Raw genomic sequence first — 56,938 nt, forward strand, 5'->3', positions numbered from 1 at the left:
AGTGGTCGGGTTCTATGAGCGGCTCCGTTCACTGTTCCCAGACCGCCCGCCTTTCGCCGCAGAGTCGCCGTGGATGTCGACGCCGCTGACGATCGGTATCGACCACGTGATCATGAATTTGAGCTTCTCGTCGCGGAGCGACGCGGCAATCAAGGCGATCGAGGAGCTTGCAGCGGAGTTCCGCCTGGTCATCTGGGATCCGCAGTCCCAGGACGCCCATCTGCTGGGGCGTGATTGACCAGGCGCTCTGCTCGATTCAGGCGATGCTCGCCCTGCTGACGACGCTGCGGAGGCGCTCGTCCTGGGCGTGCTTGTTCCGCCAGATGATGTAGCGGCGGATCATGCTGCCCTGCTCCCTGTGGCTGGCGTGGTCGGTGCCGTCGAGGGCGAAGTAGCGCAGGGCGGTGAACTGGGCCTCGATGCGGTTGAGCCAGGAGCTGTTGGTCGGGGTGTAGGCGATCTCCACGTTGTTCGTCGCAGCCCAGGTCCCGACCCGTTGGCACCGCTTGGTGGTCAGGTGGGGTGAGTAGTTGTCGCAGACGATCGCGATGCGTAGGTCCATCGGGTGCAGCGAGCGCAGGTAGCGGCAGAACTCCAGGAACTTCGAGCGGTTCTTCGTCTTCTTGATGTGCCCGTAGAGCTGGTCCTTGGCCAGGTCGTAGGCGGCGAACAGGTGCCGGACGCCATGCGGGCGGTTGTAGGTCGCTCGCCTGCGAGGCCGGGGCTCGCGGTCGGGGTCCTTGTGCCGGCCCCCGCGTTCGGCCCACTGCCGTCCGGGGTGGGGCTGGAGGTTGAGGGGGCCGAACTCGTCCATGCAGAAAATGACTCCCGGCTCGCCTTCCTCGGGTATGACCTCGCCGTCGGCTATCGCGTAGAGGTGCTCGACCCGGGCCTTCTTGGCCGCGTAGTCGGGGTCGCGGGAGGTCTTCCAGGTCTTCAGGCGTTGAAAGGAGACGCCTTCCTCGCGGAGCAGGATGCGCAGGCCCTCGTGGCTGATGTCGTCGACCACCCCCTCGGCGACCAGGAAGTCGGCCAGCTTCGCCAGGCTCCAGGTCGAGAACGGCAGGCCGTGCTCGACCGGCTTGGACTTGGCGGTCTTCTTGATCTCACGGCGCTCGGGAAGGGTGAACGTCCTGGGCCGACCGCCTCTGTACTTTGGATAGAGCGACTCGAAGCTATCGGCGTTGAAGTTGTGGACCACGTCCCGGACCCGGTCCACGCTGGTGAACGTCACCTCAGCGATCTTCGCCACCGGCATCCCCTGCGCTGACAGCAGCACCATCTGGGCCCGCCGCCAAGTCACCACCGAGCCGGTGCCCCTGCGGATGATCTGCAGTAACCGCCTGCCCTCGTCGTCGTCAATATTCCGAACCTGCACGCGCTCAGCCACGTGATCATTCTGGACGTCTGACGCCGTCCGGCGCAGAAACCGGACGACATGTCAGGACGGGGCAAACGTTGCTTGATACGGCACTAGTTGTCTCCGACACCGGAACCGGGACGCGCTGAATTTACGTCGATCATCAGGACGACACACCAGTGCGATATGCCGAGATGACACGACGGAGACCGCAGCATGCCCAGCGCCGAAGACCATGCCAAGCCCGCACTCGCGGACAGGGTCAACGACTATGACAGCTTTGCCGAGGCGTACTCGGCCCTGAGCGAGACCAGTCTCCTGAACGCCTACTACGAGCGGCCCGCGATGCTGTCCCTCGCCGGGGACGTGGCCGGCCGCCGGATCCTTGACGCCGGCTGCGGATCCGGCCCCCTGTTCGGTGCACTTCGTGATGGGGGCGCTCTCGTCACCGGCCTCGACTCCAGCGCCGAGATGGTGGAGCTGGCACGGCAGCGGCTGGGTGCCGACGCGGCTCTGCATGTGGCCGATCTGGGTGACCCGCTGCCGTTCGCCGACGGTGCGTTCGATGATGTCCTCGCCTCGCTGGTGCTGCATTACCTGGAGGACTGGGGGCCGACGCTGGCCGAGATGCGGCGAGTGCTCAGGCCCGGCGGTCGACTGATCGCGTCGGTGCAGCATCCTTTCGTGGACTACGCCATCCAGGATCCTCGGCCTGACTATCACGCGACCACCAGCTACACCCAGGAATGGACCGACCTGGTGGGGCAGAACGCCAGGATGAGTTTCTGGCGCAGGCCGCTGCACGCGATGACTGACGCCTTCTCTGCGGCCGGTTTCCGTCTGGCCGTCATCAGCGAGCCACAGCCCGACCCGGCCGCCCGCGAGCTCTACCCCGACGATTTTGAACGCTTCTCGGCCACGATGTGCTACCTGTTCTTCGTTCTGGAGGTACCCCCGGCTACCGGATCGGCCGAGTAGCGAGCACTTGCGGTCGGCTCAGTGGCGGCGTGCTCGCCCTGGACGAGCGCAGGACACCGCGCCAGAAACCGGACTGCTCGGCGGTTCCTCCGAGCCGCGTTTGGCTTTCCACGATCCGGTGCCCGCTGCACGAAGGGCCAGTGCCGAACGGCCCCCTTCCGCGTCTGTCAGTCCCATGATCGGCCTCAGAGCCTTGGTGCGCCGTCCCGCACTCGGTACCGCGCCATACGCCGTTTGCCCCGCGGCACAGGACCTCGTCCCGCTAACAGGGCAGGCTGTTCCTGGAGACGCCCGGACAAGGAAGTGGGTACCTGTGAAGCCCCTCGCCGGTACTGCGGTCATCGGGATCGGAAACGAGTTCCGGCGCGATGACGGGCTGGGGTGGGCCGCCATCTCCTTGTTGCGCGCACGGAAAGCACAGCGACCTCTCCCGTCCGGCACTGACCTCGCACAGTGCGACGGAGACCCCGGCCGACTGATCGGCCTCTGGGAAGGCAAGGCCCTCACCCTCGTCGTCGACGCCTGCTTCCCACCTGCGGCTCAGCCAGGGCGAACACACCGGTGGTGTGTGGCTCCCGGCGAGATGCCGCACCCCGCTGCCGCAGGCAGGCAGAGCACCCACGGGCTGGGGCTCGCCGAGGCCGTGTGCCTCGCCGACCGCGTCGGGCGCGGCCCCGGCCGTCTCATCGTGTATGCGGTCGAGGGGGCGGACCGTTCGCTGGGCACTGGGCTCACGCCGGCGGTCGCGGCCGCCCTGCCGCTTCTGACCCTGCGCATCGAGGCGGATGTTCGCCGGCACGACGAGCGGACTCGCCGGACCGGGTTCGAACCCCGGAGCCGGGAGGTCTGACATGCTGCCGAATCCAGGCACGTGGAGACCGAGAGGTGCACCATGACCGACGCTTCGGATGCCGGAGACGTCCTCGACTACCAGGCCGAGGCGGTCCTCGACCGTGACGGTCTGGACGCGCTCGTGCGTGTCCTGAAGCGGCGCGGCCGCACGGTGATCGGCCCGACCGTGCGCGACGGCGCGATCGTCCTCGACGAGCTGGACACCGCAGACGCACTGCCCTACGGGTGGGGGGTCGAACTGGAGGCGGGGCAGTACCGGCTGCGCCGCCGCGAGGACGGGGCGGCCTTCGCGCACAGTGCGGGACCCCAGTCATGGAAGTCGTTCCTGCACCCGGAGCGCGTCCGTCAGTGGTCCGCGGACCGCGGTACGGACGGTGCTCTGGTTGTCCGGGAGGAGAAGCCGGAGCGCATCTCGTACGCGTTCCTCGGCGTGCGGCCCTGCGATCTGCGTGCCATTCAGATCCTGGACCGTGTGATGAGCGGAGGCAGGTACCGGGATCCCACCTACCTGTCCCGGCGGACGGGCGCCTTCCTGATCGCGGCCGAGTGCACCGAGCCGGGTGCCACCTGCTTCTGCGTCTCGATGGGGAGCGGGCCGGCCGCCGACGCCGGGTACGACCTCGCTCTCACCGAGGTCGTGGACGATGCCGGTCACCGCTTCCTGTGCCGGAGCGGGAGCGAGGAGGGAGCCGCGGTCCTTGAGGAACTGCCGGGGCGGAGCCCCGACGGCTCCACCCGAGCGGCCGCGACCCAGGCCGTGAGCGCCGCCGCCGAACGCATGGGCCGGTCCATGCCGCCGGTGGACCTGCGCACGCTGATGCGGGACAGCCTGGAAGCGGAGCGCTGGGACGACGTCACCGCCCGGTGCCTCAGCTGCGGCAACTGCACCATGGTCTGCCCCACGTGCTTCTGCACCACCACCGAGGACGTCACCGACCTGACCGGCGATCACGCCGAGCGCTGGCGCCTCTGGGACTCCTGCTACGACCTGGACTTCTCGCTCCTCCACGGCGGTCCTGTCCGGTCCACCCCGCGCAGCCGGTACCGCCAGTGGCTCACCCACAAGCTGGGTACCTGGCACGACCAGTTCGACAGTTCGGGTTGTGTCGGATGCGGCCGGTGCATCGTGTGGTGTCCCACGGGGATCGACCTGACCGAGGAAGCCCACGCCCTACACCAGGAGGCCACGCAGCGGGAGAACACGCCGTGACCCCGCGTCCGGGTGAGCCACCCGGTGAGAGTGTGCTCGCGGCTCTGACGGCGGAGCAGCGCGGGAAGCTGATGACCCTCGCCCGGGACATCGCCCTTCCGGCCGGCACGCGGATCTTCGAAGAAGGGGAGAAAGCCGACCGCTTCTGGATCATCCGCTCGGGCACGGTCGCGCTTGACATCCACATGCCCGGTCGGGGGAGACAGGTCGTCGAGACCATCGGTGCGGGCAGCCTGCTCGGCTGGTCATGGCTGTGCCCGCCCCGGCAGTGGTACCTCGCGGCCGAGACACGGGACCCCGTCCACGCCTGGGAATTCGATGCCGCCGCCGTCCATGACCTGTGCGCCGAGGACACGGCGCTGGGGCTGTCACTGGTCACCGCCGTCGCCGAGACCATCGGCGACCGGCTGCGAGCCACCCGCACCCGGTTGCTCGACCTCTACGGACCGCCGGGACCGCGGGGGAGCGGAGCAGCACCATGACGCCGACACCGCTGCCCTATCGCGTGCTGGACCGCCGTGACGAGACGCACGACACGGTCACGCTCGTACTGGAGCCTGCCGGGGATGCCCTGAACCTCTTCGCACCCGGCCAGTTCGCGATGCTGTACGCGTTCGGAGTCGGCGAGATCCCGGTGTCCGTGTCTCGGCTCGGAGACGGGCACCGGCTGACGCACACGGTCCGCGCCGTGGGGGCCGTCTCCCGCGCATTGTGCGGCCTGCGGACCGGCGGTTGGGTCGGCGTGCGCGGCCCCTTCGGTACCGCCTGGGACACCGCTGCCGCTCATGGCTGCGACCTGCTCGTCATCGCCGGCGGCATCGGGCTCGCCCCGCTGCGTCCCCTCGTCGACACCGTTCTGGCCGAGCCCCACGCCTTCGGGCGGCTGAACGTCCTCGCGGGTGCCCGGACCCCCGCGGATCTGCTCTACGGAGACGAGTTCCCCGCCTGGCAGGAGCCGTTCGGCGCCGTCACGGTCGACCGGCCCTCCGACGGCTGGACCGGCCGGGTCGGAGTCGTCACCACGCTGCTCCGCGAGGCCCGGTTCACGCCGCCGGACACGGTCGCTTTCGTCTGCGGTCCCGAGGTGATGATGCGCGCGACAGCACGGGCGCTGATCCACCAAGGGGTACGTCCCGATCGCATCCGGGTCTCCCTCGAACGCAACATGCGCTGCGCCACCGGCCATTGCGGACACTGCCAGCTGGGGCCTCTCCTTCTCTGTCGCGACGGCCCGGTTGTCGGCTACGACCAGGCCGAGCCCCTGCTCACCGTCCGGGAACTGTGAGATGAGCACCCCCACCCCACCCCAGCCTCCTGCCCGCCCACGCCTCGGCGTGTTCAAGTTCGCCTCCTGCGACGGCTGCCAGCTCACCCTCCTCGACTGCGAGGACGAACTGCTCGGCATCGCCGCCGAACTGGAGATCGCCCACTTCCTGGAAGCGTCCAGCGAGCCCGCGCCCGGCCCGTACGACCTCGTCCTCGTCGAAGGGTCGGTCAGCACACCTGAGCACTTGGAGCGCATCCGGCGCATCCGCGCCGATGCCCGCCACCTCGTCACCATCGGCGCCTGCGCCACGGCCGGCGGCGTGCAGGCACTGCGGAACTACGCCGATGTCGACGGGTACCTGGCGACCGTTTACGCCCGCCCCGAGTACATCGAGACCCTCGCGACCTCCACGCCGATCTCCGCCCACGTACCCGTCGACTTCGAACTGCGCGGCTGTCCCATCGACCGCGGTCAGCTCGTCGAGGTCATCACCGCCTTCCTCGCCGGGCGCAAGCCCGCCATCCCCAACCACAGCGTCTGCTTCTCCTGCAAACGGCGCGGCAACGTGTGTGTCACCGTCGCCCACGGCACGCCCTGCCTCGGCCCCGTCACCCACGCGGGCTGCGGAGCCCTGTGTCCGACCTACGGGCGCGGCTGCTACGGCTGCTTCGGGCCGGCCGGAACCACGAACCTTCCCGCGCTGGTCCCGCTCATGCAGCGCGACGGGATGAGCGAGGAGGACATCGGCAGGTACCTGCACACCTTCAACGTGACCGCCTTCACCGCCGTGGAGGAGCAAGGACAGCCCGGTACGACCGACGCGGAAGGCCCCGGATGAGCGATCCCACGCCCCGGTCCCAGGAGCTCCGCATCCCCTCACTCGCCCGTGTCGAGGGGGAGACCGCGCTGCACCTGAGGATCCACGACGCCACGGTCATCGAGGCGCGGCTCAAGATCTACGAGCCACCGCGGTTTTTCGAAGCCTTCCTACGCGGCAGGGCGCACACAGAGCCACCCGACCTCACCTCCCGCATCTGCGGGATCTGTCCCGTCGCCTACCAGATGAGTGCCTGCCGTGCCGTCGAGGACGCGTGCGGCGTTTGCGTCGACGGACAACTGGCCGCCCTGCGCCGCCTGCTGTACTGCGGCGAATGGATCGAGAGCCAGACGCTGCACATCCACATGCTGCACGCACCGGACTTCCTCGGCGAAGACGACGTGATCGGTCTGTCCCGCTCCCACCTGGAGCACGTCAAGCGCGGACTGCGCCTGAAGCAGACCGGCAACGCCGTGGTCGAACTGCTCGGGGGCCGGGCCATCCACCCCGTCAACGTCCGGCTCGGAGGTTTCCACAGAGCCCCGACCCGCGCCGAACTCCGCCCCCTGGAAGAACGGCTGCGCACCGCCCTCGACGACGCCTGGGACACGGTGCGCTGGGTTGCCGGTTTCGAATTCCCGGACGCCGAGTGCGAAGCCGACCTGCTCGCCCTCGCCGAGGAGGACACCTACGCCATCGAGTCCGGCGTGCCCACCGTGCTCCGGTACGGCGGGACGCTCCCGCCGCACAGCTTCCCCCTGCGGGATTTCACCGACCACGTGGCCGAGGAGCAGGTGTCACACTCCACAGCCCTCCACTCCCGGCTGGACGGCCGAAGGCATCTCACCGGCTCCCTCGCCCGCTGGGCGGTCAGCGGTCACCTGCTGTCCCCGCTGGCCCTGCAAGCGGCACGGGAGGCCGGGCTGGGTGCCCCCCCGTCGCGCGCAGACGGCGGGCGGGGAGAGGTCTGCAGGAACCCGTACCGAAGCATCCTCGTCCGTGCGGTGGAAGTCCTGTACGCGGTGGAAGAGGCCCTGCGGATCATCGCGGAGTACGAGCGTCCAGCCCGCCCGTACGTAGAGGTGCCAGCCCGGGCCGGCACCGGGCACGGTGCCACGGAGGCGCCGCGCGGCCTGCTCTACCACCGCTACGCGCTCGACGGCAGGGGCCGTGTCACCGACGCCCGCATCGTTCCGCCGACCGCCCAGAACCAGGGCGCCATCGAGCAGGACCTGCGTCGGCTGGTCCAAGCTGGTCTCGATCGGGGTGAGGGCTCCCAGGCCGAGCTCACCCGGCTGTGCGAGCGGGCCGTCCGCAACCACGACCCGTGCATCTCGTGTTCGGCCCACTTCCTGGAACTGGACATCGAGCGCACCAACTGATCCCGCCCAGGTGCTGCTCGGGTGACATGCGACCGTGTGCACGGCGCGTTGGCGTAGTTGCTTCGGCGAGTACCGCCTACGGTCGCTGCACGGCTACCGGCGCGAGCGCGGAGACGACAGGGCTCCGGGCAGGCCGGACGGGTACCTCACCGTCATTCCAGTCATCTACCAGACGGAGCAGTCGGCATGGAGCCAGTCGTCACCGTGGGCCTCGACGGTTCACCCGAGAGCCTTGCCGCCGCCCGTTGGGCCGCTGACGAAGCCGCCCGCCGCAAGCTCACGCTGCGGTTGCTGCACGCGTGGCCCCTCCTGGCGCCGGAACCGACCCACGTTCCCGCCGAGATGGATCAGAACTACTGGGCGAAGCGGATCGTGCACAACGCGAAGGCCGAGCTCCAGGCGCGCCACCCGGGCCTGACCATCGTCGGCAATCTGGTCGCCGAAGATGCCCAGGAGGCACTGCTGAAGGCGGCAGCGGAGTCCGATATGACCGTGCTCGGATCGCGGGGGATGGAGCCCGTCGAGAGCTACTTCCTGGGCGACATCAGCATGCCCGTCGTGGCACGGGCCGAGCGGCCGGTGGTCCTGGTACGCGCCGGGACGCGCGAAACGGGGACATCGTCCGCTCCAGGCGCCTCGGGCGCCGTAGTGGTGGCGCTGAAACTGCGCGGTCCGTGCGACGACCTGCTCGCATTCTCCTTCGCCGCCGCCGCGGCACGGGGCGTTCCCCTGCAAGCCGTCCACGGCCGAAGCATGCCCCTCCACGCTCACGCTCCCTGGGGCGTGGACCACGACGTGACCGAGAAGATCAGACAGGACGCGCAGAAGCTCCTGAGTGAGGCTCTTCGCCCCTGGCGCGAGAAGTTCCCGACCGTCGAAGTAACTCCCGGTATCGGTCTTGAAAGCCCGACCAAGGTCGTGGTCCGGACCGCCGAGGGTGCAGGACTACTGGTTGTCGGCCGGCGTAGGAACCGCCCCGCCCTCGCGCCCCCAATCGGTTCCGTGGCCACCGCCGCCATCCATCACGCGCGCTGCCCCGTCGCCGTCATTCCCCATGACTGAGCCGGGCCACCCCGAGGAGTCGATGGGCTCGGCGCACCGGGCCGACGCGTCCGTGCTCCGGACCGGCGCCGGCCTCGATGTTCCGCGGCTGCCTCGGGCAGAGGTGTGCGAGACACACACGGCCGTGCTGTTCTTCGTCGGTGACCGCGCCTACAAGGTCAAGAAGCCGGTCGACCTGGGGTTCCTCGACTACACGACCACGGCCGCCCGGCGGACCGCGTGCGAACAGGAAGTCGCTCTCAACCGCCGCTTCGCCCCTGACGTCTACCTGGGGCTGGGAGAATTCCGCAGCCCCGGCGTGGACACGCCCGAACCCCTCGTGGTGATGCGCCGCATGCCGGCGGAACGACGCCTGTCCCTGCTTGTGAGCCAAGGCGCCGACGTCGACGACGCTCTGCGGACCGTTGCACGCCTCCTCGCCTCCCGTCACGCGGACGCGCCCCGCGGCCCGGACATCGACGAGCAAGGCAGGCGGGACGCGCTGTCCGCACGCTGGGAAGCGAGCTTCACGCAGGTCAGGGAACTGACCGACGACGCCCAGCTGCTCGACGGGGTGGAGGAGATCGAGCGCCTGGTGCGGCGCTATCTCGCCGGCCGCGAGGAACTGTTCGACGCGCGTATCGAGCAGGGGCGGGTGGTCGACGGCCACGGCGACCTGCTCGCCCAGGACATCTTCTGTCTCGACGACGGCCCCCGCTTCCTGGACTGCCTGGAGTTCGACGACCGCCTTCGCTCCGTCGACGGTCTCGACGACGCGGCCTTCCTCGCCATGGACCTGGAGCAGACGGGTGCCCCGGAGGCCGCGGCGTTCTTCCTCGCCCAGTACGGCGAGTATTCCGGTGACCCCGCACCGCCGTCTCTGTGGCACCACTATGTCGCCTACCGCGCGTTCGTCCGCGCCAAGGTGTCCCTGATCCAGGCAGCTCAAGGCACTCGCGGTGCAGAGACGGCAGCGAGGCGCCTGGTCACCACGACGCTGCGCCACCTGCGCACTTCCGCCGTCAGCCTGACCCTCGTCGGCGGCCTCCCGGGCAGCGGAAAGTCCACGCTCTCCGGCGCACTGGCTGATCGCCTCGGTGTCACGCTGCTCAGCAGCGACCGCCTTCGTAAGGAGTTGGCAGGGATGCCGGCGGAGGAATCCGCAGCCGCCGGTTACGGCGAAGGGCTGTACACGCCCGAGTGGACCGCGAGGACGTACGCGGCGCTGCTCGACCGGGCGTCCGCCCTCCTGTCCCTGGGCGAGTCCGTCGTTCTGGACGCCACATGGTCCGATGCCGGACAGCGTGAAGCCGCCCTGCGCATGGCCGAACGCACCAGCGCCGACCTGGTGGCCCTGCACTGCCAGGCTCCGGGAGAGGTGTCGGCAGCGCGCTTGAGCACCCGCGCCCCGGGGGCGTCCGACGCCACCCCTGAGGTGGCCGTGGCCATGGCAGCCGCGGAGCCGCCGTGGGAGGAGGCCGTCCCCATCGACACCGGCGGCCTTCTTGAGGCCGCGGTCATCCAGGCGATGGCGGCCGTGCGCCCGTATGGTTCCGGTCAGGCCCCGGTCTTCCGCCGCCCCTACATGGAACCGGACTGAGGCGAGTGGCGACGCCGCGTGCAGCGGCGTGCTCACGGCAACGAAGGTCCTGGCCGCAGCTCGATGCCCGGTCTCATCGGATGTCCAGCACTTCGGCTACCGGGCGCCGGGGCGTTGCGGGACCCTGCGGTCCGTAGCCGAGCCGGATCACCATCTGGACGTGGGTCATCGCCGAGCCCGGATCGCGCACCGTCCAGCGGAGCGCGGGCCATTCGAGCGGCTGTGAGGTCATGGACGTGACCAGCCCGTCGGCGGTGGCTTGAAGGAGAACCCGCTGCAGGGCCTGTCCTGCTCGTAGCCAGTCCTCGGGCCTGTCACCCGACGTACCCAGCAGCACGATCTGCGGTTTCTGTTCGAAGGTGGCCCACCCACGACCGGGAACGCGCCGGGAGCGACCGAAGTCGCGCACGACTCCACCCCGACCTGAGTGCTTCGGACCGAGGGCGTTCACGGGAATTCCGTCGGGACGGGTCTGCTCGTCCGGTGTGCCGGCATGTGTCCACGCCATCGTCTCTGCCGTCAGGGAGGGGTCCATCTCCTCGCGATGCTCGGAGTCGTGTACCAGACCCAGGACGGTATCGGTGTGCCAAGCGTCCGGTACGGCCAGGCGACACCCTTCGAGAAGAGCTGCGGCTCCCAGGCCGTCCATCAGTGCTGGAGGGATCTCCTCCTCCGCGAAAGGAAATCGGCTGGAGTGACGTCGCCGTACGGCTGGATGGAGGGTTCCGAGATCGCTGTCCGTTGGCCCCGGATCCCGGAGGTTGGCAGCGGCCAGCAACCACGGATCGTCCGGGTCGGGCAGCAACCGTACGTCAGCGCCCCAGCCTGCCGAGGCCGCGGACACCCGTAGGTTGAACAGCGCGGCGGCGCAGCCCATATGGAGGGCGCGGTGGTCCGGGTCGGCATGGGGCATGGCACGGCCCGGGTCGCCGTAGAGCTCGATGAGCCCGGAGGCCGGTCGGTAGAGGAACTTCCAAGGCTGGGCATTGTGCATGGAAGGAGCCATGGCAGCGTCCTCGATGAGCGGAACAATCGCTGCCGGGTCCGGAAACGATGCGTTCATGAGACTTACCTGCCTGTGCGGTGGGCTTCACTCGTGGGCGATGACGGCGACCGGCGCGACCGCGTGGTGCATCACGGCGTGCGTGATGGGGCCGATGTGAGTGCCGAAGGCGGAGTGGCGGATTCGGCGGCCGACTACGACGAGGGCGGCGGTGGAGGCCGCGTCGAGGACCTGGATCGCCGGCTGTCCGATGGTGGCCCGGGAGTCGACCTGCAGCGAAGGGTACTTCTCGTGCCAGGGGCTGATCATCTCGTCCAGTGTGGTGGTGATGCCGTGGGCCATTTCCTGCTGGACGCCGGGGTCGAGCGCCGGTGCGTAGCTGAGGATGGGCGGTGGCGACCAGCCGTGGATGATCACGAGCGGACAGTGGCGGTGGGACGCCTCCTCGAAGGCGAAGGCGAGCAGCTTGTCACAGGGCTGGTGGATGTCCACTCCGACCACGATGGGCCCGCGGTCGCGGGTACCGTCCGGCGGATTGCCCGCGCGGTCCATGGACCGGACCAGCACGACGGGGCGCACGGCCTCGATGACGGTGGCGGCGCCGGTGGATCCGACGAGGAAACCCGCGATGTTGCCGAGCGCGCGCGAGCCAAGTACGAGCATGTCGGAGTCCTCGGCGGCGCGGGCGAGGGCCAGGGAAGGTAGCCCGCCCACTCGGCGGGTGTCGACCTTCAGCGACGGATGTGCGCGGTGCGTCTCATCGGCGGTGTCGCGGAGGACGGCCTCGGCCCACCTCCGACGTTCCTCGGTGGTCGTGACGGGAAGGGGAGGATTCTCCAGCCATTCCTCGGCGTGGACCAGGTCCAGGGAGGCACCGCGAAGTTCGGCCTCCTGGGCTGCCCAGCGGGCAGCCGCCGTACTTTCCGGGGACCCGTCGAGGCCGACGGTCACTCGGTTCGCCATGGTCTCCATCTCCCTCTTCGCGGATCGGAGCTTTCCCGCTCACTCCAGACTGACTGCCCGACGGCCTCCTGTTGAGGGGCCGGTCGGCCCCCCGGGGGGCCGACCGGCCCGCCCCCGGTGCGGTGGAAAGAGGTCTGGGGCCTGATCAACCAGGGCCACTCACGTCAGGTGGTCTGCCGGTCGGACCGGCATCCGGCGAGAGCTCGGAAGGCCTTGTGCTCTGGCCCATGGCGCAGAGAAGCCATGTCCCCATGATCTCGCGTCGACGAGCGAGGCGCTGGGCCCAAGACCAGACTGGAGACGGGTACGGATACGCATGTGAGGAGGCAGCCATGACCACCGCGCGGGACATCATGCACAGCGGTGCCACCTGCGTTCAGGAGACCGAGACGCTCATGGACGCGGCCCGACGGATGAGCGATCTGGACGTCGGTGCACTGCCGATCTGCGGGCCCGACGACCGTCTGCACGGCATCATCACCGACCGTGACATCGTGCTGAAGTGCCTGGCCAAGGGTAAGGACCCACACCACATGACGGCCGGACAGCTGGCGCAGGGCAAGCCGATCACGGTCGACGCGGAGGCTGACACGAGCCAGGTGCTGCAGACGATGCAGGATCACCGGATCCGGCGTGTGCCGGTGATCGCCGACCACCGTCTCGTTGGCATGATCAGTGAGGCCGATCTTGCCAGGCACCTGTCCGAGGAGCAGGTGGGTCACTTCGTCGAGACGATCTGCGCGGAGCGGTGAGCCGCAGCGCCACGCAAGGGGTCGCTATTCGTGCGCGATGACGGCGACGGGCGCCTTGGCGTGGTGAAGGATCGCATGGGTGACCGGTCCGATGTGCGCGCCGATCGAGCTCCGTCGGATGCGGCGGCCGACGACGATGAGTCCCGCCTCCGAGCCCATCCTGATGAGCTCCGTGGCAGCGTGCCCGAGGCTCGCGCGAGCGATGACGCCGACATCCGGGTACTTGTCCCGCCAAGGCGCCAGGACATCGTGCAGAGAGGCCTCCGCGCTCATTTCGAGCTGGGCGTGGACTCTCGGATCGTACGCCGCGCCGTACCCCACCAGGGGAGGCAGCGACCAGCTGTGCAGGACGTGAAGGGTGCATGCCCGCCGCCGCGCCTCCTCGAAGGCGAAGGCGAGCAGGGCATCACACGGTCGGCTGATGTCAACGCCCACCAGCAGCTCACGGGCCGTGTGCCGACCGTCGGGGTGTGGCACCGCGTCCTCGCTCGCCCGCACCATGACCACGGGCCGTACCGTCGCCTGGATGACCGCCATGCCGACGGAACCGAGTACGAAGCCCGTGACGGTGCCCAGTCCCCGAGAGCCCAGGACGATCATGTTCGCGCCGGCTGCGACGCCGGCGAGCTCGGCGGCCGGTCTGCCGTCGATCGATCGGATGCCGACCTCCAGTTCGGGGTGGCTCGCGCGCAGTTCGTCGGCGGTCTCGTTCAGCAGCGACTGGGCCCAGTGACGGCGCACATCGCTGGTCGGCATCGGGAGGTCGCGGGGAGATGACCATTCCTCGGCGTGGACGAGGTGGAGTGGCACGCCGCGCAGCAGGCCCTCTCGCGCCGCCCAGCGGGCGGCCGCGAGGCTTTCCGCGGATCCGTTGAGACCGGCGACGATTCGATCGTTCATGATTGCTTCTCCCGGCAGGGTCCCGCATGGGTCGGGGAGTTGGTCGTCGCACGTGCCGAGGCTGCACGGCGGCTTGTTCAGACTGAGTTCGTGTCGTCGATGGCGTATCCGAGATGCTGGGTTACGCAGACGACGCCGTCGACGGTCCGGCAGAGGCGTTCGATGAGCGGGATGAGGCTCCTGAAGTCGACGGTTCCGTGCAGTTCGACCCGGCCGTCGGTGACGGCCACGGTGATGGCCGAGGGGCTCTGACGTACGCCGAGTTCGAGGACGTCACCCATGATCTCGTGACGGATGTCCTCGTCCGCCCGAAGGAAGATCCGCAGCAGGTCCCGACGGCTGACGATTCCGATCAGTACGTCCGAGTCGTCCACGACCAGGAGCCGCTTGACTCCTTGTGCTTCCATCAACCTGGCTGCTTCGGCGACGGTCCAGTCGGGTCTGGCGCACACGGGGGGCGAGGACATCAGCTCCTCGGCGCGCGTACCCGCGGCCTTGTCCTCCTGCCAGGCCTCCCGCTCGGGAAGTGACCGGAAGTAGTCGCTTTGGCCGGCGGACTTCGGCAGCAGGTCCCGTTCCGAGATCACGCCGAGCGGCCGGCCGGCAGAGTCGACGACCGGAACGGCTGACACCTTGTGCTCCGTCAGGGTGCGGGCGATCTCCTTGAACGGAGCGTTGCTGGGGACGGTGACGACCTCGCGGGTCATCAGCTCACGGACTTCCCGATGCTTCATGCTCTTCTCCTACCGCTCGGTGGGCGTTCGGGCGCCGACCGACACGTCGTCCTGCGCGTAGTCGAGCCGGTTGACCACGTCGACGACGCCGTCGACGCTCTGGCACAGGCGCAGCACGATGGGGACCAGGCTGCGTCGGCTTACGGTGCCGCTGAGGGTCACCAGCCCGTCGGTGACGTCGACGGTCAACGACGAGGGGCTGAGGCCGAGGGTGTGGGTCACCACGTCTTCGAGGATTTCCTCCTGGATCGCGTGGTCCCTGCGAAGGAAGAGCTGAAGCAGGTCGCTACGGCTCAGGATGCCGATCAGTCGGCCGGCGGCGTCCACCACGGGCAGTCTCTTGACCTGGCGCCCCCGCATGACTCGCGCCGCGCGGACGACGCTCCATTCGGTCCGGGCCGTGATGGCGGGGCTGGTCATGAGATCGGCGGCCGTGTTCGTGCCGCTGCCGGAGCTGCGCTTGCGGAGCAGGTCGGCTTCGGAGACGACGCCCACGGGACGTTCGGCCTCGTCCACCACGGGCACGGCGGAGATGTCGAAATCTTTGAGGAGCCTGGCGATTTCCTTGAACGGGGTGCCCCGCCGGACGCTGACGGCTGTCGGGGTCATCAGGTCGGCGACGCTGCGGTGCCTCATCGTCGGCCTCCTTCACGTGCGGACTTCGGTGTCGAGGCGCACGGCCGTGACGTCCACGACGCCCGGTACGGTGCGTGCGACACGCACCAGCACGTCCTTCAGGGCCGGGTCGGGAAGGGAGCCGTCCAGGTGCACGATGCCGTCGGCCACGTGGACCTGCACCATGGCCGATCCGGCGGGGATGAGCTCGGCCATGATCAGTTCGCGCAGCTCCTCGGCGATGTCGGCGTCGGGGCGGAGATAGATCTTGAGGAGGTCGCCCCGGCTGACGACGCCGATCAGGCGGCCGTCGCCGTCGACGACGGGCAGCCGCTTGAGGTGGCCGCGGGCCATCAGGCGGGCGGCGCCGGGGATGGTGGCGTCCTTGGTCACGGTGACCGCGGGTACGGTCATCAGCTGCCCGGCGGTGACTGCGCGGGACTCGTCCGCACCCTGGGCCTTGAGCAGCAGATCCGCTTCGGACACCACGCCGGCGACCCGTCCTTCCTCCGACAGGACGGGCAGGGCGCTGATCCGCCACTGCCGCATGGCCTCCACGACTTCCTTGAACGGTGTTCTGCGGTCGACGGAGATGACGGCATGCGTCATTACGTCCTCGACGGTGCGAAGGTGCTTCATGATGCCTCCAGAACGGCGTCCCGATACGTCCGAGCGTGGACACCCGTGCCCGTCGGCGGTAGGGCCGCCAGGGGATCATTTCGGGCTGATCGGCCCTGTTGTCCAGGTGTCGGGCGTGCTTTTATGAAATTGACGGAAAGAGTCCCTGAGAGGATGCGGAGAAGCGGCTGGTGGCCGTGCACCGCACGATCGGGATCCGCGAGAAGCGGGTGGGCTCTTTCCGCCCTTTGTCGCGAGGGTTCAATGCAGGGCATCGTGAGGGTCGGCAACCGGAGACAGGTCGTCGACCGCGTAACCAAGGGATTGGTCCACGCTGACGACCCCGTCGACCGACCGGCACAGTCGTTCGACAACCGGAATGGTGGACCGCTCCTCGACCCGGCCGCTCAAGGAGACAACCCCTTCGCTCACGGTCACCGCAACGCCTCCCGGGGTCATCCTGAGGGTCCGGCCCAGTACGTCGTCGACGATCTCGTCGCGGATGGCGTCATCGTTGCGGAGCATGGGGCGCAGCAGGTCGGTGCGGCTGACGATGCCCACCAGGGTTCCGGTCTCGTCGACCACCGGCAGGCGCTTGACGCCTCGCTCGTGCAGGAAGCGGGCCGTCTCGACGATGCCCCACTCCGGCCGGGCGGTCAGGACGGGAGTGGACATCAGATCGCCGGCGGTCCGGGCGCCCATCGAGGCACGGTCCATGGACGACGTGGTGTGCATGGGGTCGCGTCCTTCGGTGTCGGGCAGCCCGGCCTGCCTGCGGAGCAGGTCGGCTTCGGAGACGATGCCGATCGGGTGGCGACGGGTGTCCACGACGGGCAGGGCCGAGACTCCGTTGTCGTTGAGGCTCCGGGCGACCGTCTTGAGTGACGCTTCGGGGCTCGCCGTGGCCACGTTCCGGGTCATGACGTCTGCGACAGTGCGATGAGACATGGTCCGATCTCCTTGTGAATGGGGCCGTCAGTCGTGAGCGATGACCGCGACGGGCGCAGTGGCGTGGTGCAGGACCGCATGGGCCACGGACCCCAGATGTACGCCCAGAGGCGAGCGGCGCAGGTGACGACCCACGATGACCAGGTCCGCGCTCGCCGCGGCCTGGACGAGCTGCTCGTCGGCGGGCCCCTCGAACGCCTCGTGGGTGACGCTCACGGACGGGAACTTGTGCCGCCACGGCAGCAGCATGTCGTCGAGCATCCGGGTGACACTCCGGCCGACCTCCCGCTCGTTCTCCGGGTCGAAGAAGGGCGCGTACTGGTACATGGAGGGCATCTTCCAGCCGTGGATCGCACGCAGGGCGCAGCCCCGACGGTCGGCTTCCTCGAAGGCGAAAGCCAATACCTTGTCCGCCGCCTCGTGGATGTCGACGCCCAGAACGATCTCCCCGTACCGGGTGGGCTGGGCCTCGTCGCGCTCGTCCGACACGCGGACGAGCACCACTGGCGTCTCGGTGGCCACGAGTGTCGACAAGCTCACTGAGCCGATGAGGAATCCGACCAGGCCCCCCACCCCGCGGGAGCCGAGTACGAGCAGCCCGGCGTCGGCCGCCTCCGCGGCCAGGGCTGCCGCCGGCCGACCGGAGAGGCATCTGGTCGAGACCTCCAGCCCGGGATGCCGGCGTCGCACGTCCTCCGCCGCGTCGGTGAGCGCCTCGTCGGCCCAACGGTCGGCCGCTTCGCGGCCCGGCCCCGGTACCGCGGGGCTGATCAGCCAGTCGACAGCGTGGACCAGCCTCAGCGGGACTTCCCGCAAGACCGCTTCCCGGGCGCCCCAACGGGCCGCGGCCCGGCTCTCGGGAGAGCCGTCGACGCCGACGGTCACATGGTGCTTCATGGCGAGACCTCCTTGGGTGCCGCGGGACCGTGGCCCTCTTCCAGCGTCACCTGCGGCGCGGTGACCGAGGAGGGGCCGAGTGGCCCCATGTGGGACCGATCAGCCCCCGCTACTCCACGGAGGAGCGTGAGGCGACGTAGTCGGCGCAGCCGTCCAGGGTGTTCAATGCCGAATAGTCGGTCTCGGGCAGGGCGAGACCGGTGCGCTCGCTCAGCGCCTCGATGAAGTTGAGGAAGTCGAGCGAGTCCATCTCCAGGCTTTCCCGGAAGTTCTCGTCCCGCGTGAGAGCGGCCGCGTCGGCGCCGGGAACCACGTCTGTCAGCACGTTCTTGATCAGTACGAGGGCCTCGTCACGGTTCACAGTTCCTCCGGTCGTTGGAGCAGGCGGTCGATGGACGTCAGGAATCGCGCCCCGGTCGCACCGTCGCTCGCACGGTGGTCGGCGGAGAGCGTGGCCGTGACGGTCGGGTGCACCGTGAGCATCCCGTTCACGGCTACCGGCTGCTCGATGACACGCCCCAGACCGACGAGCGCGACCTGCGGCGGGTAGATCACCCCGAAGACCGCCTCCACCCCCTGATCACCGAGGTTGGTCACGGTCAGCGTCGGGTCGGCGGTCTCCGAGGCCCGCAGTCGGCCGCCACGCGCCCGCGAGACCAGTCCCTTCAGCGTCGCCATGAGCTCCGGCAGCGGCATCGTGTCGGCGTCGGTCAGCGCCGGCGCGACCAGGCCGCCGCCGCGCAGGGACACCGCGACACCGAGTCGCACGGTGTGCGAGGGGACGAACGCCTCGTCCTTCCAGTAGCCGTTCAGTTCCGGCACTTGGCGTGCTGCCAGGGCAACCGATTTGAGCAGCAGGGCCGCCGGCACGAGCCGTTCCACCACGGGCCTGCTCGCGTTCCGGTCGCGCATCCACGCCATCGCGACGGCCAGGTCGATCGTCGTCGACAAGTAGTAGTGGGGGATCTCGCGGTTGGCGCGGGTCATCAGAGCCGCGATCGCCGCACGCGCCGGATACGCGGGCTCGGCCGTCGCCGAAGACGGGCGCGCCTGTGCGTGGCCTTCGACCGTACGGGCCGGAGGGCCCGTCGTGGCGGCCCGTACATCGCCGGCCCGGATCGTGCCGCCCTGTCCGGTTCCCCGCAGGGCGCTCAGGTCGATGCCCGACGACTGGGCCAGCCTGCGGGCGAGCGGCGAGGCCTTCACCCGATGTGGCCCGTCGGCCGGCGCGTGCTCCACGTCGGAACGGGTGATCCGACCGCCCTTGCCGGAACCGTGCACGGACGACAGGTCGATGCCCTTCCGCTCGGCCAAGTGCCTCACCAGGGGAGTGGACACGGTGTCCCCGCCCCCGGTTGTGGTGCGGCCCGGAACGGCTTGCAGTTCGGAGGCCGGGGCCGTCGGCTGCTTCGCAGAAGGAGTGGCAGGGGCAGGGACGGCGGCCGGAGGCTCAGTTTCCGTGTTGATGACGGCCATCCGTGTGCCGACCGGCACGGTGGTCCCTGGGTCGACGAGGAGTGTACCGACCGTTCCCGAGTCGAAGCATTCGACTTCGATCGTCGACTTCGCCGTCTCCACGACGGCGACGACATCGCCCTTCGTGACGGTGTCACCGGGTCCTACCAGCCATTCCACGAGGGTGCCCTCGTCCATGTCCGCGCCGAGGGAGGGCATGGTGAAGTCGGCCATGTCAGCTCACCGCCCGACGAACGGCGTCCACGATGGTCGCGGGCTGGGGAAGCGCCGCTTCTTCGAGCTGCCGGGCATAGGGAATGGGGACCTCCGCGCTGCATACGCGCTGAACGGGGGCATCGAGCTCGTAGAACGCCTGCTCGGTGATGCGGGACGAGATTTCCGCGGCCAGGCTGCCGCTGCGCCATGCCTCGTCGACGATCACGGCCCGGTGGGTTCGGCCGACGGACGCCATGACGGTGGCGTCGTCGAGGGGGCGCAGGGTGCGTAGGTCCACGACCTCTGCGCTGATGCCCTCCCCGGCAAGGGTTTCCGCTGCGGCCATGGCCTTCGGCAGGGAGCCGCCGTACGTGATCACCGAGACGTCCGTACCCGGCCGGCGTACGGCCGCCGTGTCGAGATCGACGGCACCAACGGTGGCGTCCAGCGAGCCCTCCGCGTTGTAGAGACTGCCGTGTTCGAAGAGCAGCACCGGATCGGGGTCCGCGAGGGCGGCTGCGAGCATGTGGCGCGCGTCGTCGACCGTCGCGGGTGCCAGCACCCTGATGCCGGGGATGTGGGCGTACCAGCCTTCGAGGCTGTGGGAGTGCTGGGCGCCGAGCTGTCGGCCTGCCCCGGTGGTCATGCGGATCACGACGGGGACGCTCAGCTGCCCGCCCGACATGTGGAGCAGTGTGGCCGCGTTGTTGAGGATCTGGTCCAGGGCCAGGAGACTGAAATTGACGGTCATGATCTCGACCACGGGCCGCATCCCGCCGAGTGCGGCGCCGATGCCCGCGCCGACGAATCCGGATTCGGACAAAGGCGTGTCGCGGATACGGTCAGGTCCGAACTCTTCGAGCAGGCCCAGGCTGACGCCGAAGCATCCGCCGTACCGGCCCACGTCCTCGCCCATGAGGAAGACCCGTTCGTCCTGCAGCAGGGCTTCGCGTAGCCCCTCACGGAGCGCCTCCCGATAGGTAGTCGGCCGGGAAGTTCCGGTCGGTGCCTTCCGTGTGCTCATGCCGCGCCCCCGGTTTCGCTCGTGACGAAGCGGAGCAGGTCCGAGACCGGTTCGAGCGGGGCCTTCTCGGCCCGCTGTACGGACTGGTCGATCTCGGCGAGTACTTCCTTGTCGAGTTCTTCCATCACCCGGTCGTCGAGCTGCCCTTCGGAACGCATCAGTTCGGCCAGCCCTTTGAGGGGGTCGCGTACCTTCCATTCCTCGATCTCGGACTTGGCCCGGTACCGGTCGGGGTCGTACATGGAGTGGGCGCGGAACCGGTACGTCTGTGCCTCGAGGAAGTGCGGTCCGTTGCCTGCACGCACGGACTCCGCCGCCCTGAGTGCGGCTGCTTCGACGGCGAGGACGTCCATGCCGTCGACCGTCCACGCGGGCATTCCGTAGGAGGCGGCACGCATGGCGAGGTTGGTCTGGGCGTGCTCCCGGGCCAGGCTCGTGCCCATGGCGTACAAGTTGTTCTCGCAGACCAGCAACAGGGGCAGCCGCCACAGGGCCGCGAGGTTGGCCGTCTCATGGAACTCGCCTTCGGCGAAAGCACCGTCCCCGAAGAAACAGCAGGTGACGCGGGTGCTGCCGCGCATCCGGTCGGCGAGTGCGAGCCCGGCCGCCAGGGGCAGGCCGCCGGCCACGATCGCGTTGCCACCGTAGAAGCGGTGCGTGGCGTCGAACAGGTGCATCGAGCCGCCGCGACCGCGGCTGCAGCCCGTGGCCTTGCCGTACATCTCGGCCATCACGGCGTCGGCGGAAACTCCGCGAGCCAGGGCATGCCCGTGTTCGCGGTAGGTGGAGACCACCGCGTCCTCCTCGCGCAGGGCCTGGTTGACGCCCACAGCGACGGCTTCCTCACCGATGTAGAGGTGGACGAAACCACGGATCTTCGCGCCACTGTAGAGCTCCACGCATCTTTCCTCGAACCGCCTGATGGCCAGCATCCGGCGGAGCAGGGACCTTCGGTGGCCGGGTGTGGGATGCCCGTCGGGATTGCCGCGTGCGGCGGTGGCGGGTCCCTTCTTGCGCCCGCTCTTGCGTGCCGCGCTCCGGGCTTTTCCTTCGTGCTGCGGGGTGGTGCTGCTCATGGTTCCGCCTTCTCTCACGAGCGGGTCAGCCCGGGTTCTCCAGCGTGGACAGATCCCCTTCGGGCAACCCCAGTTCCCGGGCGCGCAGCAGACGGCGCATCACCTTGCCGCTGCGCGTCTTGGGGAGGTTCTGCTCGAACTCGATCTCTCTCGGCGCCACCGCGGGGCCCAGCCGCCTGCGTGCGAACGCCAGAAGTTCTCGCTTGAGGGACGCGTCGGGGGAGAGTCCCGGACGGAGGGAGACGAATGCCTTGACGACGGCTCCCACGACCGGGTCCGGGCGGCCGATCACGCCGGCCTCCGCGACGGCGGGATGCTCCATCAGCGCGCTCTCCACCTCGAACGGTCCGATGAGGTGTCCGGCCGACTTGATGACGTCGTCGGCACGGCCGACGAACCAGAACCACCCGTCCTCGTCGCGTTTCGCGAGGTCGCCGGTGAGGTACCAGCCGTCTGCGAAGCAGGCCCGGTAACGGGCCTCCTCGTTCAGATAGCCCCGGAACATGGAGGGCCAGCCCGGACGCAGCGCCAGCTCTCCCTCGACGCCCGCATCGGTGATGACCCGAACGCGGCCTTCCGTGACCTCGGCGCGTCCGTCCTCGCCGCGTTCGAGCAACGCGGCCTCCACACCGGGCAGGGGGCGTCCCATGGAGCCGGGCCGGATGTCGCTGGCCGCGAAGTTGGCGATCATGATCGCCCCGGTCTCCGTCTGCCACCAGTTGTCGTGGATCGGCAGGCCGAGCACCTCCTGCCCCCACAGGACGGCTTCCGGGTTGAGCGGCTCACCCACGCTTGCGATGAAGCGCAGATCCGACAGGTCGTACGGCCCGGGCAGCTCTCGGGTGCCGTCCCTGGGGGTCGCACGCATGAGCATGCGGATGGCGGTCGGTGCCGTGTACCAGACGGTGACCCGATGGTTGTCGAGGATGCGGTACCAGCGGTGGACGTCGAAGTCCCCTTCGTCGACCACGACGGTCGCGCCGTGCGTGAGTGGGGCGATGATCCCGTACGAGGTACCGGTCACCCATCCCGGGTCCGCTGTACACCAGTACACGTCCTCCCGGCGCAGATCGAGCGCGAAGGCCGCCGTCGCGTGGTGGGCCACAACCGCCTCATGCACGTGGACCGCGCCCTTCGGGGTACCGGTCGTGCCGCTGGTGAAGTGCAGCAGCGCCATGTCCTCCGGATCGGTGGCCGGCACCGTGTACTCCTCCGGAGCCTCGTCCATGAGCGCGGCGAAGGAGAGCGTGCCAGGCGGCGGATCGGTCACCGGACCCACGAGCAGGACATGGTCCAGATGAGGCAAGCGGTGCCTGTTCTCCTCGACCTTGCGCCGGTACAGCGCCTCGGTGGTGACAAGGATCCGGGCATCGCCCAGCTCCAGCCGCTGGCGCACGGGCTCGGGGCCGAAGGCCGAGAAGAGCGGGCACAGCACGCGTGCGCTGCGCAGCGTGCCCAAGACGGTCGTGTACAGCTCGGGGCAGCGGCCCAGGAGGGTGAAAACCCTCTCCCGTTGTCCCACGCCCAAGGAGGTGAGGACGTTGGCGAAGCGGCCCGTGAGGCCGCCGAGCTCGGCGTAAGTGAGGTGGGTGACGGTGTCGTCGGGTGCGATGCAGCGGAGTGCTTCCCGCCCGCCCTGGCCGGCCGCCAGATGCCGGTCTACGGCCTCGTAGCCGATGTTCAGCCCGCCTCCGGGCAGCCCGGACAGCAGGGACCTGGCCTCGTCCCAAGTGAAATCCGCGCGCGCCCGCTCGTAGTCCTGGAGCATGAAAGCGGCATCGGGTCGGGGCTGTTTGTGGATGATCAAGTGATCCATGGCCGGGTCCCTCTCCTCGCCTTGGAACCTTCAAAGGAGACAGCGTCACGTCGTGTGACGGCCGCAAACGCGGCGAGCGGTCTCCCGGCGTCCCCCGGACGGTCCACACGGGACGGCGCGGCTACCCGGACATCCCGTAGGCGCTGCGGTGCGGTGGGGTGAGCAGGGAGTCATCGAGGGTCGCCGTCAGGCGGGAGGCGACTGCGACCACCCCGTCCAGCTGGCTGGTGAGGCGGATCAGGACCGGAACCTGGCTTTGTCTCTCCAGTCGGCCCTCCAGTGTCACGATGCCGTCGACCACGTGGACGGTGACCGCCTCGGCGTCCAGTCCCATGGTGTCCACGAGTACGTCCGCGACCACGCGGTGCCGTATCTCCGAGTCCGGTCGCAGGAAGAGCCAGAGCAGGTCACGGCGGGTGACGATACCGACGAGTCGGTCCTCGTCGTCCACGACCGGCAGCCGCTCGACGCCTCGGCGGGCCATCAGCCGGGCGGCTCCTGCCGCGGTCTCGTCCGCGTGAACCGTCACCGCCGGTGCGGACATGGCCTCACCAGCGGTGAAGGTCACCTCGGACGGGAATGGGGCCCCGCCCCGGCCGGTATCGGGCTCCTCGCCCACCGGTGCGTGGTCGGCGGCTGCGAGGCCGATCAGGTCGCTCTCGGAGACGATGCCGAGCACCCGGTCCTCGTCGTCGAGGACCGGGAGTCCGCTGATGTCGTGCTGAGCGAGCAGCTTCGCGACATCCTTGAAAGGGGTGGACGTCACGACCGAGACGACCTCGTCGGTCATCAGGTCTCCGACCTTGATGTGCTTCATGAGGCACCTCCTGCCGTCACGGCGATCCACCCGGACGGGAACGCCGGAGGACGCCGATATCCACGATCCGCCCCGTGCCGAGAGACGAGGAGGGCCGAATGGTCCGGAGCCGGGCCCGATCGGACCTGTGCCGCATCTGCGGCGCGAAATTGCATGAACCAGGACCACACCGGTCCCTGCCAGCTACTGAAGGGCCGTCCTGACCGAGAAGTCCGAAGAGCCGACCTGAGAGCCCGACCCCTGGCGGCTCCCTGAGGAGGAACCGTGGAAGGCACCACGAGCAGCTCGGAACTCGGCGCCGTCGTCGTCGGTGTCGACGGCTCCGAACCGGCCCGGTGGGCAGCGTTCTGGGCGGCGGCGGAGGCCGCACGCCGCGAGTGCCCGCTGCGCATCGTGCACGGGTCCGACACGGACGGCCGGGTCCTCTACGTCTCGGCGAAGAGCATCGAGCATGTCCGCCAGGCAGGCCGGGAACTACTGGATGCCACGGTGGCCGCAGTCACGGAGCGGTTTCCCGGCCTGCAAGTCGACGCCGAGTTCAGCCGCAGGGCACCGGTCCCGAGCCTCCGCCAGGCCGCGGGCCCCGACGGCACCATCGTGGTCGGCAGCCGGGGGCTGGGCGGTTTCAGCTCCCTCATGCTCGGATCGGTCGGCCTCAAGGTCGCAGCGGGGGCGAAGACGCCCGTCATCATCGTCAGGGGCACCGAGAACGGCGCAGGGACGGGCGCGGTGCTCGCCGCCGTCCGTGACGAGCACGACCTTGATTGCGCACGGTACGCCGCACGCGAGGCACAGATCCGCGAGGGCTCACTGCGGCTGCTGCACGTGTGGAACATCCTGCAGTCCGTCGGCGAGGTCGTGACTCTGCTCGACGACGTGGAGGAAATCGCCAACGAGCAGGTCCATCACCTGAACGCGGTGGCGGACCGGGTGCGCCAGGAGTTCCCGGACCTGGCCGTGCAGGTGGACGCGGAGAAGAGCACGTCAGTGGCTTCTGTCCTGGTCGAGGCTTCGCGCCGGGCGGACCTGCTGGTGATGGGCGGCCGACGGTCACCCAGCTACCTCGGGCCCACCCTCGGGCGGGTCACGCACAGCCTGGTCCATCATGCCCACTGCCCCGTAGAGCTCATTCCGCACCACACGGACGAGAACGGGAGCGAATCGTGAGCGACGCGGGCGAACACGAGGAGATCGTCGTCGGCATCGACCCGGCCAGGGACTGGCGTCTGCCCCTGGCCTGGGCGGTGGACGAGGCCGGGCGACGCCGCCTAGGGCTGCGACTCGTCGTAGCCGTACCTCCGCAGCACGACACGCGACACGTCGACGACGCACCGCGCAGCATCGCCCTGCACCGGGCGGCCTCGGATGCCCTCGGTGAGGCTGCCGCCTGGAGCAGGGAGCGGGACCCGGAGGTCGAATCGGCCGTGGACGTCCTCGAGGGCTTCCCCGCTCCGGAGATCGGCCGGCTGTCGGGGCGGGCCCGCATGATCGTGCTCGGCTCCCGTCACTTGAGCAGGACTTCGGAGTTCCTCAGCGCCGGTTCCCTGGTTGTCCCTGTCAGCGCTCAAGCGGAGTGTCCGGTCGTCGTCGTGGGCGACGCCGAGCACGTCACCCAACAGCCGCCGTACCTGGTGGTGGGCATCGACGGGAGCGATTCCTCGAAGGCGGCCCTTGCGCTGGCATTCGAAGAGGCCGACCTCAGAAACGCCAGGCTGCGCGCCGTGTCGGTGTGGGAGCCCCCGCACTTCCTGCACCACGACGAGGAGGCCGCGCGCCAAGGGCAACGACGCATGCTGTCCGAGACGACGGCAGGCTGGTCGCAGGAGTACCCGGACGTGGTGTTGACGCACGAGGTGCTGGCCGGGCACCCGGTGGAGGAGCTCGCCGGTGCCGCCGAGCACGCCCTCGCCGTGGTCGTGGGCCGTCGAGGCAAGGGCGGTTACACGGGCATGCGACTCGGATCGGTTGTCCACGGGCTGCTGCACCGGGCGCACTGCCCGGTGATCACGGTCCCCGTGCGGTGAGGACTGCGTGACGACGCCCGCCGTCGGGTGCACCGAGCATCGGAGCGGTACGACGAAGCCGAACCGGAACCCGAGATCGGACAGCGCTGAGCCTTCAGACGGTCCTCACCGAGGGACGGTCTGCGTGACGCGCCACAGCTGCCGGGGGAGGTCGCCTTCCTCGAACGCGGCGACCTCGTCCAGAGCCCAGCTTCCGGCCAGGGCGTCGACCAGGTCGCGGGGGAAGAAGTGGACGGCGAAGCCGCCGTGCTCCCAGATGTCGTCTCCGTGCCCGGTACCGGCTCGGTAGTGGGCGTCCCCGGTGTGGCGGACCGTGTAAACGAAGGCTCCGCCCGGCCGCAGTGCCCGTCGTACCTCGGTGACCAGGGCATGGATCTCTTGAGTGGACAGCGCCATGCAGAGCAGCATGTGCGCGAACACGGCATCCACCGAGGCGTTCGCGAGTGGCAGAGGCTCGTGGACGTCGTGGACCGCCGTGGTGACCCGCCCGGCCACCCCTTGGGCCGCGGCGGCTTCGCGCAGCTGTTCCAGGCCCGCCGGGCTGAAGTCGGTGGCCAGTACGGAGAATCCCTGGCGGGCGAAGTACAGCGCATCACGGCCATGGCCGGCCCCCAACTCCAGCACCTTCCGTGCTCCGGCGGCCCCGAAGACGGCAGCGGCGTGGATCGCCGGATCGGACGGCTCCTCGCCGTACATGCCGGGATGCTCGCCGTAGATCTGCTGCCAGTGCGCACGCTGAACATCGCCCAGCCCCTGCTCCCGCTCCGACATGCTGACGCCCTCCTCACCAGGTCGCCTCGCCTCCACCGGCCCGCCCGGCCACCCTAGAGGGACACCATGTCGTCACCGCGCCCACCCGCTGGGCCGCCACGGTGGTCATTGCTGTCGGCACTCGGCTTCTGGCGCAACTTCTGCGGTGAAGAGCCGACTCTTGCGGTGGCGCCCGGGGCGGGAAGGTGTGCCCATTGCGGCCTTCGTTCGGGTCCTCCCGTCTGGAGGCAGACATGGCCCTGGGCCATAGGACTATCGGCCCTGTGACCCCGACCAGCCCATGCCCAGACGCCACGGGCCGACGGACAGTGTGGACATGGGGGACATGGCCTGCGGGCCGTGTCCCAGACCATCGCAACAGGAGAGTGAGCCATGTTCTGGTACGGCCACGGAATGGGCGGATGGGGCTGGGTCGCCATGTCGTTCAGCATGGTCCTCCTCGTGGCCTTGGCCGTCGCGGGAGTCGTCCTGCTCCTCCGCAGTGTCGACCGCTTCCCCTCGGGCCCAGTGCAGCCCCCGGCTGCGCCTTCCGCCAAGCAGGTACTCGCCGAACGGTTCGCCCGAGGCGAGATCGACGAAGAAGAGTACGAACAACGTCTGACCGCACTACGTGCGCACGGGCCGGGTCAAGACCGGCCAGGATCGGGAGAGAACTGAACCCATCCTTCCGGAAGGGGGGCAGGCCGCGACTGAGGACCTGCGGAATCTTGTTCGTCGGCTGACCCCGCTTGTGTTCATCCCCCCCATCTGGGTGCCGGCGTCTCAGAACGTGCAGCACTGGTTCCCGTGCTGATCAGTACGGCCAGGACCAGTCCGCGACTTCCGGCAGGTCGGTGCCGTGTTCGCGGATCCAGTCGTGGTGTCGGATGCGCTGGCCGGCCATGGCCCGGCGCAGCCCCTCGGCGCGGCGTGCGAGGCCGGGGACGCGGTCGATGACGTCCATGACGAGCCGGTAGCGGTCCATGTCGTTGCGCACGACCATGTCGAAGGGGGTGGTCGTGGTGCCGGACTCCTTGTAGCCGCGGACGTGCAGGTGGGGGTGGCCGGTCCGGCGGTAGGCGAGGCGGTGGATGAGCCACGGGTAGCCGTGGTAGGCGAAGATCACCGGCTTGTCGGTGGTGAAGAGGGCGTCGTACTCGGGGTTCGTCAGGCCGTGGGGGTGTTCCTCGTGGGGCATGAGCCGGGCGATGTCGACGACGTTGACGACGCGGACGGCCAGCGAGGGGAGGTGCTCGCGCAGCAGGGCCGCGGCGGCCAGCACCTCCATGGTGGGCACGTCGCCGGCGCAGGCGAGTACGACGTCCGGTTCGCGGGAGCCGTGGTCGGTTCCCGCCCACTCCCAGATGCCGGCGCCGCGCGTCACGTGGGTGCGGGCCGCGTCGATGGGCAGCCAGTCGAAGCAGGGCTGTTTGCCGGCGACGATCACGTTGACCTGGTCACGGCTGCGCAGGGCGTGGTCGGCCACGGCGAGCAGGGTGTTGGCGTCCGGCGGCAGGTAGACCCGTACGACCTCGGGGCTCTTGTTGAGGACGTGGTCGACGAAGCCGGGGTCCTGGTGGGAGAAGCCGTTGTTGTCCTGGCGCCAGACGTGGGAGGTGAGCAGGTAGTTGAGGGAGGCGATCGGCGCGCGCCATGACAGTTCGCGCGAGGTCTTCAGCCACTTGATGTGCTGGGCGACCATGGAGTCGACGATGTGGGCGAAGGCCTCGTAGGTGGAGAAGAGGCCGTGGCGGCCGGTGAGGAGGTAGCCCTCCAGCCAGCCCTGGCAGACGTGTTCGGAGAGGATCTCCATGACCCGGCCGTCGCGGGACAGGTTCCGGTCCGTGGCCTCCGTGATGCCCTGCCAGGCCTTGCCGGTGGCCTCGTACAGGTCGTCCAGCCGGTTCGAGGCGGTCTCGTCCGGACCGACGACCCTGAAGTCCCTCCGCCCGGCCGTCTCCCGCATGATCTGGGTGAGGAAGCGGCCGAGGACGCGGGTCGGTTCGTGGAGGGTGCCGCCCGGTTTGGCGACGGGGACGGCGTGCTGGTCGAGCGCGGGCAGCGGGAGCGGCCGCAGCAGCCGGCCCCCGTTCGCGTACGGCACGGCGCCGAGGCGCCGCTCGCCGTCCGGCACGCAGGCCAGGACCTGCGCCGTTGGGCGGCCGTCGGCGTCGAAGAGTTCCTCCGGCCGGTACGAGCGCAGCCAGTCCTCCAGCTGCCGCAGGTGGGCCGGGTTCTCGCGCACCCCGGCGAGCGGGACCTGGTGGGCGCGCCAGGTGCCCTCGACCGGGTCGCCGTCGACGTGCGCCGGACCGGTCCAGCCCTTGGGCGTGCGCAGCACGATCATCGGCCAGCGTGCGCACTCCCGCCCGGGGCCGGTGCCCGTCGCCCGTGCCTCCCGCTGGATGAGGGCGATGCGGTCCAAGGCGTGGTCCAGCGCGCGGGCCATGGCGTGGTGCACCTGGGCGGGGTCGCTGCCGGTCACGTACAGCGGGTCGTGCCCGTAGCCGCGCAGCAGCGCGTCGAGCTCGGCCTCGGGGATCCGGGACAGGACGGTCGGGTTGGCGATCTTGTAGCCGTTCAGGTGCAGGATCGGCAGGACCGCCCCGTCGTGGACCGGGTCCAGGAACTTGTTCGAATGCCAGGAAGCCGCGAGCGGTCCGGTCTCCGCCTCGCCGTCGCCGATGACGCAGGCCACCAGCAGGCCGGGGTGGTCGAAGGCGGCTCCGTAGGCGTGGGAGAGGGCGTATCCCAGTTCCCCGCCCTCGTGGACGGAGCCGGGCGTCTCGGGCGCCACGTGGCTCGGCACCCCGCCGGGGAAGGAGAACTGCCGGAACAGCTTGGCCATGCCGTCGGCGTCGCGGCTGACGTCCGGATACGTCTCGCTGTATGTCCCTTCCAGCCAGGAGTTGGCGAGCACGGCGGGTCCGCCGTGGCCCGGGCCCCAGACGCACAGGGCCTCCAGCGAGCGTTCCCCGATGACGCGGTTGAGGTGGGTGTGCACCAGGTTGAGGCCGGGGGAGGTGCCCCAGTGGCCGAGCAGCCGCGGCTTGATGTGCTCCGGCCGGAGCGGTTCGGCCAGCAGGGGGTTGCCCATGAGGTAGATCTGGCCGACGGCCAGGTAGTTCGCGGCGCGCCAGTGGGCGTCCAGCTGCGAGATCGAGTGCGCGGTCAACGCGGTCATGTCCGCTCCTGCGTACGAGGGGTCCGGGACGTTCGTCGACGGGGCCGATACCGACACCCTGCCCCTGCTGTGGTGCGGCCGCGAGAGGAGGACCGGCCCTCGAGGAGGGACCGTTGGCCCTTCTGCGCCCCTGCCCGGCACGAGCAAGGTGAATCCCGGTGGCGCCGGTCTTCCCCCGGCCGGCACCGCCCATCCCCGCCGGCCGACCCCGATGCCTCTCGCATCAGTACGGAGGACAGACCTGTGAAGCGCACCCTCGTTGTCGGAGTGGACGGATCCCCGGAGAGCCGGGCCGCCGCGGACTGGGCCGCGCGGGAAGCCGTACGGCGTGACCTGCCCCTGCACGTGGTCCACGCATGGCTGTGGCAGCCGCTCGCCGTCCCGATCGTCCAGGACCGCGAAACCGAGTCCCGCCGGGCCGATGACATCCTGAAGGAGGTCGAGCAGGAGCTCACCCACCGGTACCCGTCGCTCGCGCTCACCGCGGAAGTCCTGTGCGACACGCCCGTGCCGGCCCTGCTGCGCACCGCCAAGGAAGCCGAGATGCTGATCCTCGGCACCCGCGGGCACGGAGCCCTGCTCGGCTTCCTGCTCGGTTCCTACGGTCAGCAGGTGATCGCTGCCGCCGAGTGCCCCGTCGTCTCCGTCCGCTCCGCCCACGGCAGGCCTCTGGCCGTGCCGGAGGAGGGCGAGGTCGTCGTGGGACAGCAGGGTGGTGTGGAGGAGTCCGCCGAGGTACTGCGCGTCGCGTTCGAGGCGGCCGCGGCGCGCAAGGTCCCGCTCCGCGCCGTCCGGGCCTGGAACCTGCCCCCGGTGTACGGATACAGCCCCGGCTCGATGTGGATCGCCGAGCAGTTCGGCGGGCTGGAGCCGTTCGAGAAGGCCGCGCTGGACCAGGCGCTGGAGCCGTGGCGGCTGAGGTTTCCCGAGGTGGAGGTCGTCGCGCACGTGGAGCGGGGCAGCGCCGGCCATGTGCTGCTGTCCGAAGCTTCGGACGCCCAGCTGGTCGTCGTCGGCCGCCGGGTCCGCGAGTCGGCGGTGGGTACGCGCATCGGTTCGGTGGCCCATGCCGTGCTCCACCACGCGGCCTGCCCCGTCGCCGTCGTCCCGCACCACTGACGCCGAATCGACGGTTGAAGCCGGGCTCGCCGTCGTGCGGCGTGCCCGGCCCTTCCCGTGGGCGGTTCCTACTCCGCGGCCGGGATCGGGTGCCGGCCGGGTGGGGTCAGCGCGTGGCTGGCGATCACCGCGGCCTGGACGCGCCGCTCCACGCCGAGCTTGATGAAGAGCCGCGAGATGATGTTCTTGGCGGTCTTCTCCGCGAGGTACAGCCGCTTGCCGATCTCCCGGTTGGTGAGACCCGCACTGACCATGAGGAGGATCTCCTTCTCCCGGTCCGTGGAGCCGGGAAGACCCGTGACCTGTTCCTCCTTCGGCACGTCGCCGCGTATGCGGGCCATCAGCCGCGTGGTGGCGCCGGGGTCGAGCATCGACTGGCCGGAGGCCACCGTCCGTACCGCGGTCACCAGGTCGGTGCCGGTGATCTGCATGAGGACGTAGCCGGAGGCCCCTGCCATCACGGCGTCCAGCAGCGCCTCCTCGTCGTCGAACGACGTGAGCATCAGGCAGGCCAGCTCGGGCATCCGTGAGCGCAGCTCCCGGCAGACGCTGACTCCGTCGCCGTCCTGGAGCCGTACGTCCAGGATCGCGACCCGGGGGCGCAGTGCGGGGATGCGGATCAGCGCCTGTTCCGCCGTGCCCGCTTCACCGACCACGGTCAGGTCGGACTCGGCGTCCAACAGGTCGTGCACCCCTCTGCGCACGACCTCGTGGTCGTCGAGCAGGAAGATGCTGATGGGAACGGTCGCGCCGCTCGCGCTCGTCGCGTGGGAGTGGGCACCGCTGCCGGTCATGACGCAACTCCTTCGCCTGGTTCGTCCTGAACGCGCGAACACCGGCATCCTGCCTTCCGTACGGGCGGAACGGACAGTGCCGATTGGCACTCATCGGCCTGCCGCTGCGCGCGGCAGGGCCGGTGTGGGCAGAGGAGGAGGGACCTTCGGCCCTGTCCGAGGGCCTGCCGGGCCTTCCCGAGTGCACTCAGCACCCGATGAACTGCGGGTGCACGGGGAACGGCGCGACTCGACGGAGCCGCACGCAGCGCGGAGGACACCATGACGACCGCCTTGATCGACTTGCGGACCGTGGCACGCGACGACCGCGGCCTGAGGATGGCCCTGGCCGGAGAGCTCGACTTCCATACGGCGGGACGAGTGGAACCACGCCTCGCCGAACTCGCCGGATTCGGCCGCCGCAACATGGTCCTGGACTTGTCCGGGATCTCCTTCTGCGACAGCTCGGGCATCGAACTCTTCCTCCGGCTCCACCAGCGCTGCCGTAGCGCGGGCACGCAGCTCCTGCTCCGCGGCGTACCACCCCTGCTGGTCAAGTCCATGCAGGTGCTCGGTGTCGACCGCGGCCTGCCGCTCGCCGTGACGTGATCGAGCGGGCGTCCGAATCTCGCCCCCTGACGGGGACCGTTCGGCCCTGGTTCTCCCGTGGATCGCGGTGAAGGCTGGGACGCGGAAGCCGCAAGGGCCCATCGGGGCCGGACGAAGGTAAGCAGCATGGATCACGAAGGCAACCCGCTACGGGCCCGAGAGGTCGGTGACACGACAGCCCGCCGCTACATGCGGGAGCTGGACAGGGCCGAGGCCCTGCGGCTGCTCTCGACGGTGTCCCTGGGGCGCATCGTCTTCACTCAGCACGCGCTGCCCGCCGTCCGCCCGGTGAACCATCTCGTCGAGAACGAGGCCATCATCGTCCGGATACATGAGGACGGAGCATTGGCCTCCCTGGCGGCACCCGCCGATGCTCCCGGTGTGGTGGTCGCTTACGAAGCGGACGTCATCGATTCCGTCACGCACCTCGGCTGGAGCGTTGTCGTCACTGGTTACGCGAGGGTGGTGGCAGATGCCGACGAGATGGACCGGTACGCGCACTTGCTTCGTCCATGGGTGGCGCACCGGATGACCAGCGCCCTGCGGATCCGGCCGGATCTCGTCACCGGGTTCCGGCTGGATGCGGACCCGACGCTGCCCGTGCCTGTGACCCGGGGCTGACGCCGTGCCCCGGTCCTCAGCCCCCGGTGGGGAGGGGTGCCCGCCAGACGAGCCTTGTACCCCCGTCATCCGGAGTCTCGTGACTGAAGGAGCCGCCCAGGCTCCGCGCCCGCTCGTCGAGGTTGAGCAGGCCGCTTCTGCGGCCTTGAGCCGGAATACCCGTCCCGTTGTCCGAGACGGTCAGTACGATCTCGCCCTGGCCGGCCTTGAGGGTCACCCCGACCCGGGTCGCCTGTGCGTGGCGGGCGGCGTTGCTGAGCAGCTCGCCCAGCACAGCCATGACGTGGTCGGCGATCTGTGGAGGTACGTCGGTGTCGAGCAGGCCCTCCATGCTCAGGCGCGGCGGATGGCCGAGGGTGGTGGCCGCGTCGCCGACGGCACGGGCGGCGCGCGCCCGCAGACCAGGGCCGCCCTCGCGGTCCTTGGTACGCAGCCCGAAGATCGTCGATCGGATGATCTTGATCGTTTCGTCCAGGTCGTCGACCGCCCGGCCGACCCTTTCGGCGGCCCCATCGTGCTCGACGAGCCGGGCAGCGCTCTGCAAGGTCATGCCGGTGGCGAAGAGACGCTGGATCGCCAGGTCGTGCAGGTCACGGGCGATCCGGTCGCGCTCCTCCAGCAGTGCTATCTGCTCGGCGTCCCGGCGCCGCTCCGCCAGCTCCAAGGCGAGTGCGGCCTGACCGGCGAAGGCGACGAGCGGCTCCAGCTCGCCCTCGCCGAACGCCGGCTCTCCCGCCGGGCGCGCGAGCAGCAGGACACCTCTGCTTTCGCCGCCCGCGGTGCCCAAAGGGACGGCCACGGCGGGCCCCAACCCTTCCTGAACCTGGGACTCAGCGGGATAGCGCTCGTCGGCCCAGGCTTGCACCGCTGTGACGGGTTTGCCAGCCAGGTGCGCCGCTCCTGCGAGCGTGCCCGCGAAGGGGACGACGAGACCTTGCCGCTCGGCTCCGTCCGCGTCGGCCGCGAACTCCACGACCAGGCCGTCGATACCGCTCACGGGCATGGCGATGTCAGCGAGGCGTGCCGCGGTGATCTCCTGTGCGCGGCGGGCGATGAGCTCCAGCACCGCCGGGCGCGAACTGCCCGACAAGAGGCTCTCGGTGATCTCCGCATTGGCCCTGAGCCACCGCTGCTGGCGCTGCGACCCCTCGTAGAGCCGCGCGTTGTCGATCGCGACACCCGCCGCCACCGAGAGGGTGGAGATGACCGTCTCGTCCTCGGTGTCGAAGTCGATCCCGCCGCGCTTGTCGGTCAGATAGAGGTTGCCGAACACCTCGTCGCGGACCCGGATCGGCACACCGAGGAAGGTGCGCATGGGCGGGTGGTGGGCCGGAAAGCCGTAGGACGAGGAGTGCGCGCCGAGATCGGTCAGGCGCAGTGGCTCCGGGTGGTGGATAACCTCCCCGAGCAGGCCGTGGCCCGCCGGCAAGGGACCGATCTCGGCGATCTCCTCATCCGTGAGCCCCACGGTCAGGAACTGCGAAAGCGTGCGGCCGTCGGGGCCGATCACTCCCAGAGCGCCGTACTCGGCGTCGACGAGCAGCGCGGCCGCCTCCACGATCCGCCGCAGTACCTGGGCGAGATCAAGCTCCCGCCCCACCGAAACCACGGCCTCCAGGAGGCTGTGCACCCGGTCCCGGGTACCGCGCACCTCGTCGATGCGCGCTTGGAGCTCGTCCAGCAGCTCGTCCAGCCGCATCCGCGGTACCTGCGTCAACGGATCCCTCACACCCACGTGCTTCCCCTCCGACGGCTCGCTCGGTTGCCCGATCCACGGTCAGCGTATCGACACGCCCGGGCCCGATGGGCATCGTTGCGCGCGGATGCCAGCCGAGACTGACGTGACCGAAGCGCCGCACGACGACGGGGAGGATGCGCCATGGGCCTGAAGAAGGCGGTCTACGAGGACGAGCTGCTGCGGCTCCAGACGGAGCTGATCAAACTCCAGGAGTGGGTGCGCGCGGAGGGCACCCGGCTCGTGGTCGTCTTCGAGGGCCGCGACGCAGCGGGCAAGGGCCGCACGATCAAGCGTGTACCAGCTCCTGCACGCATGGCCCAACGACGAAGCGGCTGGATGGTCACTCAACTGCAAGAAGACCGGATCTCGCTGCCGACTTCGACGGGGGCGAAGCCCCTCGGTGTGTTCTCGATGTCTGTGCCGTCGTAGAGGGGTTCGGCAGGCGGGTGTTCAGGATCGGGCCTCGAAGCCGGGCTTCTTCCGGTTGCGACGACGCAGGTCCGCCGAACCCTTGAAGCGCCTGCAGTCGACCAGTTGCAGGCGTGGGTGCTTTCGATGGGGAACTGCCCCTTCACGAAGCCGAGTCGACTCCGGCGGGGCAGGCTCCAAGGAGGCCGCACGGTTCGGCCTCGGACATCCGGCCCGTGACCTGGTCACCGATTCACGGGACGCGGGGTCGGTCGCGCAGGACGGCTGCTGTACGTGCCAGTCACTGGTGGGCGGCGCGTTCTTGGGCGCCGTTACGCACGCCGCACGGCGCCACTGCCGGACGCTCGTGGCCGTCGCACCGCACGCAGACGTCTGACTGAGGGTTGGCCCCGCCGCGTTCGGTTCCGACCGTCGCTGCGCAGGGCCGAAGGGCCCTGCGAAGCGACCGAACAGGTCCTCCCGGAGAGTGCCGACCGGCCCGCCACCAGGGACTGTTGCCGCCGGGCATGAGGGGGCGCAAGTGACAGAGTTCAAGTGCTCCCCGAGGCGCCCCCAGAGGACGCCCGGCCGGGCGCACATCCCATTTCGGCGCCCGTCGAGCGCACCTTCCGTCTCACCTCCGGGGGACCCCATGACGTTTCACGTCGACTCCGAGACCGGCCGGCTGAAGCAGGTCATCCTGCACCGCCCCGACCGCGAAATGACACGCCTCACACCCACCAACAAGGACGAGCTCCTCTTCGACGACGTGCTGTGGGCCAAGCGCGCCCGCGACGAGCACGACGCGTTCGCCGATGTCCTGCGGGACCGCGGAGTGCGCGTGCACCTCCTCGCCGACCTGCTCACCGAGACGTTGGACGGCATCGAGGCGCGGCAGCTCGTGCTGGACCGGGTCTTCGACGAACGCGAGTTCGGCATCCTCGGCACCGACCGGCTCCGCACGCACTTCGACTCCCTGGAGCCGGCCGCCCTGACCGCCTGCCTCATCGGCGGCGTCACCAAGGCGGAACTGCTCGAGCGCACGGGCCCGATACCGAGCGTACGACTGCACGCCATGGCGCCCGACGACTTCCTCCTCGCGCCGCTGCCCAACCATCTGTTCACCCGCGACACCTCGTGCTGGGTGTACGACGGCGTGAGCGTCAACCCGATGAACAAACGGGCACGCCGCCGTGAAACGGTTCACTTCGAAGCCCTCTACCAGCACCACCCCCTCTTCGCGAAGGGGGAGTTCCACCGGTGGTCCGACGGGCAGGCGGCTTATCCCGCCACCATCGAGGGCGGCGACGTCCTGGTCATCGGCAACGGCGCGGTGCTCGTCGGCATGAGCGAGCGCACCACGCCTCAGGCCGTGGAGAATCTCGCCCTGCGCATGTTCGCGGCGGGTTCCGCCCAGCGGGTCGTGGCCGTCAGCCTGCCGAAGAGCCGCAGCTTCATGCACCTCGACACGGTCATGACGATGGTCAGCGGCGACACCTTCACCCGATATGCCGGCCTCGGCATGCTGCCTTCCTCCACGATCGAACCGGGGGTCGGCGGGGAGGGGCTGAGGGTCACCGACCACGCTCCCGAGGACATGGACCGGGCCATCGCCGACGCGCTGGGTCTGCCGTCCATCAACGTCCTCACCCCGAGCCAGGACCTGCGGTCCGCCGAGCGGGAGCAGTGGGACGACGGCTGCAACGTGCTGGCCGTGGAGCCCGGCGTGGTCGTCGCCTACGAGCGCAACGTGACCACCAACACCCACCTGCGCAAGAGCGGCATCGAGGTGATCACCGTTCGAGGCAGCGAACTCGGCCGGGGCCGTGGCGGCCCGCGATGCATGACCTGTCCCATCGAGCGCGAGGCCGCCTGACCACCCCTCCCGCGCCCCCGCGTCCCCGTCATCCGCCCGCCGCACACACCCCGTACACATCAAGGAGCCCGCCATGCACGACGACCTGCACCAGCGCCCGTTCGTCAAGGAACTCGACTTCACTCCCGAGGAGTTCCGCCACCTGCTGGAACTTTCCGCCTCCATCAAGACGGCCCGCCGCGAGGGACGCGAGGAGCAGCGGCTGCGCGGCAAGAACATCGCCGTCATCTTCGAGAAGACGTCGACGAGGACCCGATGCGCCTTCGAAGTGGCCGCGCACCAGCAGGGCGCGCACGTGACCTACCTCGACCCGGCCGGATCCCAGCTCGGGCACAAGGAGTCCATCAAGGACACCGCGCGCGTCCTCGGCCGCTACTACGACGGGATCGAATACCGGGGCAGCGACCAGCGCCTGGTGGAGGAGCTGGCGCAGCACGCCGGCGTTCCGGTCTGGAACGGCCTGACGGACCAGTGGCACCCCACCCAGTCGCTCGCCGACGTTCTCACCATGTGGGAGCACACCGACAAACCGCTGAACCAGGTGTCCTTCGCCTACCTGGGCGACGCCAGGAACAACGTCGGCAATTCCCTGCTGATCGTCGCGGCGATGCTCGGCATGGACGTACGCATGGTCGGCCCGCGATCCCTGCACAACGCCTCCGAAGTCGTCGACCACGCGCGGCGGGCGGCGGCCGTGAGCGGTGCGCGCATCACCCTGACCGAGGACGTGACCGAAGGCGTGGCCGGCGTCGACTTCGTCTACACCGACGTGTGGCTCTCCATGGGAGAGCCGCCGGAGATGTGGGACGAGCGCATAGCCCTGCTCAAGCCGTACCAGGTGACAGCGAAGACCCTGGAGGCGACGGGTAACCCGGCGGTCAAGTTCATGCACTGCCTTCCGGCCTTCCACAACAGCGACACCACCGTCGGCGCCAAGATCGCTGCGCGGACCGGCATGACCGCACTGGAGGTCACCGAGGAGGTGTTCGAGTCCTCGCACTCCATCGTGTTCGACCAGGCCGAGAACCGGCTCCACACCATCAAGGCCGTCCTCGTCGCCACCCTCGGCGACTGAACCGGCATCCCCTCGACCTCCGGAGAACACGTCATGCGTGTAGTCGTCGCATTGGGCGGCAACGCCCTGCTCCGCCGCGAGGAGCGGCCGGACGCCGCCGTGCAGCTCGCCAACATCCGCGCTGCCGTGTCCGCGCTCGCCCCCCTCGCGCACGAGCACGAACTCGTCATCACCCACGGCAACGGACCTCAGGTCGGCGTGCTCGCTCTCCAGAGCGCCGCCGACCGCTCCCTGAGCAGCCCCTACCCCTTCGACGTCCTCGGCGCGGAGACCCAGGGCATGATCGGCTACTGGCTGCTCCAGTCCCTGCAGAACGCCCTGCCCGAACGGCAGGTCTGCGCCCTGCTCAACCAGACCCTCGTCTCCGCTGCCGACCCCGCCTTCACCGACCCGGCCAAATTCGTGGGCCCGGTCTACGACCGGACCGAAGCGGAGCGACTGGCCGCCGAACGCGGCTGGACGGTCAAGCAGGACGGCGCCCACTGGCGACGCGTCGTACCGTCCCCCCGTCCACAACGCGTCGTGGAAACCCGGCTCATCCGGCTGCTGCTCAACTCGGGAGCGGTGGCCGTGTGCGCCGGAGGCGGTGGCGTACCGGTCATCCGTGACGAACAGGGGCAGCTGACCGGCGTCGAAGCGGTGGTGGACAAGGACCTCACCGCCGCCCTCCTGGCCGAGGCGCTCGACGCCGACGCGCTCCTGCTCCTCACGGACGTTCCCCACGTCTCGCTCGGCTACGGCACCCCCGGCGCCGAGCCCGTCGGACGGACCACACCCGCGGCCCTGAGAGCCCACCAGTTCCCCGCCGGATCCATGGGACCCAAGGTCGACGCCGTGTGCCGGTTCGTCGAGCTCACCGGCGGAATGGCAGCCATCGGCGCTCTCGAAGACGCCCGAGCCATCCTCAACGGAGCCGCCGGCACCGTCGTCACACCCAGCGGCAGCTACCGCGAAGCCCACCACGACGGAACACAGGACCTGACATGACTCTGCAGAGCGCACCCGCATCCCCACAGCCGGCCAGAGCCAGAGCGGACTCCGGCGCGCCCGATGCCCCACGGCGACGGCTTCGGTTCCCGTCCGCCTTCACCGTCCTGTTCGTCGTCACCGTCGCAGTCTGGGCCCTGACGTTCGTCATCCCCGCCGGCCGCTACGACACCAAGGACGGCAGCCCCGTACCGGGCACCTACCACTCCGTAGAACTGACCACAGGATTCTGGGAGCGGCTCAAAGACCTGTTCCTCGCCCCGGTCAACGGTCTGTACGGCGTCACCGATGCAGGGACCGGCCTCACCGCACCTGGCGGCACCGGCTCCTTCGCGGGTGCGGCCGGCGTGTTCCTCTTCATCCTGGCCGTGGGCGCGTTCATCACCGTCACGATGCGCACCGGGGCGCTCACGACGGGAGTGGCGCGCCTCGCGCAGCGTCTGCACCACCGCAGGACCCTGCTGCTCGTGGTCCTGCTGACGGTGTTCTCCCTCGGCGGGACCACGTACGGGATGGCCGAGGAAACCCTCGGCTTCTACGGGCTCATGATCCCCCTGATGCTGAGCCTGGGCTACGACCGCATGGTCGCCGCGACGGTCGTCATGGTGGGAGCCGGGGTCGGCACCCTCGCCTCGACCGTCAACCCCTTTGCCACCGGAGTGGCTTCCGACAGCGCCGGCATCGGCACGGGAGACGGCATCGTCCTGCGACTGGTGATGTGGGCCTGCCTGACGGCCCTGGCAGCCGCTTATGTCGTGCGCTACGCCCGCCGCGTCACCGAGGACCCCTCCCGGTCGCTGACACCCCTCACCGAGGACGACCTCCGCATCAAGGCCGAGGGTGGCGAAGCGGCGAAGCTCACGAGTCGCCAGCGCACGGTCCTGTGCCTCTTCGCGACCACGTTCCTCTTCATGATCTTCGCCGTCGTCCCCTGGTCCGATCTGCACGTCACCTTCCTGCCCACCCTCGGCTGGTACTTCCCCGAACTCGCCGCCCTGTTCATCGTCGCGGCGGTCGCCGTGGGGCTGGTCGGCGGCCTGGGCGAGAAGGGAACGGTGACCGCCGTCACCGCCGGCGCAGGGGACTTCATCGGAGCGGCGTTGATCGTCATGCTGGCCCGGGGAGTCACGGTGATCATGAACAACGCCAGTGTCACCGACACCATCCTCGACGTCCTGCAGAGCGCGGTGGCCGACACATCCTCCGGCGTGTTCGCCGTACTGATGTTCGCGGTGAACCTCCCGCTGGCCTTCTTCGTCCCCTCCTCGTCCGGCCACGCGGCCCTCGCAATGCCCATCCTCGCCCCCCTGGCCGACTTCGCCGGAGTGAGCCGGGCCCTGGTGGTGACCGCGTACCAGTCGGCTTCCGGATGGGTGAACCTCGTTACGCCCACCTCGGCCGTCGTCATGGGAGGCCTCGCCCTTGCCAAGGTCCGCTACGACCGGTACCTGCGCTTCATGGCCCCACTGATGGGTGCCCTGCTGGTGGCCGTCGCCGGATTCCTCACACTCGGTGCGGCAGTGCGCTGAATCGCTGCGGAGCAGGCAAGTGGCCGGCTGGTCGGGACACCGACCAGCCGGCCACCGTTGTGTGCCCAGCACGAGGCGGACCTGTGGGCTCCGCCGGACGGCGCCAACTGGGCCTGGGGTGCTCCTCTGAGCCGCGACCGTGAGCTCCGGCGGGGCATGGTGTCCGTGGCCGCTCAAGGAGGTGGGGCCTCATGCCCCGACTACCGGCCATCGGAGCGACTGCACGGGCGCGATTCCCGTCCTCGCTGTGGACCGGCAGTGCGACAGCGCCGACGGGCCACTGGTGGGGCGCCCGCCCCACCGGATGGCCGTCTCGCTGCGGCTGCTGATGCGGATATGCTCGCGGCGTCGGGCGGCCACCCATCGGGGCTGGCAGGCCTGAGAGTTGCGTCGGCGGCAGGCGGGCGGGCAAGGCCTGCACGGACGCTTTGGTCGAGGTGGTGGGGACGCGCGGGGACTATCGCAACGGTCCTTCCCGGCCTGCCTGCGGACCCGGACCGACCGCCCCATCGCACCCCCGCCGCGGCGGCTTCCGTCTTTTCCACCCGGCACCGACCACTGCGGTCGCAACACACCAGGAGCCCTCGTCGCGCAGCTGCGCGACGAGGGCTCCTGGTGTCAAGGGCGACGGCGTCCGTCGGGGACGGCAGCCGGGGTGTACCCGTCCTCGGTGAGGCTCGCGACGATCAGAGATGAGGGACGACCGCCACGGGCGTCGTGGCGTGGTGCAGCACTGCGTGGGTGACCGGGCCGATGTGTGCTCCGACCGCCGCCCGGCGTATGCGCCGTCCGACGACCAGCAGCGAGGCTTCCTTCGACGCTTCCACGAGGTGGCCCGCGGGCCGTCCCACCAGGCACTGCTCCTTGACCTCGACCTGGGGGAACTTGCCGCGCCACGACCGCAGTACGTCGGTGAGCGCACTTGCCTCGCGCAGTCCCAGCGCGACGCCGTGGCCGGGGTCGGCCGCCGCAGGGTCGTACCCCTCGACCACCGGTACGCTCCAGCCGTGCACGACCCGCAGGGTGGCCGCTCGGACAGCGGCGGCTTCGAATGCGTACGCGAGCAGCTCGTCGCACGGCCTGGAGAGGTCGAGGCCGAGCACCACGTCAAGGCACTGCCCCTTGCGGTCCCCGTGGTCGCCCGTCCCGGGGAGCGGTTCACACTCGGCCCGTTCCCCGGCCCGTACGGCGACGACCGGCCGCTCGGCGTGCGCGATGACGGGCAGGGACACCGATCCGGTCAGGAACCCGGCCAGGCCACCCAGCCCTCGTGAACCCACGACCAGGACTTCCGCCTTCTCTGCGGCGGACAGCAACACCTCCGCGGGGCGGCCGTGCACCTGCTCGACGGTGATCTCCAGGCCGGGGTACGCCGCCCGCAGCCGGTCGGACGCGTCGTGGGTGACCTGCTCGGCGTAGTGCTGTGCGGCGGTCGCCCCCTCACAGGGCGTGGTGTCCAGGCCGGTGAACGGGGCGTGGGCGAAGGCCCGTGACCAGTCCTGCCAGACGTGCAGGAGGTGCAGGGGCAGACGGCGCATCTGTGCCTCGTGGGCGGCCCAGTCCGCAGCGGCCAGCGACTCGGCCGAGCCGTCCACAGCGGCGATGACGGTACGTGACATGATTCCTCCGGGTGAGGGGTCTTCGGGTGGTTTGCGGCACTGGTCCGGGGACCGGCGGCCGGGCGCGCGGCGTCGCCCGGAACGTGTTACCGGGACGGAGTGATCAGCCCGTAGTGGCCGTCGTAGCGGTGGTAGAGGACGCAGCCCCGGCCGGTGGCCGTGTCGTTGAAGAAGACGAAGGGCAGCCCGGTGAGGTGCAACCGTGAAACGGCCTCGGTCACACTGCTCGTCGGCACGGGAACCGTGCTCACGCCGAGCAGACCGTCGACCTCCCGTTCCTGACCCAGAGGTCCCAGCGAAGCCATGCGATGCCGCCCGGTACGGACGTCGCGGTAGACGACGCTGTCGCGCCCGGAGGCCAGGTCCGTGAAGAGCCAGAAGTCGTGGTCCATGGCCTCCAGGTCGATCACGGCGTCCTCAGGCGTCTGGTGGACCAGGCTGAAGGACTTGTGCCGCACGATCCGGCGCTCTTCGGCGGGAACGTCATGCCGGTGCGGACGGTGGTCGTGCCCTGCGCCGTCCCGCGATGTCCGGCTGGGCGTGCCGTTGCGGTGGGGGCCGCCCGCCGCATACCGCCGTGGCCGGGTGAGCCGGGCAGCCAGGCGCTCCTGCAGGAGGTCGACCGCTTCGAACATGCTGTTCGCGGCCACGTGGGCGCGAACCATCCGGCCGTTGACGTCCACCACGGCCTGAGCCGTGGCCGGGCGGTTTGCCGAAGTGTTGACGGCTTGCGTGAGCTTCACCCGCACGGTCAGTACGGGTCCGCGCACGTGGCCGATCACCGCGAGCATCTTTCCCTGGGCGTACACGTCCGCGCCATCGGGCACCTGCCCTCGGTTGCGGACCTGGACGTCGGCTGTCCGGCTGGTCTTGAGACCGCTCATGAGAACTCCTCCTCGATCCCTTCCAGCCTGTCTGCCGGCGGCCGCTCCCGGGCAGAGCCGTCCGGACCCCGCCACGGTGCCACTGGTACCGACACCACCCGAGAAACCGGGACTTCCGGTCGGCCGGGCAAGGCCGTTCGGCCTGCAGACCCAGAGACGGGTGAGTCGACGAGCCCCGGGCTGATATCGCGTGACGTGCCGGACGGACAGCACAGCTCGGGTCCGCGGCTCCGGGTCGCCGCGACCGGCCGCGGTGACCGTCGCCGCTCGGCCGACGGAAGAGCCCGTGGTGTCCCGCCCTGTTGTCAGTGATCGCTTTCGCGGCCGGTTGTCAGCCGGTTCACCACACCCACCACACCGTCCACGCGCCACGTGACCCTGATCAACGCTGTTGTATCGAGGGCAGGTTCGGATGATCCCACCATGGTGACCATCCCGTCGCGAACGTCGATGCGGAGCCCGTCGATGTGATGGGCGGCCGACGCCCGGCCGGAGACGGCATCGGCGACGTCCGCGAGGATCTCCTCGTCCGTCCTCAGGAAGGCGCGCAGCAGATCACGTCGCGTGGTGATGCCGATCAGACGGTCCTCCTCGTCCACCACCGGCAACCGGTCGACGTGGCGACGTTCCATGATGCGCGCGGCGTCGGCGACGCGCTGTTCGGGATGCACGGTTACAGCCGGGCTGGTCATCAGCTCGCCTGCCGCCAGGGCGGGTCCCGCGACGGAGTGGGCGTCGGCCGGTCGCCGTGGTGTGTGCGCCATCCGATGCCGCCCGAAGCCGTGCCGGCCGAGACAGCCCTGTTGCCTGGCAAGGTCTTTCCGAGAGACGACGCCCATGACCTTGTCGTCGTCATCCACCACCGGCAGCCCGCCGATCCGATGGGCGATGAGCATGCGAGCCAGTTCTTCGAAGGAGGTGTCCGGGCGGGCCTGGACCACCTCGCTGGTCATGACTTGGCCCACCGTCCGTTCTTCGGCCACGGTGCTCATCTCCACTCGTCTCGCAGGTTTCCGGATACCGCCGATGGCGCCCCGGTCTCTGACTGCCCGCCGACCGCTGTGCTCAGCGCGCCGGGGGCCGGGAAGCCCCGGGTTCGTCTGCTCCTCGTGCTTGCCGTTGCTTCCAGAGTGGGGCGGAGGACGGCCGGGGGGACAGAACCGGTCAGGACCCGCACGCCGGGCCGTTCGGCCCGTGACAGGCCGGGCCGGGCAGGGCCCGCCGGGGAGAGGGCCCAACGGCCCTGGCGTGCACCCCGTTCGACCCCTGCCCGCGGCGCGACATGCCCCCCAGGCTGGCACCACTCGCATCGGCACCCAACGGAAGGGGCGGCGGAGATGACCGTACGCATCGGAATCAACGGCTTCGGACGCATCGGCCGGAACTACCTGCGCTGCGTCATGGAACGCGCGGAGACGAGCAACGGCACCCCCATCGAGGTGGTGGCCGTCAACGACCTCACCTCCCCGGCTGCGCTGGCCCATCTGCTCACCTACGACTCCACCTACGGCCGACTCCACCGCACCGTTGATCACGACGGCGAATCCATTACGGTGGACGGTCACCGCATCGCGGTCACGTCCCGGCGCGACCCCGCCGACCTCGGGTGGGACGCGCTCGGCGTGGACGTCGTCATCGAGGCCACCGGCCGCTTCCGCACCAAGGAGGAAGCGGGCCGGCATCTGACGGCAGGAGCACGCAAGGTGCTGCTGTCCGTCCCCGGCAAGGGCGTCGACGCCACCATCGTCATGGGCGTCAACGAGTCCGCGTACGACCCGCGCGTCGACCACGTGATCTCCAACGCGTCCTGCACCACCAACTGCGTGGCCCCCATGATGAAAGTCCTCAGCGAGCGCTTCGGCATCGTCAAGGGACTGATGACCACCATCCACGGCTACACCAACGACCAGGTCGTGCTCGACGGCCCGCACAAGGACCTGCGCCGCGGCCGCACGGCCGCAGTGAACATCATTCCGACCAGCACCGGCGCCGCCCGCGCCGTCGGCCTGGTGCTCCCCGAACTCGCCGGCACCCTGGACGGCATCGCCGTGCGCGTGCCGGTCGAGGACGGCTCGCTGACCGACCTCAGCCTGGTGCTGGCACGGCAGGTGTCCGCACAGGACGTCAACGACGCTTTCCGGGAAGCCGCCGAGGGACCGCTGAAGGGCGTCCTGAGGGTGAGCGATGCCCCTATCGTCTCGCGCGACATCGTCGGCGACCCCGCCTCGTGCATCGTGGACGCCCCGCTGACGCAGGCCAACGGCGACCTGGTCAAGGTCTTCGGCTGGTACGACAACGAGTGGGGCTACACCAACCGTCTCGTCGACCTGACCCAGTACGTCGCCACGCTGCTCGACGCCCGGTGAGTCGGCGGCAGCCCGGGCAGCGGACGCCGTAGAGGCACGGAAGGCCCGGTGGTGGCGCAAGCCTCTGCGCTGCCACAGGTGCCGGAGACCATCGGGCCCCGTCCAGGGACCTTCGGGACCTCCGCCGAGGACCCGTCCCGGGCAAGGCTGTAGGTGACAGGACGGAACGGGTGGCCACCCCGGTGGCCGGCCACGTGTGGCCACAGCGCCACCCACACCCAGGGAGCTTTCCATGACACAGGCGACCAGCGACCCCCGCACCACCACCGACGGCACCCCGTCGGACACGCTCATCGCCGTGAACCTCCTGGTCGACAACGCCTCCAAGGCGCTCGCCGACTTCGAGTCCTTCACGCAGGAGCAGGTCGACCACATCGTCGCCAAGGCCTCGGTGGCCGCCCTGGATCAGCACACCGCCCTGGCCCGCTCGGCGGTGGAGGAGACCGGGCGAGGTGTCTTCGAGGACAAGGCGGCGAAGAACATGTTCGCCTGCGAGCACGTCACCCACAGCATGTCCCGGGCGAGGACGGTCGGCGTCATCGGCCGTGACGACATCGAGGGCATCATCGAGATCGCCGAACCCGTAGGTGTGCTCTGCGCGGTCACGCCCGTCACCAACCCGACCTCCACCACCATCTTCAAGGCGTTGCTGGCGCTGAAGACACGCAACCCCGTCGTATTCGCCTTCCACCCCTCCGCGCAGGCATGCAGCACCGAAGCCGCACGCATCGTGCGGGACGCCGCCGTCGCCGCCGGAGCGCCCGAGCACTGCGTGCAGTGGATCGAGGCTCCCTCCATCGAGGCCACGAGCCTCCTCATGCGACACCCAGGCGTCGCGCTGATCCTGGCGACCGGCGGCAACGCCATGGTCAAGGCCGCCTACTCGGCCGGCAAGCCCGCCGTCGGCGTCGGCGCCGGCAACGTGCCCGCCTACGTGCACCACAGCGCGGACCTGCGCCGGGCGGTCAACGACCTCGTCCTGTCCAAGTCCTTCGACAACGGCATGATCTGCGCGTCCGAGCAGGCGGTCATCCTGGACACCGACGTGTACGACGAGGCGCTCGCCGAATTCCGGCGCCTGCACGCGTACGTCGCCACGGCGGAGGAGAAGCGGAAGCTGGAGACCTACCTCTTTCCGCCCGACGCGGCCGGCCGACAGGGCCGCGTCAACCCGGCAGCCGTCGGACAGAGCCCCGACCGGATCGCCGAGCAGGCCGGGTTCACCGTACCTGCGGACACCTCGCTCATCCTGGCCGAGGCGAGCCACGTCGGGCCCGACGAGCCGCTGACGCGGGAGAAGCTCTGCCCCGTCCTCACCGTGCTGCGGGCAGCGTCCACCGAGGAGGGCTTCGATCTCGCGGCCGACATGGTCGACTTCCACGGGCAAGGACACAGCGCGGTGATCCACACCGGGGACCCGGCCCTCGCCGAGCGCTACGGCCGTCGTATGAAGACCGTACGGATCATCGTCAACTCGCCGTCCTCGCAGGGAGCGATCGGCGGCATCTACAACCGTTTGGTTCCGTCCCTGACCCTGGGCTGCGGTTCCTGGGGCAGTACTTCGGTCTCGGACAACGTCTCGGCCGCCCAGCTGCTCAACATCAAGCGCGTCACCACCCGGCAGAACAACATGCAGTGGTTCAAGGTGCCGCCGAAGATCTACTTCGAGCCCCAGGCCATCCGCTACCTCGCGGCGATGCCCGACGTCCACCGCGTTACCGTGGTCACCGACGCGACCATGACCAGGCTCGGTTACGTGGAGCGTGTCAGCCGTGTCCTGCAACAGCGGCAGCAACCCGTGACCATCCAGGTCATCGACGACGTCGAGCCGGAGCCGAGCATCGACTCCGTACAGCGTGGCGCCGCCCTCATGCGCGACTTCCGGCCGGACACCATCATCGCCCTGGGCGGCGGATCCCCCATGGACGCGGCGAAGGTGATGTGGCTGCTGTACGAACAGCCGGACGTCGACTTCGCCGACATGCGGCAGAAGTTCTCCGACATCCGTAAGCGCGCCTTCCGCTTCCCCGTGCTCGGCAAGCAGGCCCGTCTCGTCTGCGTTCCCACCACCTCGGGAACCGGCGCCGAGGTCACCCCCTTCGCCGTGATCTCCGACCCTACGACCGGCAAGAAGTACCCGCTGGCCGACTACGCCCTGACCCCCAGCGTCGCGATCATCGATCCCGTCCTGACCAACGACCTGCCGGCGTCGCTCGCGGCCGACAGCGGCTTCGACGCCCTCACCCATGCCACCGAGGCGTACGTCTCCGTCTATGCCAACGACTTCACCGACGGTCTGGCGCTGCACGCCATCAGGCTGGTCTTCGACCACCTCGAGGCGGCGGTCACCGGCGAGTCGGCACGGCGGAGCGTGGCACGGGAGAGGATGCACAACGCGGGCACCATCGCCGGCATGGCCTTCGGCAACGCCTTCCTCGGCATCGTCCACGCCATGTCCCACACCCTGGGCGCCACCTTCCACATCGCCCACGGGCGGACCAACGCGATCCTCCTGCCGCACGTGATCCGCTACAACGGCACCGTTCCCGGCAAGCTGACGGGATGGCCCAAGTACGAGAGCTACCGCGCGCCCGAGCGGTTCCAGGACATCGCCCGCGCCCTCGGGCTCCCCGCATCCACCCCCGCCGAGGGCGTGGCCTCGTACGCCGCCGCGGTGGAACGCCTGCGGGACGCCGTGGGCATCGAACCGTCCTTCCGCGCCCTGGGACTTGACGAGGCCGCCTTCATCGGCGCGCTGCCGCAGCAGGCACTGAACGCCTATGAGGACCAATGCGCCCCGGCCAACCCGCGCATGCCGATGCTGGACGACATGGAGGACATCATGCGCGCGGCCTACTATGCCGGGCCGCGGCCCCTTCCCTCCTTCTGACCGCGCGTAGGGCGGCGGCCCCTCTGCGGGCGGGCCGCCGAGACCGTGTGGACCCGGGGTCCAGGGCAGCCATCTGGGGCGCGGCCGCGTATGAGGGCCATCCGGCCCTGGCCTAAGGTCCCGCTCGCACGGCACGATGCAGTGGATCCGCCGGCGGGCGGAAGACTCGGCGAACTCGGAGTGTGCGATGACGGACAGCAGCGGCGGCCTCACCGGGAAGGAACCGGTCAGGGTCTTCCTCCTCGACGATCACGAGGTCGTGCGCCGCGGTGTGCACGATCTGCTGGACGCCGAGCCGGACCTGACCGTGGTTGGGGAGGCGGGCACGGTCGAGCAGGCGCTCGTCCGTGTGCCCGCGCTGCGCCCGCAGGTCGCCGTCCTGGATGTGCGCCTGCCGGACGGGGACGGCGTGAGTGTCTGCCGGGAGCTGCGCTCCCGCATGCCCGACCTCGCCTGCCTGATGCTGACGTCGTTCGACGACGAGGAGGCGCTGCTCGACGCGATCATGGCCGGCGCTTCCGGATACGTGCTCAAGCAGATCACCGGAACCGACCTGGTGAACGCCGTGCGGACGGTCGCCTCCGGCCAGTCCATGCTGGACCCCGGCGCTACGGCGCGGGTGATGGCCCGGCTGCGCGGCGGACCTCCGCAGGAGGAGCTTCCACAGGGTCTGCCCGGCCTGACGGAGCGCGAGCGTGAGATCCTCGCTCTTGTCGGGGAAGGGCTGACCAATCGTGAGATCGGTCAGCGGCTCTACCTGGCGGAGAAGACGGTCAAGAACAACATCTCCCGGCTGCTCGCCAAACTGGGCGTCGAACGGCGAGTGCAGGCCGCCGTCATCGCCACGCAGGCTCTGGCCGCCCCGGGAGACCAGAGCGGGCGGCTCGGCAAGGTGTGACGGCTGTGCCGGGATCTGAGCGCAGGTTCACGCGCCCGCGAAACGGCTGAGCGGCCCGGCCCGGCGTCCTTCTCGGACGTCGGGCCGGGCCGCTTCCGCATGTCTGCCGGAGAGGCCGCCGGGGCCGTCCCCGAAGCGGGGCGGGCCGTCAGGCGTGCGGTACGACAGCAACGGGGCAGCGGGCGTGGTGCCAGAACTGCATGGGCGACCGACCGCCGGCGGTGTGCGGTCGTGTGGGGCCTACAGGACCCGCAGCAGGGACCTGTGGCCCCTCGGCGGGTGGGTCGTGGGCAGGCCACTGTGGAGATGCAAGGCCCTTCCCCGTTCTCCCGAGGAGCCGTTCATGTCCCGCACCGTCACCGTCGGCTTCGACGGATCCCGTGAGAGCCTCGCCGCCGTGGACTGGGCTGCCGGGGAGGCAGTGCGCCGCGCGGCGCCGCTCCGGATTCTCCAGATCTGGAGCAAGGACGACGATCCGCGTACCCGCCTGGTGGCGCCGGCGACCGCTCAGGGGTGGGGTGAGCGGGCGCTCGGTACGGCGGGGAGGCGACTGCGCCGGCGCCACCCGGGTCTGCGGACCGAGACGCAGTGGGTCTGCGGTGACCCGGTGGAGGAGCTGTGTGCCGCCGCGGACGAGGCGGAGCTGCTGGTGCTCGGCTCCCGTGGCCTGGGCGGGCCGGCCGGCTTCCTCGCCGGATCCGTTTCGCTGGCCGTGCTCGCCCGCACCCGGCGCCCGGTCGTTCTGGTCCGCCCGCACAACCGCCCGGCTGCCGGGAAGGACGGACCGGCCGGAGAGGTCGTGGTCGGCCTGGACGTGTCCGCACCCGGCGACGAGGTGCTCGCCTTCGGCTTCGCGGCGGCCGACCGGTACGGCTGCGGTCTGCGGGTACTGCACACCTGGGCCGTTCCGTCGCTCTACGGAGCCGACATGGGCGCCGCCCTGCAACTGATGTGGGCGGAAGTCGCGCAGGACGCGCGCCGGGCGCTCGACGAGGCGCTGGCCCCGTGGACGGAGAAGTACCCCGGTGTTTCCGTCGTCCGTGAATGCCGCCAGGGCCGGCCGGCGCAGGACCTCGCGGAAGCCTCGCGAGGGGCCCGGCTGGTCGTGGTGGGTCGCCGGAACCGGCGTGCGCGGATCGGCACGCACATCGGGGCCGTCACCCACGCCGTCATCCACCACTCCCTGGCTCCCGTCACGGTCGTGCCGCACGACTGACCGACCGAACCGGCCGCTACCGTGCGGCATGCCGCCCCGCTTCCCGGGACCCGACATCCACCGAAGAGACAGGCGAGCAGCCATGACCACCTATGTGTACGACTTCTCCGAGGGCGGCCGGGACATGGCCGGTCTCCTGGGAGGCAAGGGAGCGAACCTCGCGGAGATGGCGCGCATGGGCCTGCCCGTGCCGCCCGGCTTCACCGTCACCACCGAAGCCTGCCGGATCTTCCTCGCCACGGGGCAGGCTCCGGACGGCCTCGACCGGCAGATCGGCGAGCATCTCGCGGCGCTGGAACGAGCCGCCGGGAAGCGGCTCGGCCAGGTGGACGACCCGCTCCTGCTCTCCGTCCGCTCGGGGGCGAGGTTCTCGATGCCGGGCATGATGGAGACCATCCTCGACATCGGGCTGAACGATCTCTCGGTCCTGGGCCTGGCCAAGACCCCCGAGCGCGAACGCTTCGCCTGGGACTCCTACCGGCGCCTCGTGCAGATGTTCGGCAGTACGGTCATGGGCGTCGACGGCTCCCACTTCGAGGCGGCGCTCGCCGCCGTCAAGCAGCAACACAGCCGGGGCGACGACACGCAGTTGGACACCTGCGACCTCATCCGGATCGTCGAGACCTTCAAGGACCTGATCCAAGAGTGGACCGGGGAGGAATTCCCGCAGGATCCGGCCGAGCAACTCCGGCGGGCGGTACTCGCCGTCTTCACCTCTTGGAACGGCGACCGCGCACGCCTGTACCGCCGGCGCGAGCACATTCCGGACGATCTGGGCACCGCGGTCAACATCCAGACCATGGTCTTCGGCAATCTCGGTGCGGACTCAGGCAGCGGCGTCGCCTTCACCCGGGATCCGGCGACTGGCCGACCGGGCGTCTACGGCGACTACCTGCCCAACGCCCAAGGGGAAGACGTCGTCGCCGGCATCCGCAACACCGTGCCCCTCCAGGACCTGGCCGGTCTCGACCCTGCGTCGTTCGCGCGACTGCGCGGCTACATGGACCGGCTGGAGGCCCACTACCGCGATCTGTGCGACATCGAGTTCACCATCGAGCGCGGCACACTGTGGATGCTCCAGACCCGCGTCGGCAAGCGCACGGCCCAGGCCGCCTTCGCCATCGCCTCCCAGCTAGCCGACGAAGGACTGATCAGCGAGCGGGAGGCGCTGGGCCGGGTCGGCGGCGAGGCGCTCGCACGGCTGATGTTCCCCCGCTTCGCCACCACGGACTCGAGCGAGGTCATCGCGCGGGGCGTGCCCGCCTCACCGGGAGCGGCCGTGGGCGCCGTCGTATTCGACTCCGCGGAAGCGGTCCGCAGGGCGGCCGCCGGCGAGAAGGTCGTTCTCGTACGTCAGGAGACGACGCCCGACGACCTGCCGGGCATGGTCGCCGCCCAGGCGGTGCTCACCAGCCGGGGCGGGAAGACCAGCCACGCCGCGGTCGTCGCGCGCGGCATGGGCAAGGTGTGCGTGTGCGGGGCGGAGGGCATCGTCGTGGACACCCGGGAGCGGCGCTTCAGCGCCGGTGGCGTGACGGTCCCCGAAGGCACGGTCATCTCCGTCGACGGGTCGGAAGGCGTGGTGCGCCTCGGCTCCGTACCCCTGGTCGACTCCGACGTCATGCGGTACTTCGAGGAGGGCGGCGTGCTGCCGGCCGACGGTACGGCCCGGCAGCCGGTGCGTGATGTGCACCGGCTCATGCGGCAGGCGGACGCCGTGCGGGGCCTGGAGGTCCGGGCGAACGCGGACACCCCCGAGGACGCGGCCCGCGCCCGTCGCTTCGGTGCCCAGGGGATCGGCCTGTGCCGTACCGAGCACATGTTCCTCGGCGACCGGCGCCCCCTCGTCGAGGCGATGATCCTCGCGCACGGCGACACCGAACGAGAGGCGGCACTCACGGCGCTGCTGCCGCTCCAGAGGCAGGACTTCATCGGCATCCTCGAAGCGATGGACGGCCTGCCGGTCACCGTCCGGCTGCTCGACCCGCCACTTCACGAGTTCCTGCCAGACCGCACGGAACTCGCCGTCCGTCTCGCACGCGGCGAAGCGCTCGGCACACCGGCCGATCCGCACGACAGCGAACTCCTGGCGGCCGTCACGCGCATGCACGAGGAGAACCCGATGCTCGGCCTGCGTGGTGTGCGCCTGGGGCTGGTGGTGCCGGGGCTGGTGGCCATGCAGGTACGGGCCCTCGCCGAGGCCGTCGTCGCGCGCAGGCGTGCGGGCGGCGACCCTCGGGCGGAGATCATGGTCCCGCTGGTGGACGCGGTCGAGGAGCTCCACCTCGTACGGGAGGAAGTGGACCGGGTCCTGGCGGAGGTTTCGCTGGAGACCGGCGTCGACGTCACCTGCCCGGTCGGAACCATGATCGAACTGCCCAGGGCGGCTCTCACCGCCGGCCGGATCGCGAAGGAGGCGGCGTTCTTCTCCTTCGGCACGAACGACCTGACACAGACCACCTGGGGATTCTCCCGCGACGACGTCGAAGCCGCGTTCTTCTCCGCGTACCTCGACAAGGGCGTTTTCCCCGTCTCCCCGTTCGAGACGATCGATCGTGAAGGCGTCGGCCGGCTGGTGCGGATCGCGGTCGAGGAGGGCCGGGCAGCTCGCCCGGACCTGAAGATCGGCGTGTGCGGGGAGCATGGAGGGGACCCCGCTTCGGTCCACTTCTTCCACGGGGCCGGGCTGGACTACGTCTCCTGCTCGCCCTTCCGTGTCCCGGTCGCCCGCCTTGAGGCCGGCCGGGCAGCCCTGGAAGCGAACGGCACCGACGCGAGCGCATAGCCCCCGCACCGTGCTGCCCGGGGGCGCGGAGAGCCGCGTCGTCATGGACCCGTACCCGCCGCGGCTGCCGGGTTGGGCTCGTGACGCTCTGCGGGAGGGCCCATGGTCCCTCGCCTCGACGGGACCACAGGCCCTCTCCGCCCCGCTCACCGGGGCCGGTCAGCGGGATCCGCCTTGCCTCTTCGGCCCTGGCCGGCGACACAGCCGACGGGAACCATCAGCAGTGAGAAAGGGCGATCGCCCACCTCGCCTCCGTCCCGGCCCAGGAGATGACGACATGACCCTGACCGTCCAGCACCCTGACGATGCCAGTCGCACCATCACCCCGTGGCGCGGCTTCACCGGCGATGAGTGGCAGCGGCACATCGACGTCCGTTCTTTCATCCAGGCCAACTACACGCCCTACGAGGGCGATGCCGCATTCCTTGCCGGTCCCACGGAGCGCACCCGCACCGTGTGGAAGACCGTCACCGCACTCTTCCCGGAGGAGCGCCGCAAGGGTGTGCTCGACGTGGACACCGCCATGCCGTCCACCATCACCTCCCACGCGCCCGGCTACATCGACCGCGACCGGGAACTGATCGTCGGATTGCAGACCGATGCTCCGCTGAAGCGGGCGATCATGCCCAACGGCGGGCTGCGGATGGTGGACAACGCGCTGCGCGCGTACGGCTTCGAACCGGATCCGTTCGTCACCAAGGTCTTCGGCACGTACCGCAAGACCCACAACGACGGTGTCTTCGACGCCTACACCCCCGAAATGCTGGGTGCCCGCAGGGCCGGCATCATCACCGGCCTGCCAGACGCCTACGGGCGAGGCCGCATCATCGGCGACTACCGCCGCGTCGCGCTGTACGGAACCGCCCGGCTGATCGAGGCCAAGCGAGCCGAGCGGACCCGGCTGGACGAGACACCGTCCACGGCCGACGTGATCCGCGACCGCGAGGAACTGGCCGAGCAGATCAGGGCACTGGGCGAGCTGGAACGGATGGCCACCTCTTACGGCTGCGACGTGTCCCGTGCCGCAGCCACCGCGCACGAGGCCATCCAATGGCTCTACCTCGGCTTCCTCGCCGCCGTGAAGGAGCAGAACGGCGCGGCGATGTCCCTGGGCCGCACCTCCACCTTCCTGGACGTCTACCTCCAGCGTGACCTCGACGAAGGAAAAATCGACGAGAGCCGCGCCCAGGAACTCATCGACGACTTCGTGATCAAGCTGCGGATCGTGCGGTTCCTGCGTACGCCGGAGTACGACGCGCTGTTCTCCGGCGACCCCACCTGGGTCACCGAGTCCATCGGCGGCATCGGAGAGGACGGCCGCCCCCTGGTCACCCGCACGTCCTTCCGCCTTCTCCAGACCCTGTACAACCTCGGCCCCGCCCCCGAGCCCAACCTGACCGTGCTGTGGTCCCCCCGACTGCCGGCGGGCTTCAAGCAGTTCTGCGCCCAGACATCCATCGACACCAGCTCCATCCAGTACGAGTCCGACGACCTCCTTCGCCCCCGCACCGGCGACGACACCGCGATCGCCTGCTGCGTCTCCGCGATGGCGGTGGGCAAGCAGATGCAATTCTTCGGTGCCCGTGTGAATCTGGCCAAGGCGCTGCTGTACGCCATCAACGGCGGCCGCGATGAGATGAACGGCGAGCAGGTCGCCCCGGCGACGGCCCCGCTGACCGGCGAGCATCTCGACTACGCCGATGTGGCCGACGCGTACGACCGCACGCTGGAGTGGCTCGCCGCGACCTACGTCAACGCGCTCAACGTGATCCACTACATGCACGACAAGTACGCCTACGAGCGCATCGAGATGGCCCTGCACGACCACCCGGTGCATCGGACGATGGCCTGTGGCATCGCTGGGCTGTCCGTGGCGGCCGACAGCCTCTCGGCCATCAAGCACGCCCGTGTCAGGGTCATTCGGGATGCCACCGGGCTCGCCGTCGACTACCACGTCGCGGGCGACTACCCGACCTACGGCAACGACGACGACCGCGCCGACCGCATCGCGGTCGACCTGGTCCGCTCCTTCATGGCCAAGGTGCGCCGCCACCCGGCCTACCGGGGGGCCGAGCACACACAGTCGGTGCTCACCATCACCTCCAATGTCGTCTACGGCAAGCACACCGGCAACACCCCCGACGGCCGCCGTGCGGGTACACCCTTCGCCCCGGGCGCAAACCCGATGAACGGACGTGACCGACACGGGATGGCGGCATCGGCGCTGTCGGTCGCGAAGATCCCGTATGACCAGGCCCGCGACGGCATCTCCCTGACGTCCACCATCACACCGGAGGGCCTGGGGCACGATCCGGCCGAACGTGCGGAACACCTCGTCGGAATCCTCGACGCCTACACCGCCGCAGGCGGTTTCCACATGAACGTCAACGTCCTCGACCGAGCCACCCTCGAGGACGCCATGGAACACCCGGACAACTACCCCGACCTGACCATCCGCGTCTCCGGCTATGCCGTCAACTTCGTCCGCCTCACGCGCGAACAGCAACTCGACGTCATCAACCGCACCTTCCACGGTGCGCGATGACCACGGGCCGCATCCACTCCTGGGACCTGTCCACCGGCGTGGACGGGCCCGGCACCCGGTTCGTTCTCTTCCTCAGTGGCTGTCAGCTGCGCTGCCTGTACTGCGCCAACCCCGACACCTGGCACATGCGCGACGGGCAGCCGGTCACCGTGGACGAAGTGGTGGGGCGCATTGAGCGGTACCGGCAGTTCACCAACCTGGCCGGTGGAGGCGTGACGCTGACCGGAGGTGAGCCTCTGCTCCAGTCCGCCTTCACCGCCGAGGTGTTCCGACGCTGCAAGGAGCTCGGCCTGCACACCGCACTGGACACCTCCGGCGCCCTCGGCACTCGCGCCGACGACGCACTCCTGGCCGATACCGACCTGGTCCTGCTCGACATCAAGTCCTTCGACGCCGGCGTCTACCGGCGCCTGACCGGCGGCCACCTTGCACCCACCCTCAACTTCGCCACCCGGCTGAACCGTCTCGGCGTCCCGACCTGGATCCGCTACGTCCTGGTCCCCGGCTGGACCGACGATCCGGCTGCCATCGATGGTCTGGGCCGCTTCCTCGCGGAACTGGACAACGTCGACCGCGTCGACGTCCTGCCTTTCCACCAACTCGGTACCCACAAGTACGACTCGCTCGGCATCCCCTTCCCGCTCCGCGACAATCCGGTTCCGGACGCCGCACTGGTCGAGCGCGTTCGCGACCAGTTCCGG

At 69.7% G+C, this 56,938-nt stretch carries 50 protein-coding genes and 1 pseudogene (2 of these 51 running past the window's edge); 29 read left to right on the top strand and 22 right to left on the bottom strand.

Annotated elements, in window-relative coordinates; all coding sequences use genetic code 11:
- Window positions 1-238, top strand: the 3' portion of a protein-coding gene (locus tag ACXNSR_RS33490; protein WP_266602311.1) for a hypothetical protein. It extends 116 nt beyond the left edge of the window; only the last 238 of its 354 coding nucleotides appear in the window; its start codon lies beyond the left edge, outside the window; the stop codon is at window positions 236-238.
- 18 nt (window positions 239-256) lie between these two features.
- On the opposite strand, the gene ACXNSR_RS33495 is transcribed toward ACXNSR_RS33490, so the two are convergent.
- Window positions 257-1,390: an IS630 family transposase gene (locus ACXNSR_RS33495; protein ID WP_458639090.1), complete on the bottom strand. Its 1,134-nt coding sequence runs from the start codon at window positions 1,388-1,390 to the stop codon at window positions 257-259.
- A 186-nt stretch (window positions 1,391-1,576) separates the two neighbouring features.
- Here ACXNSR_RS33495 and ACXNSR_RS33500 point away from each other — a divergent pair, with 186 nt between their 5' ends.
- The 9 genes from ACXNSR_RS33500 to ACXNSR_RS33540 all read left to right on the top strand — a co-directional run bounded on the left by ACXNSR_RS33500 (window position 1,577) and on the right by ACXNSR_RS33540 (window position 10,507).
- Window positions 1,577-2,338, top strand: coding sequence for a class I SAM-dependent methyltransferase (locus tag ACXNSR_RS33500; RefSeq protein WP_458639091.1), 762 nt, complete (start codon window positions 1,577-1,579; stop codon window positions 2,336-2,338).
- 313 nt (window positions 2,339-2,651) lie between these two features.
- Window positions 2,652-3,188, top strand: coding sequence for a hydrogenase maturation protease (locus ACXNSR_RS33505; protein ID WP_326746994.1), 537 nt, complete (start codon window positions 2,652-2,654; stop codon window positions 3,186-3,188).
- Between the two features lie 42 nt (window positions 3,189-3,230).
- Window positions 3,231-4,400 carry a 4Fe-4S dicluster domain-containing protein gene (locus ACXNSR_RS33510; protein ID WP_458639092.1) on the top strand — a complete coding sequence of 390 codons (1,170 nt, stop codon included), beginning with the start codon at window positions 3,231-3,233 and terminating at the stop codon, window positions 4,398-4,400.
- The gene (locus ACXNSR_RS33515; RefSeq protein ID WP_458639093.1) at window positions 4,397-4,882 is read left to right on the top strand and encodes a cyclic nucleotide-binding domain-containing protein; all 486 of its coding nucleotides are present in this window, start codon (window positions 4,397-4,399) and stop codon (window positions 4,880-4,882) included. Before ACXNSR_RS33510 ends, ACXNSR_RS33515 begins: the two co-directional genes overlap by 4 nt.
- Entirely contained in the window at window positions 4,879-5,685 is an 807-nt protein-coding gene (locus ACXNSR_RS33520) for an FAD/NAD(P)-binding protein (RefSeq protein ID WP_458639094.1), read from the top strand. The genes ACXNSR_RS33515 and ACXNSR_RS33520 overlap by 4 nt, the downstream gene beginning before the upstream one ends.
- 1 nt (window position 5,686) lies before the next feature.
- Window positions 5,687-6,505, top strand: coding sequence for an NADH-quinone oxidoreductase subunit B family protein (locus tag ACXNSR_RS33525; RefSeq protein ID WP_458639095.1), 819 nt, complete (start codon window positions 5,687-5,689; stop codon window positions 6,503-6,505).
- Window positions 6,502-7,866: a Ni/Fe hydrogenase subunit alpha gene (locus ACXNSR_RS33530; RefSeq protein WP_458639096.1), complete on the top strand. Its 1,365-nt coding sequence runs from the start codon at window positions 6,502-6,504 to the stop codon at window positions 7,864-7,866. The genes ACXNSR_RS33525 and ACXNSR_RS33530 overlap by 4 nt, the downstream gene beginning before the upstream one ends.
- Before the next feature lie 186 nt (window positions 7,867-8,052).
- The gene (locus tag ACXNSR_RS33535) at window positions 8,053-8,928 is read left to right on the top strand and encodes a universal stress protein (RefSeq protein WP_458639097.1); all 876 of its coding nucleotides are present in this window, start codon (window positions 8,053-8,055) and stop codon (window positions 8,926-8,928) included.
- A 103-nt stretch (window positions 8,929-9,031) separates the two neighbouring features.
- Window positions 9,032-10,507, top strand: a complete 1,476-nt coding sequence (locus ACXNSR_RS33540; RefSeq protein WP_458643466.1) for a bifunctional aminoglycoside phosphotransferase/ATP-binding protein — start codon at window positions 9,032-9,034, stop codon at window positions 10,505-10,507.
- A 73-nt stretch (window positions 10,508-10,580) separates the two neighbouring features.
- On the opposite strand, the gene ACXNSR_RS33545 is transcribed toward ACXNSR_RS33540, so the two are convergent.
- Together ACXNSR_RS33545 and ACXNSR_RS33550 are read right to left on the bottom strand one after the other, a co-directional pair.
- Window positions 10,581-11,570, bottom strand: a complete 990-nt coding sequence (locus tag ACXNSR_RS33545; protein ID WP_458639098.1) for an Acg family FMN-binding oxidoreductase — start codon at window positions 11,568-11,570, stop codon at window positions 10,581-10,583.
- A gap of 27 nt (window positions 11,571-11,597) precedes the next feature.
- Window positions 11,598-12,473 carry a universal stress protein gene (locus ACXNSR_RS33550; protein ID WP_458639099.1) on the bottom strand — a complete coding sequence of 292 codons (876 nt, stop codon included), beginning with the start codon at window positions 12,471-12,473 and terminating at the stop codon, window positions 11,598-11,600.
- A gap of 332 nt (window positions 12,474-12,805) precedes the next feature.
- Between ACXNSR_RS33550 and ACXNSR_RS33555 the strand changes: the two genes are divergently transcribed.
- A complete protein-coding gene (locus tag ACXNSR_RS33555) occupies window positions 12,806-13,225 on the top strand; it encodes a CBS domain-containing protein (protein WP_458639100.1) in 420 nt (139 codons plus the stop codon).
- Between the two features lie 24 nt (window positions 13,226-13,249).
- On the opposite strand, the gene ACXNSR_RS33560 is transcribed toward ACXNSR_RS33555, so the two are convergent.
- The 12 genes from ACXNSR_RS33560 to ACXNSR_RS33615 form a co-directional block, all read right to left on the bottom strand.
- Complete coding sequence (locus ACXNSR_RS33560) at window positions 13,250-14,125, bottom strand: universal stress protein (RefSeq protein WP_458639101.1); 876 nt, start codon at window positions 14,123-14,125, stop codon at window positions 13,250-13,252.
- A 77-nt stretch (window positions 14,126-14,202) separates the two neighbouring features.
- On the bottom strand, window positions 14,203-14,859 hold the full coding sequence (locus tag ACXNSR_RS33565; protein WP_458639102.1) for a CBS domain-containing protein: 657 nt from the start codon (window positions 14,857-14,859) through the stop codon (window positions 14,203-14,205).
- Window positions 14,860-14,868: 9 nt separating this feature from the next.
- Entirely contained in the window at window positions 14,869-15,495 is a 627-nt protein-coding gene (locus ACXNSR_RS33570) for a CBS domain-containing protein (RefSeq protein ID WP_458639103.1), read from the bottom strand.
- 12 nt (window positions 15,496-15,507) lie between these two features.
- Window positions 15,508-16,113 carry a CBS domain-containing protein gene (locus tag ACXNSR_RS33575; protein ID WP_458639104.1) on the bottom strand — a complete coding sequence of 202 codons (606 nt, stop codon included), beginning with the start codon at window positions 16,111-16,113 and terminating at the stop codon, window positions 15,508-15,510.
- A 240-nt stretch (window positions 16,114-16,353) separates the two neighbouring features.
- On the bottom strand, window positions 16,354-17,040 hold the full coding sequence (locus ACXNSR_RS33580; RefSeq protein ID WP_453422864.1) for a CBS domain-containing protein: 687 nt from the start codon (window positions 17,038-17,040) through the stop codon (window positions 16,354-16,356).
- A gap of 27 nt (window positions 17,041-17,067) precedes the next feature.
- Entirely contained in the window at window positions 17,068-17,937 is an 870-nt protein-coding gene (locus tag ACXNSR_RS33585; RefSeq protein ID WP_458639105.1) for a universal stress protein, read from the bottom strand.
- 109 nt (window positions 17,938-18,046) lie between these two features.
- Window positions 18,047-18,298, bottom strand: a complete 252-nt coding sequence (locus ACXNSR_RS33590) for an acyl carrier protein (RefSeq protein ID WP_458639106.1) — start codon at window positions 18,296-18,298, stop codon at window positions 18,047-18,049.
- Window positions 18,295-19,626, bottom strand: a complete 1,332-nt coding sequence (locus tag ACXNSR_RS33595) for a dihydrolipoamide acetyltransferase family protein (RefSeq protein ID WP_458639107.1) — start codon at window positions 19,624-19,626, stop codon at window positions 18,295-18,297. Before ACXNSR_RS33595 ends, ACXNSR_RS33590 begins: the two co-directional genes overlap by 4 nt.
- 1 nt (window position 19,627) lies before the next feature.
- Window positions 19,628-20,632, bottom strand: a complete 1,005-nt coding sequence (locus tag ACXNSR_RS33600; RefSeq protein WP_458639108.1) for an alpha-ketoacid dehydrogenase subunit beta — start codon at window positions 20,630-20,632, stop codon at window positions 19,628-19,630.
- Complete coding sequence (gene pdhA, locus ACXNSR_RS33605) at window positions 20,629-21,708, bottom strand: pyruvate dehydrogenase (acetyl-transferring) E1 component subunit alpha (RefSeq protein ID WP_458639109.1); 1,080 nt, start codon at window positions 21,706-21,708, stop codon at window positions 20,629-20,631. Before pdhA ends, ACXNSR_RS33600 begins: the two co-directional genes overlap by 4 nt.
- Before the next feature lie 25 nt (window positions 21,709-21,733).
- Window positions 21,734-23,524: an acetate--CoA ligase gene (acsA, locus tag ACXNSR_RS33610; RefSeq protein ID WP_458639110.1), complete on the bottom strand. Its 1,791-nt coding sequence runs from the start codon at window positions 23,522-23,524 to the stop codon at window positions 21,734-21,736.
- A 121-nt stretch (window positions 23,525-23,645) separates the two neighbouring features.
- On the bottom strand, window positions 23,646-24,341 hold the full coding sequence (locus ACXNSR_RS33615; protein ID WP_458639111.1) for a CBS domain-containing protein: 696 nt from the start codon (window positions 24,339-24,341) through the stop codon (window positions 23,646-23,648).
- A 264-nt stretch (window positions 24,342-24,605) separates the two neighbouring features.
- Between ACXNSR_RS33615 and ACXNSR_RS33620 the strand changes: the two genes are divergently transcribed.
- Both ACXNSR_RS33620 and ACXNSR_RS33625 read left to right on the top strand, forming a co-directional pair.
- Entirely contained in the window at window positions 24,606-25,508 is a 903-nt protein-coding gene (locus ACXNSR_RS33620; RefSeq protein WP_458639112.1) for a universal stress protein, read from the top strand.
- Complete coding sequence (locus tag ACXNSR_RS33625) at window positions 25,505-26,365, top strand: universal stress protein (RefSeq protein WP_458639113.1); 861 nt, start codon at window positions 25,505-25,507, stop codon at window positions 26,363-26,365. Before ACXNSR_RS33620 ends, ACXNSR_RS33625 begins: the two co-directional genes overlap by 4 nt.
- Before the next feature lie 105 nt (window positions 26,366-26,470).
- On the opposite strand, the gene ACXNSR_RS33630 is transcribed toward ACXNSR_RS33625, so the two are convergent.
- Complete coding sequence (locus ACXNSR_RS33630; protein WP_458639114.1) at window positions 26,471-27,136, bottom strand: class I SAM-dependent methyltransferase; 666 nt, start codon at window positions 27,134-27,136, stop codon at window positions 26,471-26,473.
- 372 nt (window positions 27,137-27,508) lie between these two features.
- Between ACXNSR_RS33630 and ACXNSR_RS33635 the strand changes: the two genes are divergently transcribed.
- The gene (locus ACXNSR_RS33635) at window positions 27,509-27,793 is read left to right on the top strand and encodes an SHOCT domain-containing protein (RefSeq protein WP_458639115.1); all 285 of its coding nucleotides are present in this window, start codon (window positions 27,509-27,511) and stop codon (window positions 27,791-27,793) included.
- A 136-nt stretch (window positions 27,794-27,929) separates the two neighbouring features.
- Here ACXNSR_RS33635 and ACXNSR_RS33640 read toward each other — a convergent pair whose 3' ends face one another.
- A complete protein-coding gene (locus tag ACXNSR_RS33640; RefSeq protein ID WP_458639116.1) occupies window positions 27,930-30,299 on the bottom strand; it encodes a phosphoketolase family protein in 2,370 nt (789 codons plus the stop codon).
- Between the two features lie 243 nt (window positions 30,300-30,542).
- Between ACXNSR_RS33640 and ACXNSR_RS33645 the strand changes: the two genes are divergently transcribed.
- A complete protein-coding gene (locus ACXNSR_RS33645; protein WP_458639117.1) occupies window positions 30,543-31,418 on the top strand; it encodes a universal stress protein in 876 nt (291 codons plus the stop codon).
- Window positions 31,419-31,486: 68 nt separating this feature from the next.
- Here the strand turns inward: ACXNSR_RS33645 and ACXNSR_RS33650 are convergent, their stop codons facing one another.
- Window positions 31,487-32,212 (bottom strand): response regulator, encoded by a 726-nt coding sequence (locus ACXNSR_RS33650; protein ID WP_458639118.1) that lies wholly within the window; start codon window positions 32,210-32,212, stop codon window positions 31,487-31,489.
- A gap of 261 nt (window positions 32,213-32,473) precedes the next feature.
- Between ACXNSR_RS33650 and ACXNSR_RS33655 the strand changes: the two genes are divergently transcribed.
- Both ACXNSR_RS33655 and ACXNSR_RS33660 read left to right on the top strand, forming a co-directional pair.
- On the top strand, window positions 32,474-32,800 hold the full coding sequence (locus tag ACXNSR_RS33655; protein WP_458639119.1) for an STAS domain-containing protein: 327 nt from the start codon (window positions 32,474-32,476) through the stop codon (window positions 32,798-32,800).
- Window positions 32,801-32,926: 126 nt separating this feature from the next.
- A complete protein-coding gene (locus tag ACXNSR_RS33660) occupies window positions 32,927-33,421 on the top strand; it encodes a pyridoxamine 5'-phosphate oxidase family protein (protein ID WP_458639120.1) in 495 nt (164 codons plus the stop codon).
- A gap of 16 nt (window positions 33,422-33,437) precedes the next feature.
- Here ACXNSR_RS33660 and ACXNSR_RS33665 read toward each other — a convergent pair whose 3' ends face one another.
- A complete protein-coding gene (locus tag ACXNSR_RS33665) occupies window positions 33,438-35,120 on the bottom strand; it encodes a sensor histidine kinase (protein WP_423834429.1) in 1,683 nt (560 codons plus the stop codon).
- A 180-nt stretch (window positions 35,121-35,300) separates the two neighbouring features.
- On the opposite strand from ACXNSR_RS33665, the pseudogene ACXNSR_RS33670 reads away from it, so the two are divergent.
- The 5 genes and pseudogenes from ACXNSR_RS33670 to ACXNSR_RS33690 form a co-directional block, all read left to right on the top strand.
- A pseudogene (locus ACXNSR_RS33670) lies at window positions 35,301-35,477 on the top strand (polyphosphate kinase 2); the annotation flags it as partial.
- A 742-nt stretch (window positions 35,478-36,219) separates the two neighbouring features.
- Entirely contained in the window at window positions 36,220-37,443 is a 1,224-nt protein-coding gene (locus tag ACXNSR_RS33675; RefSeq protein ID WP_458639121.1) for an arginine deiminase, read from the top strand.
- A gap of 73 nt (window positions 37,444-37,516) precedes the next feature.
- Window positions 37,517-38,518, top strand: a complete 1,002-nt coding sequence (gene argF / locus ACXNSR_RS33680; protein WP_386461497.1) for an ornithine carbamoyltransferase — start codon at window positions 37,517-37,519, stop codon at window positions 38,516-38,518.
- 33 nt (window positions 38,519-38,551) lie between these two features.
- Window positions 38,552-39,505, top strand: a complete 954-nt coding sequence (gene arcC, locus ACXNSR_RS33685; RefSeq protein WP_458639122.1) for a carbamate kinase — start codon at window positions 38,552-38,554, stop codon at window positions 39,503-39,505.
- Window positions 39,502-41,034, top strand: a complete 1,533-nt coding sequence (locus ACXNSR_RS33690; RefSeq protein WP_458639123.1) for a YfcC family protein — start codon at window positions 39,502-39,504, stop codon at window positions 41,032-41,034. Before arcC ends, ACXNSR_RS33690 begins: the two co-directional genes overlap by 4 nt.
- A gap of 686 nt (window positions 41,035-41,720) precedes the next feature.
- Here ACXNSR_RS33690 and ACXNSR_RS33695 read toward each other — a convergent pair.
- The 3 genes from ACXNSR_RS33695 to ACXNSR_RS33705 form a co-directional block, all read right to left on the bottom strand.
- On the bottom strand, window positions 41,721-42,653 hold the full coding sequence (locus tag ACXNSR_RS33695) for a universal stress protein (protein ID WP_458639124.1): 933 nt from the start codon (window positions 42,651-42,653) through the stop codon (window positions 41,721-41,723).
- Window positions 42,654-42,739: 86 nt separating this feature from the next.
- Complete coding sequence (locus tag ACXNSR_RS33700) at window positions 42,740-43,537, bottom strand: sigma 54 modulation/S30EA ribosomal C-terminal domain-containing protein (RefSeq protein WP_458639125.1); 798 nt, start codon at window positions 43,535-43,537, stop codon at window positions 42,740-42,742.
- Between the two features lie 305 nt (window positions 43,538-43,842).
- Window positions 43,843-44,529, bottom strand: coding sequence for a CBS domain-containing protein (locus tag ACXNSR_RS33705; RefSeq protein ID WP_458639126.1), 687 nt, complete (start codon window positions 44,527-44,529; stop codon window positions 43,843-43,845).
- Between the two features lie 345 nt (window positions 44,530-44,874).
- Between ACXNSR_RS33705 and gap the strand changes: the two genes are divergently transcribed.
- The 7 genes from gap to pflA form a co-directional block, all read left to right on the top strand.
- Window positions 44,875-45,903, top strand: a complete 1,029-nt coding sequence (gene gap, locus ACXNSR_RS33710; RefSeq protein WP_376075429.1) for a type I glyceraldehyde-3-phosphate dehydrogenase — start codon at window positions 44,875-44,877, stop codon at window positions 45,901-45,903.
- A gap of 232 nt (window positions 45,904-46,135) precedes the next feature.
- Window positions 46,136-48,793, top strand: a complete 2,658-nt coding sequence (gene adhE / locus ACXNSR_RS33715; RefSeq protein ID WP_458639127.1) for a bifunctional acetaldehyde-CoA/alcohol dehydrogenase — start codon at window positions 46,136-46,138, stop codon at window positions 48,791-48,793.
- A gap of 187 nt (window positions 48,794-48,980) precedes the next feature.
- The gene (locus tag ACXNSR_RS33720) at window positions 48,981-49,691 is read left to right on the top strand and encodes a response regulator (RefSeq protein WP_458639128.1); all 711 of its coding nucleotides are present in this window, start codon (window positions 48,981-48,983) and stop codon (window positions 49,689-49,691) included.
- 343 nt (window positions 49,692-50,034) lie between these two features.
- A complete protein-coding gene (locus ACXNSR_RS33725; protein WP_458639129.1) occupies window positions 50,035-50,907 on the top strand; it encodes a universal stress protein in 873 nt (290 codons plus the stop codon).
- A gap of 82 nt (window positions 50,908-50,989) precedes the next feature.
- Complete coding sequence (ppdK, locus tag ACXNSR_RS33730) at window positions 50,990-53,692, top strand: pyruvate, phosphate dikinase (RefSeq protein WP_458639130.1); 2,703 nt, start codon at window positions 50,990-50,992, stop codon at window positions 53,690-53,692.
- A 277-nt stretch (window positions 53,693-53,969) separates the two neighbouring features.
- Window positions 53,970-56,237, top strand: coding sequence for a formate C-acetyltransferase (gene pflB / locus ACXNSR_RS33735; protein ID WP_458639131.1), 2,268 nt, complete (start codon window positions 53,970-53,972; stop codon window positions 56,235-56,237).
- Window positions 56,234-56,938: the 5' portion of a pyruvate formate-lyase-activating protein gene (gene pflA, locus ACXNSR_RS33740; protein ID WP_458639132.1), read on the top strand. The gene runs 24 nt beyond the window's last position; the window shows 705 of its 729 coding nt (coding positions 1-705); the start codon lies at window positions 56,234-56,236; the stop codon falls past the right edge of the window. The genes pflB and pflA overlap by 4 nt, the downstream gene beginning before the upstream one ends.

Source organism: Streptomyces sp. NC-S4 (assembly GCF_054353315.1).

Bases quoted from the DNA above. Each gene is read 5' to 3' on its own strand.
- ACXNSR_RS33500 (WP_458639091.1), top strand. From the start codon at position 1,577: ATGCCCAGCGCCGAAGACCATGCCAAGCCCGCACTCGCGGACAGGGTC.
- ACXNSR_RS33510 (WP_458639092.1), top strand. From the start codon at position 3,231: ATGACCGACGCTTCGGATGCCGGAGACGTCCTCGACTACCAGGCCGAG.
- ACXNSR_RS33520 (WP_458639094.1), top strand. From the start codon at position 4,879: ATGACGCCGACACCGCTGCCCTATCGCGTGCTGGACCGCCGTGACGAG.
- ACXNSR_RS33525 (WP_458639095.1), top strand. From the start codon at position 5,687: ATGAGCACCCCCACCCCACCCCAGCCTCCTGCCCGCCCACGCCTCGGC.
- ACXNSR_RS33530 (WP_458639096.1), top strand. From the start codon at position 6,502: ATGAGCGATCCCACGCCCCGGTCCCAGGAGCTCCGCATCCCCTCACTC.
- ACXNSR_RS33535 (WP_458639097.1), top strand. From the start codon at position 8,053: ATGGAGCCAGTCGTCACCGTGGGCCTCGACGGTTCACCCGAGAGCCTT.
- ACXNSR_RS33545 (WP_458639098.1), bottom strand. From the start codon at position 11,570: ATGAACGCATCGTTTCCGGACCCGGCAGCGATTGTTCCGCTCATCGAG.
- ACXNSR_RS33550 (WP_458639099.1), bottom strand. From the start codon at position 12,473: ATGGCGAACCGAGTGACCGTCGGCCTCGACGGGTCCCCGGAAAGTACG.
- ACXNSR_RS33555 (WP_458639100.1), top strand. From the start codon at position 12,806: ATGACCACCGCGCGGGACATCATGCACAGCGGTGCCACCTGCGTTCAG.
- ACXNSR_RS33560 (WP_458639101.1), bottom strand. From the start codon at position 14,125: ATGAACGATCGAATCGTCGCCGGTCTCAACGGATCCGCGGAAAGCCTC.
- ACXNSR_RS33565 (WP_458639102.1), bottom strand. From the start codon at position 14,859: ATGAAGCATCGGGAAGTCCGTGAGCTGATGACCCGCGAGGTCGTCACC.
- ACXNSR_RS33570 (WP_458639103.1), bottom strand. From the start codon at position 15,495: ATGAGGCACCGCAGCGTCGCCGACCTGATGACCCCGACAGCCGTCAGC.
- ACXNSR_RS33575 (WP_458639104.1), bottom strand. From the start codon at position 16,113: ATGAAGCACCTTCGCACCGTCGAGGACGTAATGACGCATGCCGTCATC.
- ACXNSR_RS33580 (WP_453422864.1), bottom strand. From the start codon at position 17,040: ATGTCTCATCGCACTGTCGCAGACGTCATGACCCGGAACGTGGCCACG.
- ACXNSR_RS33585 (WP_458639105.1), bottom strand. From the start codon at position 17,937: ATGAAGCACCATGTGACCGTCGGCGTCGACGGCTCTCCCGAGAGCCGG.
- ACXNSR_RS33595 (WP_458639107.1), bottom strand. From the start codon at position 19,626: ATGGCCGACTTCACCATGCCCTCCCTCGGCGCGGACATGGACGAGGGC.
- ACXNSR_RS33600 (WP_458639108.1), bottom strand. From the start codon at position 20,632: ATGAGCACACGGAAGGCACCGACCGGAACTTCCCGGCCGACTACCTAT.
- pdhA (WP_458639109.1), bottom strand. From the start codon at position 21,708: ATGAGCAGCACCACCCCGCAGCACGAAGGAAAAGCCCGGAGCGCGGCA.
- acsA (WP_458639110.1), bottom strand. From the start codon at position 23,524: ATGGATCACTTGATCATCCACAAACAGCCCCGACCCGATGCCGCTTTC.
- ACXNSR_RS33615 (WP_458639111.1), bottom strand. From the start codon at position 24,341: ATGAAGCACATCAAGGTCGGAGACCTGATGACCGACGAGGTCGTCTCG.
- ACXNSR_RS33630 (WP_458639114.1), bottom strand. From the start codon at position 27,136: ATGTCGGAGCGGGAGCAGGGGCTGGGCGATGTTCAGCGTGCGCACTGG.
- ACXNSR_RS33635 (WP_458639115.1), top strand. From the start codon at position 27,509: ATGTTCTGGTACGGCCACGGAATGGGCGGATGGGGCTGGGTCGCCATG.
- ACXNSR_RS33640 (WP_458639116.1), bottom strand. From the start codon at position 30,299: ATGACCGCGTTGACCGCGCACTCGATCTCGCAGCTGGACGCCCACTGG.
- ACXNSR_RS33650 (WP_458639118.1), bottom strand. From the start codon at position 32,212: ATGACCGGCAGCGGTGCCCACTCCCACGCGACGAGCGCGAGCGGCGCG.
- ACXNSR_RS33655 (WP_458639119.1), top strand. From the start codon at position 32,474: ATGACGACCGCCTTGATCGACTTGCGGACCGTGGCACGCGACGACCGC.
- ACXNSR_RS33660 (WP_458639120.1), top strand. From the start codon at position 32,927: ATGGATCACGAAGGCAACCCGCTACGGGCCCGAGAGGTCGGTGACACG.
- ACXNSR_RS33665 (WP_423834429.1), bottom strand. From the start codon at position 35,120: ATGCGGCTGGACGAGCTGCTGGACGAGCTCCAAGCGCGCATCGACGAG.
- ACXNSR_RS33675 (WP_458639121.1), top strand. From the start codon at position 36,220: ATGACGTTTCACGTCGACTCCGAGACCGGCCGGCTGAAGCAGGTCATC.
- argF (WP_386461497.1), top strand. From the start codon at position 37,517: ATGCACGACGACCTGCACCAGCGCCCGTTCGTCAAGGAACTCGACTTC.
- arcC (WP_458639122.1), top strand. From the start codon at position 38,552: ATGCGTGTAGTCGTCGCATTGGGCGGCAACGCCCTGCTCCGCCGCGAG.
- ACXNSR_RS33690 (WP_458639123.1), top strand. From the start codon at position 39,502: ATGACTCTGCAGAGCGCACCCGCATCCCCACAGCCGGCCAGAGCCAGA.
- ACXNSR_RS33695 (WP_458639124.1), bottom strand. From the start codon at position 42,653: ATGTCACGTACCGTCATCGCCGCTGTGGACGGCTCGGCCGAGTCGCTG.
- ACXNSR_RS33700 (WP_458639125.1), bottom strand. From the start codon at position 43,537: ATGAGCGGTCTCAAGACCAGCCGGACAGCCGACGTCCAGGTCCGCAAC.
- ACXNSR_RS33705 (WP_458639126.1), bottom strand. From the start codon at position 44,529: ATGAGCACCGTGGCCGAAGAACGGACGGTGGGCCAAGTCATGACCAGC.
- gap (WP_376075429.1), top strand. From the start codon at position 44,875: ATGACCGTACGCATCGGAATCAACGGCTTCGGACGCATCGGCCGGAAC.
- adhE (WP_458639127.1), top strand. From the start codon at position 46,136: ATGACACAGGCGACCAGCGACCCCCGCACCACCACCGACGGCACCCCG.
- ACXNSR_RS33720 (WP_458639128.1), top strand. From the start codon at position 48,981: ATGACGGACAGCAGCGGCGGCCTCACCGGGAAGGAACCGGTCAGGGTC.
- ACXNSR_RS33725 (WP_458639129.1), top strand. From the start codon at position 50,035: ATGTCCCGCACCGTCACCGTCGGCTTCGACGGATCCCGTGAGAGCCTC.
- ppdK (WP_458639130.1), top strand. From the start codon at position 50,990: ATGACCACCTATGTGTACGACTTCTCCGAGGGCGGCCGGGACATGGCC.
- pflB (WP_458639131.1), top strand. From the start codon at position 53,970: ATGACCCTGACCGTCCAGCACCCTGACGATGCCAGTCGCACCATCACC.